The following is a 56,454-nucleotide window of genomic DNA, read 5'->3' as shown; positions in this document are numbered from 1 at the left end:
GAAACTCTTCTCGGTGGTGTGGCCCGTGGCCAGCATCTGTACCCTGGCGCGGAAAGGTCAATGCCTATGTATACTAGCTTGCTACCCCGTAGCAAGCTAGTATACATAGGCATTGACCTCGTCCCGTAAAACTGGGCCACGCTAAAGTAGAGCAATCAGGCACTTGTCGTACCTTAAAACCAAGAGACAATTGCCATGAAGAAGACCAAGTTTACCGAGGCGCAAATCGTGTTTGCGCTCCGCTAGGCCGACACCGGCGTGGCCGTCGCGGAGGTGTGCCGGAAGATGGGCATCAGCGAGGCAACCTACTACAACTGGAAGAAGAAATAAGGCGGGCTGAGCGTGCCCGAGCTACGCCGGCTGAAGCAGTTAGAAGAAGAGAATCTGCACCTGAAACAACTTGTGGCCGACCTGAGCCTGGACAAGCAGATGCTGCAGGACGTACTCAAAAAAAAGTTCTGAGGCCCCAAGCAGCGTCGACCCGCGGCTCAGCACCTAATCGACGCCTACCGCATCTCCGCTCGTCGTGCCTGTCGGGTGTTGGTGTTGCAGCGCTCCAGCTGGTCCTACAAAGCTCACCGCCGCGACGACACCGTGCTGCGCCAACGGTTGCGGGAGTTGGCGCACGTGCGTATCCGCTACAGTTGTCAACGCCTGTTCACGTTGCTACGTCGCGAAGGCTGGGCAGACAACCATAAGCGCGTTCATCGGCTGTACTGCCTGGAGGGCTTGAACTTACGCAGTAAACGACCTAAGCGCAGTCGGGCCGCCGCCCACCGGTTAGAGCGGGTCGCACTCCAGCGTCCACATCAAAGCTGGAGCATAGATTTTGTGGCGGATAACCTCTTTGACGGCCGTAAAATCCGGGCCTTAACAATAGTCGATAACTTTAGTCGTCAATGCCTGGCCATTCACGTTGGGCAATCGCTTAAGGGCGAAGACGTCGTAGCCGTCATGACCCGCTTACAGCAGCAATTGGGCGTCGTACCCGAGCGCATTCAGGTCGACAATGGCAGTGAGTTTATCAGCAAGGCGCTCGACCGCTGGGCCTATGACCAGCACGTCACGCTGGACTTCTCCCGACCGGCTAAACCGACCGATAACCCGTATAGTAAGTCGTTTAACAGTAGCTTCCGGGAGGAGTGTCTAAACGTGCACTGGTTTCTGGCGCTGGCTGACGCCCAGAAGAAAATCGAGCACTGGCGGCAGGAGTACAAAGGCTTCCGACCGCACAGTTCGCTACAAAATTCAACACCTGATCAAGTAGTGGCTGCTGCCACTACGGTCGAGCTTCAGAATACCTGATCCTCCCCTTTCGAGCGGTCCGATAAATAGGAGGAGGTCAAAGTTACGCCTTTCTTTACTCACCACTAGCACTCGATTAGGGGAAGCGTACAAATATAACGGCAAACCAAAAAGGCTAGCAGAATTGAGAACAAGGCTAAATCAGAAAATTGGATGCCTCCTCTAAATGCGATTCGCCTCGTAAATAAAAAACGGCCTTTCCTGCTCAGAAGTAGGAAAGGCCGTTGGGTAAGTACCAGAGAGACAGTTAGGGAGTGCAGAGTAAGGCTATCAGGCTAAACAAGAGCAGGATGAAGCCAATAAATAATAATTGCCAGTGGTTTTTTGACAAACTGGTGTGCTCCGGTTTCCATTCGTTACGATGCATAGAGGGTAGGAGTGAAGCAAATAGTTAGGAGTGAAAATAGCGGAAAACCGGGCTATCGACGTGACGTTTTTAGTACTTGCCGGGGCGGGGTAGCTTTAGGAGCAGCCTTCAATTCTTCTCTGCGCCGTTGTTCCACTAGGGCATTGCTCCATATATAGACGGTGGCGTTGTTGGTCAGCGTGTTCTGTTCATAGCCCAGGTACGCTTTTTCGCCCTGCCAGACGTGTTTCTCTACGTGGTCGTTGGCTTGATAGCCAGGGCCATATAAATCAGAAAAAGCCTCCAGCATACCCCGGCTGTTGGCGTCGCCCTGGGTTGTGAGACGTACCGTAATGAGCTTGCCTTTATAAAAGTAGTAGAGAATGCTGGCGGCCTGCGCCTGTCCGATTTGGTACGAGTCGGTTGTGCGACGGTATATTTTGGTGTGACCGGTGGCATCCACCAGCACCAGGTTGCGGAAGGCAGAGATAGGCGTTTCAAATGTTACATCCCGAAATCCATACGTGCGGTCTAGTTGCTGCAAGCCATCGGCGGTGGGAGCAGTAGCAAATGCATCAACAGGTTGCTGCTGCGCCTGTGCTATTGGGCAAGCAAAGAAAAGCGCACTAAGTAAAAGAGCGGAAAGTAGCGTACGAGGCATACCCGGAAACGAATAAAAGGGACGGTATGAGAGTATTGCAGACATTAGTGTTTGCCGCTAACGATAACGGTCAAGTACAACATGCCTGTGAAAATTCACTCAAAACACAAGCCAAACGCACTTCTCAAAGAAAAAAAGTCCTATTTCTTTGTCTGATTTAGATAATATAGATGATGGATAGCACGATAAGGAGAAAGGCTAAGTCGCATAGTCCGTGGCATACGTAAAGAGTAGAACAAATAAGAGAGGCTATGCAGTAGGAGAATTAGACGTAGACTCCGACAGTAGGAGGGGAGTTGGCGCGTCATCGGGTAGCACTTCGGCACCGCTGTCGGCGTCGGGCACCAGACGCTTCCAGGCGGCCTGTTTCAGTTCATCGAGGCGGCTTAGTGCATCGAGGATGGTGGTGTTGCTTTGTACTTTATGGAAAAAGCCAGTTTTGTGGCCGGCCTGTATCAGCTGCTCCAGCACCAGGGGGAGCACCCAGCCTACAACGTTGGAGGCCAGCGCCCCGCGTAGCCCCAGGCGCACTAGCACCCGTGCGGCCATGCGCTCCAGTAGCAGCGCCCGCGCGGCCGGAAGCGCCTTGCTGGTAACAAAGTCGCTGACCAGCTGCATATTGCCTTTCTGAATTTCTGCCTGTAGTACATCGTGTACTGCGGTAAGCGCCGTGGCTACGGCCCGACGGAAAAGCTGGCCCGTTTGCCAGGCTGCCAGACTGGTAGATTTGGCAGCTTGCAGGAGGCGGGGCAACAGAGCAGAGGTATTCATGCGAAATATAAAGGGGCTTAGGAAGCAAAAAGCGAGGAATGGGGCATAACTTCCTGTTATGCAGCAAACTAACCGCTATTATAAGTGCAGCAAAATTTCCGAGGTCAAATTTCGCTACTTGTTGCGTCTTTTCGCGCTGGATTTGACGGCTTCGGACGCGGCCCGGCTGACGGGTCTGAGCGTACGCGCGGTCAACGACATATACCTGCGCCTGCGCCACCGGCTGCTAGCTTGCAGCCCGGTGCCGGCTGACCTGGACGGGGCCGTCGAACTGGACGAGAGCTACTTCGGCCCGCGGCGCGTACGCGGCAAACGGGGCCGGGGAGCGGGGGGTAAAACCATTGTCTTTGGCCTGTTCAAACGCGGGGCTCAGGTATACACGGAAATCGTCCCGGATTGCTCGAAAAAGACCCTGCAAGCTATTATTCGGGGTAAGATTGATGTCACGGCGATGGTCAACACCGATGGCTGGCGCGGCTATGATGGCTTGGTGGACGTGGGCTACGACCGTCATTTTCGGGTGCATCATGGGCAGAACGAGTTTGTCCAGGGAGCCTCGCATATCAACGGGATTGAATCATTTTGGAGCTTTGCCAAAGCCCATCTGCAACGCTTCAAGGGCGTGCCCAACCATACGTTTTTACTACACTTGAAAGAGGCCGAGTTTCGCTTCAATCATCGCCACGAAGACCTGTACAAACTCTTACTTAAATTGCTTCGTCAACAGCCCCTCTAATTAGTTTTGCTTCCTAAGCCCCATATAAAATAGGACGGAAGAAGTTGTCTTTGTACGTAGCAAAGCTGCTGGGAAGATGCTATTTTTGTAGATTCTTACGTAGTGCGTTTTTCCATTTATGCCCGCTTTTCTCCTGGATATCAATTTACAGCAACTGCCTGATGAATACCTGGCCGGCGAGTGGCGGGTAGCAGACCGGGTGCTGAACCGCACGGCACCCGATAGCGCACTGGCCCTGGCCACGCGCTTTCTGCTGTCGCCGGGCATGCTGAAGGTGGAAGCGCCGCAGCAGGAGAAAACCGGCTCGTGGGCCGTGCAGCGCGACGAGTTGTTGCAGCGCCCCTACCTGCAACTAACGCTGCCCCAAGAAGATACTCGCGCCCTGATTACGCGCATGCGCCGCTCGCCCGATGGGCGGGAAAGCCGTTTGAACCTGTATTTCCTGTCAGGAATGGAATTACAACTCACGCGCCCGTAACCGCTTTATTAACCTCTACACCTGTCTTCGTATGGATGATGCTGCCCACGCCGCCATTTCGCACTCGGCTGATCAGGAAAACGCTCAGTTTCTCTTTCTGGCTGAGGTAATTCCGCAGTTGGTCTGGATTACCGATCCGGAAGGGTATCACACCTACTTCAATCAGCACTGGATTGATTTCACGGGCTACGATGTAGAAGCCAGCAAGGGCACCGAAATGTGGAACAACCTGCTGCACCCCGACGACCGGCAGCGTGCCCGTGACCGGTGGAGCCACTCGCTGCGCACGGGCGAGTTCTACGAGATTGAGTACCGGTTTTTGTCGAAGCAAGGCGGCTACCGCTGGTTTCTGGGGCAGGCCCTGCCCCAGCGCAATGCCGAAGGCACCATCGTGCGTTGGTTTGGTACCTGCACGGATATTCAAGGACAGAAAGAGAAGGAAGAGCAACTGCGCCAGCGCGAGCAGGAACTCACGACGCTGGCCAATGCTATTCCACAAATGGCCTGGATGGCAGAGCCCAATGGTCATATCTTTTGGTACAACGAGCGGTGGTACGAGTACACGGGCACTACCCTGGAGCAGATGCAGGGCTGGGGCTGGCAGACCGTTATGCATGCCAACTATGTAGACGGCATTACGGAGCGCTTGAGCCGTGCCTTTGAATCAGAGGATTCCTGGCAGGATACCTTCCCTATTCGGAGCAAGGAGGGCGAGTACCGTTGGTTTTTATCGCGGGCCGTGCCGCTGCGCGATGAGAACGGCAAGGTGCTGCGCTGGTTTGGTACCAATACGGATGTGACCGAGCAAAAACAATTGCAGGAGCAGGTAGAGCGTTCCTACTCCGATCTGGAGGCTAAAATTACCTTCCGCACGCTAGAGCTGGAGCATCAGGTGCAGGAACTGCGCCAGCGTCTGGGCGAGGCATAAGAGTTCCAATGAAAGGTAGTAACAGTGAAAAACGGCTTAGTAGGCCGTTTTTTCGCTTTATACCAACGTTGATTTCGTGGTTGCGGTACAAGGGTGAAACGATTCGTCTTTCCTACCCTCCCGTGCTATGCAAGCCATTGTGATTACCGCCGCTGGCGGTCCCGAAAAACTACAACTTCAGCAGGCGCCTACGCCTACCCCCGCTGCGCACCAGGTATTGGTGCGGGTGCAGGCCGCCGGCGTCAACCGCCCCGATGTGCTGATGCGCCAGGGCAAATACGCCGGCGCCGGCGACGTGGCGGGCATGGTGCCGGGCCTGGAAATAGCGGGCACTATAACGGAGTGCGGCGCCGACGTAACCCGCTGGCAGCCCGGCGACGCCGTATGTGCCCTGCTGCCGGCCGGCGGCTATGCCGAGTACGCCGCCGTGGATGCCGGCCATTGCCTACCCCTGCCCGCTGGGTGGAGCCCTGCCGAAGCCGCTTCCCTACCTGAAACCGTGTTTACGGTGTGGCACAACGTGTTTGAGCGCGGTGCGCTGCAACCCGGCGAAACCCTGCTGGTGCATGGGGGTAGCAGCGGCATTGGCATCACGGCCGTGCAGCTGGCGCACGCGTTGGGTAGCCGGGTGGCGGCTACGGCCGGTACAGAAGCCAAGTGCGACGCCGTGCGGGCACTGGGTGCCGAGTGGGCCATCAACTATAAAGAAGAAGACTTTGAGCAAGTGCTGCACGCCGCTGGTGGGGTAGATGTGGTACTGGATATGATTGGTGGCGACTACACGGCCAAAAACCTGCGCTTGCTCCGGCCCGATGGTCGGCTGGTGTTCATCAATGCCATGCAGGGCGCGCAGAGCGAGTTCAACGCGCTGGAGGTGATGCAGCGCCGCCTTACCATTACGGGGAGTACGTTGCGGCCTCGCTCCACTGAGTTTAAAGCCCGCTTGGCCGCCGCTGTAGAGCGCCATGTGTGGCCGCTACTAGCGGCAGGGCAATTTCGGCCGGTTATCTACCGCACCTTTGCCTTGGCCGAAGCTCAACAGGCACACGAGCTAATGGAGTCCAGCGAGCATATCGGAAAAATTGTGTTAACAATAGATTGAGTGGTAACTTGCCGGGCTAAATCCAATTAATTCCCAATGCCACATTCCTGTTACACCCTGCCTCTTGCTCGCCGGGTAGGGCAAGCCATTGTCTGGCTTACACTATTTCTGCTGGGGCCCGCTGCTCTAGCCGAAACCATAAAATCGCCCAACGGTCAACTTATCCTCGATTTCTCCCTGCAAAACGGGGGCGTACCTACCTACCACCTCACCTACAAAGGACGTGACGTCATCAAAACCAGCACATTAGGGCTGGAGCTGAAAGATGCACCGTCCCTAACCGATGGATTTGCTGTGGCCAGCACCAAAAGCGCCGCCATCAACCAAAGCTGGCAACCGGTGTGGGGCGAGGTGAAAACCATTCGCAACCACTACAACGAACTGGCCGTGACACTCACGCAGGCCGCTACCCAGCGCACCGTGCTGGTGCGCTTCCGGGTGTTTGATGACGGCCTGGGATTCCGCTACGAGTTTCCGCGCCAGCCCAACCTGGGGTATTTTGTGGTGAAGGAGGAAAAGACGCAGTTTGCCCTGGCCGGCGACCACAAGGCCTTCTGGTTGCCCGGCGACTACGACACGCAGGAGTACAGCACCGTTACCTCCAAGCTCTCGGAGGTGCGCGGGCTGATGAAGGCAGCCACCACGCCCAACGCCTCCCAAACGCCGTTTTCGCCTACCGGCGTGCAAACGCCGCTCATGCTCAAAAGCAAAGATGGGCTGTACATCAACATCCACGAAGCGGCGCTGGTTGATTATTCGTGCATGTCGCTGGAGCTCGACGACAAGAACATGGTGCTGACTTCGCACCTCACGCCCGACGCGCAGGGCAACAAGGGCTACCTGCAAACGCCCTGCCTCTCGCCTTGGCGCACCGTACTAGTGAGCGACCGGGCCGGTGATATTCTGGAATCCAAGCTGGTGCTGAACCTTAACGAGCCTACCCGGTTCAAGGACACGTCTTGGATCAAGCCTACCAAGTACGTAGGCGTGTGGTGGGAGATGATTACGGGCAAGAGCACCTGGGCCTACACCAACATGGACAACATCAAGCTCGACAGCATTGACTACAGCAAGGTGAAGCCCAACGGCACCCACGCCGCCAACACGGCCCACGTGAAGGAGTACATCGACTTTGCGGCCCAGCACCACCTCGACGCCGTGCTGGTAGAAGGTTGGAACACGGGCTGGGAAGACTGGTTTGGCAAGAGCAAGGATTACGTGTTCGACTTCGTGACGCCCTACCCCGACTTTGATGTGGAGGAACTGCACCGCTACGCCAAAGGCAAGGGCATCAAGATCATCATGCACCACGAAACCAGCGGCTCGGTGCGCAACTACGAGCGCCACCTCGACTCGGCCTTTCAGTTCATGAACAAGCATGGTTACGACGCCGTGAAAACCGGCTACGTAGGCGACATCCTGCCCCGCGGCGAGTATCACTACGGGCAGTGGACGGTGAATCACTATAACTACGTGCTGGAAAAAGCCGCTGAGCACCACATTATGGTAAACGGCCACGAGGCCGTGCGCCCTACCGGCCTATCCCGCACCTACCCCAACCTGATTGGCAACGAAGCCGCTCGCGGCACCGAGTACGAGGCCTTTGGCGGCAACAACGCCGACCACACTACCATTCTGCCCTTCACCCGCCTCATTGGCGGCCCGATGGATTATACACCGGGCATCTTTCAGACTAAGGTGAGTGCCTATAATCCGCAGAACAACTCCTTCGTGCACAGCACCCTGGCCCGCCAACTGGCTTTGTATGTAACCATGTACAGCCCGTTGCAAATGGCCGCCGACCTACCCGAAACCTACAACAAGTTCCTCGACGCGTTTCAGTTTATTGAAGACGTGGCCGTGGATTGGGACGACACGAAAGTGCTGGAAGCCGAGCCTGGCGACTATGTGACCATCGCTCGTAAAGCCAAAGGTACAAACAACTGGTTTGTAGGCAGCTCGTGCGATGAAAACGGCCGTACGTCCAGCATCAATTTCGCCTTCCTCGACCCCGGCAAAAAATACACCGCCACGATTTACGCCGACGCCAAAAATGCGCACTATGAGAAGAACCCGCAGGCCTACCAAATTCGCAAGATGACTGTCACCAGCAAAACCAAGCTGAAGCAGTACTGCGCCCCCGGCGGCGGCTACGCCATCAGCGTAATGGCTGGGAAGTAGTATAAGGGATACAGAGAAAAGGTGTCATCCTGAGCTTGCGAAGGACCTTCTCACGTTTGACGAGTCGTTGTTATGACTGTCGTTCTAGCGTGAGAAGGTCCTTCGCTGCGCTCAGGATGACACCTTTTTTCCTCTATCCATCATATATACCTACCGCATCACCAAGCACATAGGGGTAGGCACTTCTGCGGATTGCCCGGTGGGCGTGAGACGGCCCGTCGATTTATCAATGCGGAAGGAGACGATGTTGTTGCTGCGCTGATTGGCTACCAGCAGCATCTGGCCATCGGGGGTGAGGGTGAAGTTGCGAGGCCAGTTGCCGAGCACCGACTCGTGCTGCACCGGCCTGAGGCGGCCGCTACCCTGGTCCACGGCAAACACCACGATGCTGTTGTGGCCGCGGTTGGAGCCGTACAGAAACCGGCCGTCGGGCGAGAGATGTACGTCGGCGCAGTAGCTCTCGCCGGTGAAATCGGCCGGCAGCGTGGATACTACCTCGATTTCCTGGAACGTGCCCTGGGTCGCGTCGTACGTTAGGGCTGTCATGGTGGAGTTTAGCTCGCTGATGAGATAGGCGCGGCGGCCGTCGGGCGTGAAAATCAGGTGGCGCGGGCCGGCGCCTGGTTTTGTGCGAAACGCCACCGTGGGCCGTAGTTGGCCCAGGCGGGCATCGGCCAGCGGGTAGCCATACACGGTATCTGTGCCCAAATCAACGGAAAAAGCAAAGCGGCCAGCCGGGTCGGGGAGGAAGCAGTGGGCGTGGGGCGTGGTCTGGTTGGCGTGCGGCCCTTTGCCCTGGTGCTGATCGAAGAGGGTAGCCGGGCCGATGCCGCCGTTGGGCTGCACGGGCAAGGCGGCCACATTGCCGCCCACGTAGTTGGCCACCAGCACCAGTTTCTCGGGCGCATCGAGGCTGATATAACAAGGGGCCCCGCCCCGCGAGGCCTGCCGGCTGAGCAGCGTCAGGTCGCCCTCGGTGGGGCGGCGGGGTAGGGCAAAGGCGCTGACGCCCCCGCTGGGCTGGCCTTCATACTCCGTGGTTTCGTTCACGGCGTAGAGGTAGCGGCGTTTTTTGTCCAGCGTGAGGTAGGTAGGGTTGGCGCCGGCCCGGTAGCCGCGCACGCGCGTGAGGGCGCCAGTGGTGCCATTGAGGCGATACAGGAAAATACTCTCGGCATCGGCCCCGGCGTTGGTGCCCACGTACAGCAGCTGCTCATCATTGCTGCCGCCGGGGAGCGAGGCAGCACAGGAGAGCAGGGGGATGCCCGCCAGGCCCAGGCCGGCGGTGCGTAGAAACTGGCGGCGCGAGGCCGAAAAGCGGATGGCAGTCATGCGGGAGAGGCGCTAAACGAAACCCCAAGGTAACAACATCGGGCTAGCTGCCGCCGTACAAGCCTCGTTTACCGGCCAAAGGTTTCTTGGGCCGTTTCATCTGTAAAGCCGATTGACATGAAAAAGTCACTGTTTCTTGCTGCTGTATGTTCGTTGCTGCTGGGTGCCGGGGAACTGGCGTTGGCGCAAACTGCCCCCATGCAGAGCGATACCACTAAGGTGAAAATGAATAAGAAGCACGCCAAGATCAAAACCGACGATGGCAAGGCGAAAATCAACCGCAAAAAAGACAAAGCCCGCGTGAAGGGTGATATGATGAAGACCATGCCGCAGCAGATGCGCTAAGCTCATCTGTTCTTCAGGAAGCGCCCTTTATGTTGCTGTCGTATTTAATCTAATCCTCTCTCCCCATGAAAAAGCTGCTGTTTGCCGCTAGTCTGTTTTCCCTGTCGCTCAGTGCAGCCGTGGCCCAAACCGCCCCCATGCAAGGCACAATGCAAGGCGATAAAGTGAAGGTCAAAGAAGATAAACTGAAGGCCAAGGACAAAGACGCCGACGCCAAAGTGAAGGCCAACGACAAAAAGGCCAAGATGAAAACCGAGGATGGTAAGGTGAAAGCCAACGCCAAAAAAGGCACCATCAAAGGCAAGGGCGAAGCCGCTGACATGCGCTAAGCGCGTTGCAACGGCTCTGCTGAATTGAAAAAAGGCTTCTGCGCACGCGGAAGCCTTTTTTCGTGCGCTTGGTTGGGCCGTAAGAACAGTTCGGCAGCTATCAGCGTACGCTAAGGCAATCCTTACGTCACGCAAAGTACCTCATGAAAACTGCCTTAGTAATCGGCGCCACCGGCTTGGTGGGCGACTACCTGCTGCGCCAGCTGCTCTCCGACGACCAGTACGACAAGATTCACGTCTTCACGCGCCGCCCTACCGGCTACTCCAATCCTGATAAGCTGGAGGAGCACCTGATCGATTTCGACCGGCCCGCCGAGTGGCACGACCTGCTGCGCGGCGACGTGCTGTTCTCGTCTCTGGGTACTACCCTCAAGCAGGCCGGCAGCCAGGAGGCGCAGTATAAAGTAGATTACACGTATCAATACGAAGCCGCTGCCGCCGCGGCCCGCAATGGCGTGCCCGCTTACGTGCTCATTTCTTCCGCCGGCGCTGACCCCGATGCCTTTGTGTTTTACTCCCGCATGAAGGGCGAGCTGGAGCGTGATGTGGAGAAGCTGCCGTTTCAGCGCATCCGGATTTTGCAGCCGGGTATCCTGGCCGGTCCGCGCGACGAGGCGCGCCTGGGCGAGAAGGTAGGGGTAGTACTATCGCTGCTGTTCAGCAAGTTGCCGGGGCTGCATCAGTATCGGCCCTACCACGGCCGCACGGTGGCGCAAGCTATGCGCGCCGCCGCCCAGGACACGACGCCCGGCATTCGCATCAGCACACTGGGGCAGGTGTTTGAGGAGATGGGAGAGTAGAGGACGTAGAAACCGTCTGTCCTCCTGAGCAGCGCGAAGGACCTTCTGCCGCGTAAACGACTATCGTAAAAACGACTCGTTCTGCGGGCAGAAGGTCCTTCGCGCTGCTCAGGATGACAGAGTTTATAAGCTGCCTACAGCGCTTTCTGCACAGCCGCGATCAGCTCAGCTTGAGTCAATTCCTTCTCAAAGGTGATGCGCTGATTTTTTTTAGTGTTGACAATCAGCGTGTACGGAATAGCGCCCGACCACTTCTTATCCAGCTTAGTCAGCCACGCGTTGGGGTCCGGCTCGTTCATCAGCAGCACCTCCGATTTCAGTCCACGCTTCTGCACGAAGGGTACTACCTTCTTATCGAGTAGGGTAGGCGTATCCATACTCACCAACAGCACCTTCACTTTTTTGCTAGCATACTCGGCGTTCAGCTGCTCGAAGTTGGGCAGCTCCTTGATGCAGGGGGCGCACCAGGTAGCCCAGAAGTTGACCACGTAAGTGGTGTCGCTGGGCTGGTCGAGGCGCTTTGCCAGATCAGTGTATTTGACAGGCTGCACTGTTTGAGCCGTGGCAAGGGTAGGGGCGAGCAGCAGGCTGCCGAGGAGAAGTTGCGGGAGTTTCATGAGATGCTAAATGAAAAGGCGCGGCTTTTGTTCCGTCCTTTCGGTCGTTTCAAGACCAAAGGTGCCTGACCTATATCGTTGTGCTGTTTGCCGGCAATCCTGATAGGGCTCTGAGCCCTGTCAGGATTGCACTCAGGTATACCAGTCGGCTACCTTCGGCATCGGACCAGAGCCTATAACTTGTACCTTTGTCCTACTCGCAACTTTCGCCCTTTCGCGCCGGTTTTCCTATTATGAATAAGACGTATTGCCCCAGCCTCACCGAATATAAGCGCCGCCTCAGCCGCGAAGTCAAAATTGGCGACCTGCCAATGGGCGGCCTGAACCCCATTCGGGTGCAGAGCATGACCACCGTGGATACCATGGATACGCTGGGCTCGGTGGAGCAAACCCTACGCATGGTAGAGGCCGGCTGCGAGTACGTGCGCATCACGGCGCCTAGCGTGAAAGAGGCGCAGAACCTGCTGGAAATCAAGAAGGAGCTGCGCAAGCGCGGCTGCAACGTGCCCCTCATTGCCGACATTCACTTCACGCCCAACGCCGCCGAGCTGGCGGCCCGCATCGTGGAGAAAGTGCGCGTGAACCCCGGCAACTACGCCGACAAAAAGAAATTCGACCTCATTGAGTATACCGATGCCAGCTACGCCGCTGAGGTAGAGCGCATTCGGGAGCGGTTCCGGCCGCTGGTGCAAATTTGCAAGCAGTACGGCACCGCCATGCGCATTGGTACCAACCACGGCTCGTTATCCGACAGAATATTAAGTCGTTATGGCGATACGCCGCTGGGCATGGTAGAGTCGGCGTTGGAGTTTTTGCGGCTCTGCGAGGAGGAGAACTACTACGACGTGGTGCTGTCGATGAAGGCTAGCAACACGCAGGTGATGGTGCAGGCTTACCGCCTGCTGGTGCAGAAGCTCGACGAGGAAGGCCTACAGCCCTACCCCCTACACCTGGGCGTGACCGAGGCCGGCGAAGCCGAAGACGGCCGCATCAAAAGCGCCGTGGGCATCGGGACACTACTAGAAGACGGCCTCGGCGACACCGTGCGCGTGTCGCTCACCGAGGCCCCCGAAGCCGAAGCACCTGTAGCCAAAGCTCTGATTGACCGCTACACGCACCGCGCCGAGGAAGCCAAGCCTATTGTAGCTGTTAGCTCAGAGCCGTTAGCTGATAGCTTCTCGTCAGACGAAGCTAACAGTCAACAGCCATCAGCCAACAGTTATACTATCCCCATCGACCCATTTCAATACCACCGCCGCCAAACGCGTGAGGTAGGGAATCTGGGTAGCCAAAACGTGCCCCGCGTAGTGGTGGATTTCTCGCGCCTACCCTCGGTAGAGTACGCTGATTTACGCGCCGCCGGGCACCTGTATTCGGCTTTCCTCGACAAGTTCCAAATGAGCGACCTGGGGGCCGACTACCTCTACTCGGGTCAGCGTCCGGTGCCGTTTATGCTGCCCAATGGCCTGAAGGAAATCGTGGACTATGCGGCCTGGTTGGATGCCGGCCGTCGGCACGAGCACTACCCGCTGCTCACGCCTCAGGAGTATGCCGCGGCCACGGTGAGACATCAGGCGCTAAACTTCGTGCGCTGCGAGTTGGCGACCCTCACGCTCGACCTGCTGAACCAGCTGCGCCAGGACCATACGGCCGTGCTCATCCTGCGCACCGACAACGCCCACGCCATGCCAGAAATCCGGCGGGCGTTCTTTGAGTTGCTGAATAAGGAGGTCAACAACCCGGTCATCATCCAGCGCCAGTTCCCCCAACTCACCGCCGAGCAAACCCAGCTCTACGCCGCCACCGACGTAGGCGGTCTGCTTCTCGATGGCCTCGGCGACGGCGTATTGCTCAGCACCGAACTGCTGCCCGAACGCCCGAAAACCGAGTGGCTCCAGACCCTCGATCAGCTCAACCAGTTGAGCTTCGGTATCTTACAAGCGGCCCGCACTCGCATGAGCAAGACGGAGTACATCAGCTGCCCTAGCTGCGGCCGTACCCTGTTCGACCTCCAGGAAACCACCGCCATGATTCGCAAGCGCACCGACCACCTCAAGGGCGTAAAAATCGGCATCATGGGCTGCATCGTAAACGGCCCCGGCGAAATGGCCGACGCCGACTACGGCTACGTGGGGGTAGGAAAAGGCAAAATTGCCCTCTACCGCGGCCAGGAAGTCATCAAGAAATCGGTGCCGGAAGAACGCGCCGTGGATGAGTTGATTGAACTCATGCGCGAAGACGGACGGTGGATTGAGCCGGTATTGGTGGAGGAGCCGGTAGGGGTGTAAGAGCCCCTCTACTAAGCAGTATGTCTGTAGTTGCGGAAATAGAGAACGTCCATCTGATTACTGAGTACTTTGGCCATTGGCCATCATTTCATGATGCAGAAATCATAAGCGTGTGCTTTACTAGGGACGTGCAAGCAGGATGGTCTACTATTCTAATGCAGCTATACGTCTGTGAAAAGTGGAATGAGTCAGTAAACTGCGGTGTAGTAGACTTAGAATTTCTAAGAGTGCATGTTAGTGAGCTTGATGGATTTAACCATCAGAATGTCATCTTTAATGTCGAGTTGTCTAAAGAAGCTGGCTTAGTACAGTGGCAGAATACAACGTCCTATGGTGCGGAGATATTCATCGCAGCAGAAATGATTAGAGTGAAATCGGTACGCCCTAAAACATAACCGCCGCTCCCGCGTCTACCCACTCATGAAACTACGCGTCATCTTAACGGGCGCTACCGGCATGGTAGGCGAGGGCGTCCTGATTGAGTGCCTGCACCACCCGGAGGTAGAGCAGGTGCTATCCGTGAGCCGCCGGGCCAGCGGCATGAAGCACCCCAAGCTGCGGGAGATATTGCATGAGGATTTCCACGACCTTACTGATATTCAAGACCAACTGGTGGGTTACGACGCCTGCTTTTTCTGCCTGGGCGTGTCGTCGGTGGGGATGAAGGAGCCGGAGTACCGCCGTCTTACTTACGACCTGACCCTGCACTTCGCCCAAACCCTACTCCCTCGCAACCCCGGCCTTACGTTTTGCTTTGTCTCCGGCGCGGGCACCAACCCTACTGGTCGTCAGATGTGGGCGCGCGTGAAGGGTGAAACTGAAAATGCGCTGCTTCAGCTGGGCTTCAAAGACGCCTATATGTTTCGGCCGGCCTTTATGCGCGCCACGCCGGGGCAGCAGCGAGTGAAAGGCTACTACAAATTTATTGGGTGGCTCTATCCCGTGCTGCGGCGGCTGTTTCCGAAGTATATCTCGACGCTGAAGGAGGTAGGGCAGGCCATGCGGCATGTGGCTCAGCGCGGCTACCCCAAGCACGTGCTGGAAGTGCCCGATATCGTGCAGCTGGCCAAGGAATAAAAAGAAAAGAGCGCCCCGCAGGGCGCTCTTTTCTTTGAAGGAGGGTAGGCGGGGCTACTGCCGCGCCACGCGGTAAATAACTCCGTTCGTGTCGTCAGATACCAGTAGCGAGCCGTCGCGGTTTACGGCCAGGCCTACTAGGCGGCCGAAGTGGGAGTTCCTACTATTCACCAGGAAGCCGGATAAGAAATCATCAAACCGGGTGGGCTGGCCGTTTTCGAAATGTACCCGCACCACTTTGTAGCCCACCGGCGAGCTACGGTTCCAGGAGCCGCGCATGGCTACGAAAGCATCGTTCTGGTACTCCTGTGGGAACTGCGTGCCGGTGTAGAACACCATGGCCATAGGAGCGGAGTGTGCCTGATAGCTGAGGGTAGGGTTAGTGGTGCGCTTGGCGTACTCGGCGTAGGTGGTGCCCGATGGCCGGTCGCTGGGGTTGTAGTTGCCTGCGCCATAGATGTAGGGCCAACCGTAGTCGGCGCCGTCGGTAATTTTGTTGAGTTCTTCCTGCTGCTCGTCGTCGCCCAGCCAATCAATGCCGTGGTCCATGCCCCAGAACTCCTTGGTTTGCGGGTGCCAGCCGAAGCCAATGGTGTTGCGCAGACCCTTGGCAAAGATGCGCCGGTCCGAGCCGTCGGCATTGGCTACCAGCATGGTCGCGTTTTCCGGGTTCGGCTCGGGGCAGGAGTTGCAGGTACTACCTACCGACATATACAGCTTGCCATCGGGGCCGAAAGCCAGCGTACGGTTGGGGTGCTGCCCGCCGTCGGGTAGGTCGCTCAGTAGCAGTTGGGGCCGGCCCAGTGTGCCGTCGGCCATGTTGATATCGGTGGAGTACAGCTCATTCACCGACATCACGTAGAGCCTACCGCCCTGTATGGCTAGGCCATGCGCCTGCCGGATGGTAGCTACTATCTTCTGGATGTCGGCTTTGCCGTCGTTGTTGGTGTCTTGCAGGAGCGTAACGGTGCCCGAAGCCCGGTCCGATACGTACACATGGCCCGCATCGTCTACGGCAATAATGCGGGGCTTGCCTACTCCTTCCGCAAACTTATTGACTGCAAAGCCAGCCGGCACTTTCAGCTGCTGCACGTTTGCTTCGGTGGCCGAGGTCAGCGCGGGGTAGAACACGAAGCCCTGAATCTGAGCCGTGGTAGGCTCTTTTTCGTTTTCCGGTATCATCGTGTCCAGGTCGTTGCTATCATCGCTGCAACCAACCAGGCTACCTGCCGAAACTGCCAATGCAAAGGTAAATTTCTTCCAAAGATTCATAGCGCAAATGAAGGGGTTACACAAGACACTCTTCGTCCAGCAGCCATCTGGCTGCTACCGACGTGTATCCGGTTGTAACGTGCTGAATTTCTCTGGGTTATGCGCTTAAAGAGCAAAGGCAAATCAAGCAGAACCGTAGCAGAAGACTGGTATCGGGAGAAGTTAAGCGGATTGGTACTACTATCCTGTACCTGATTATAAAATAAGTATCAGATAATAAGGAATATGTATGGTATTACTGTTGAGTTGCTGCCGAGGCGGGCAGACCTGAGGGTAGGCATTCAAACAACATGAAGTTTTGATGAAGAAGTTAAGTAAAGTTGCTTCTCAAGTTGCCAGCAGCACGCGGTGGCGTCAGACACGTGTGCTTTCCAGCGGGTGTAAGAAACGCCTTTGTCCTGCACGTTACAGGCGTGCGCCAGCACGGTTCTCAGCGCATTACTTGCACCTTTCTTTCCGCCGCGTGTCGATGATGTGCGCGATTTTCCAGCCAGCGGCCAGCTTCACCAGTTGAAATGAGTTGTAGCCGCAGTGGCTGAAGGTGTTACCTAGGTAGAACTCATAGGGCGTCCAGACGCTGGCCAGGTTGGCATCAACGAGAACTTTATCGAAGGTGATGCGCTCATCCCACACCTGCTGGTGGGGTGTGCCCACTGCTTTCAGAAAGTCCGCTGGGTTTTCGGGCTGCACCTGCGTAGCGCCGCTGCGGCTGCTGATGGTATGAAACACGGCCCCCGGTGCGATGGTGCTGCGCACCAGGGTGCTGTCGCCTTTGCGCATGCCCTCAAAGAACGTTTGGATGGTTTGCTTCACGGCGGCCGTTTCGGCGGTGGTGCTTTGTTGCGCTACGGCTGGGGCACTGGCGCATAGAAGCGCAAAGGCGGGTAGAAAAGCTTTCATGGAAGAGAAAGAGGCGTAAAAGTTTGGGTAAACTAAATCATTCCGGTCGGGGTAGTGTTATCTTGCCGTACCCAATACCCAAACTTCTATGCGTACGAAAGGCTTGTTTGACTTCAGTCCGGTATTCGGTTATTTCTTCCGTAAGAACGACCCAAACCGTAAGACCAACTTCAACCTGCGTACCATGCACTTCATTAATAAAGTGAGCATGGCGATGTTTCTGGTTGGTTTGATCGTGTTGCTTTACCGCTGGTTTATCCGCTAATAGTGTAGTAGGGGCGCATAGTATGCGCCCTTTTTGTTGTTGGTTTTTTCCGTTTTCTACCTGCGCGCACTCAGCCCGGCCAACGGGCGTATGCAGCGTGCGCCCTGCTACCTTTCTCATCGTGAACATTGAGGAATTCCGCGACTATTGCCTTCTCAAAGCCGGCGTGACGGAAGAGTTGCCCTTCGGCCCCGAAACGCTTGTATTCAAGGTAGGGGGTAAAGTGTTTGCCCTCACGCCCATCGAAACCTTCGCCAGCGTCAACCTGAAGTGCGACCCAGCCCGCGCCGTGGAGCTACGCGAGCAGTACGACTACGTGCTGCCCGGCTACCACATGAATAAAAAGCACTGGAACACCGTGCTGATTGGCACCGGGGCTAGTTACTCGCAGTTGCACCAGTGGATTGATCATTCCTATGATCTGGTGCTGGCTTCCCTACCCAAAGCGCAGCGCACAGCTATTCTACAGGAGCACGCAGCCTCCTAAGCGCAGGTAGTTCTGCGGACGCTTCCGTTAGAAGCCAAGCAAAAGGAGGGCAAGTAATTGATTACAGAGGTTTACTACCACTGAACCACGCTATGTGCGAGGCTTAGACTTAATTGGGTAATGGGGTAGGGTAGAGTTGTACGCGGCGAAGGCATTTGCATAGTACTTGCAAGAAAAACGGACTTTGTATAAGCTGTCTGTTGTGTGCAACGATATGTCGAAAAAAACAAGAAGGTATTTTGTAGGCTGCATCATAATGTACATTATGCAGGATTACCCCTTGTTTTAATATGAAACATTGATGCATTAATAGTTTTACTATACATTTGACGTGCGATAGATAAAAGAATTTAGTACAAAAGGCTCTATGAACTTAAGTATTCTGCTTGCGCTGGCCCTGCTGCTGTTTGGCACAGAGGGCTATTCCCAAACCATCTGCTTCGAGAACTACCAGGAGAAAATAGTGGCTTCCTCGCGCAAGGCCTTGGCCACAGCGAAGACCGACAAGGAGCGGGATTCCCTGCGGTTTGCGCCGTCCGATGAATTGAAGCGCCTGGTAGGCTGTGCAATGCCTGACTTCACGGCGCAGGATGTACAAGGCCGGCCACTCAGCAAGCAGGCGTTGAATGGTAAGGTAGTGGTCATGAACTTCTGGTTTATTGGCTGCAAGCCTTGCCTTGCCGAGTTGCCGGCTCTGAATGACCTAGTAGAGCAGTATAAAGGCCAGGAAGTAGCGTTTGTGGCCTTCGGAACGGACTCGAAGCAGCGCATCGTCGATGATTTCCTGGTAAAGCAGCCTTTCGAATTTCAGCACGTGGCCGACGGTAAGCGCTACGCCGACACCTTCTTAGCCACGGCGGCTGGCTTTCCCCTGACCCTGGTTTTCGACCAACAGGGCGTGCTGCAATACGTTCACTCGGGCGGCTACATTGATGAGCGCGCCAAAACGGCTATCTACCAGCAAGTGTCGCCGGTGGTGGCCCGGTTGCTCAAGAAATAAAAGCCGGCTTCAGTAGTTTTCCCTGATAGAAAAACATACAGCCCGTTATCCTTATTTGCAACAATGTTGCAAATAAGGATAACGGGCTGTATGTTTGCTGGACGAAACCGGGTGGCCTTGTGTACCGAACGGCTGCAACACGACGATGCATACCGACCGTTGCGCGAGTGCCCTGGTTTGCTGCTGCCGCTGCTCCATGACCTTTTTCCTCTTTGTTGTATGATGCACTCGCCCCTTTCCGATTCCCTACCCCGCAAGCTTCCCGTTACCGTGCTCAGCGGCTTTCTGGGAGCCGGCAAAACCACGCTGCTCAACCACATCCTGCACAACCGCGCCGGCCTGAAAGTGGCCGTGATTGTGAATGACATGAGCGAGGTGAACGTGGATGCCAACCAGGTAGCCCGCGAGGGTGGCCTCTCGCGCACCGAGGAAAAGCTGGTGGAAATGAGCAATGGCTGCATCTGCTGCACCCTGCGCGAAGACCTGATGCTGGAGGTGGAAAAGCTGGCCCGCGAAAACCGCTTCGACTACCTGCTCATCGAAAGCACGGGCATCTCGGAGCCACTGCCCGTGGCCCAGACCTTCAGCTTTGTGAGCGAAGACGGCACGCTGGACCTGAGCCGCTTCGCGCGCCTCGACACGTTGGTAACGGTGGTCGACGCGCTCAACTTCGCCCGCGACTTCGGCAGTATGGACCGCCTACCCGACCGCCACCTGCACGACGCCGACCCGCACGACCAGCGCACCATTGTGAATCTCCTGACCGAGCAGGTGGAGTTTGCCAACGTACTCGTGCTCAACAAAGCCGACCAGGTGAGCACGCAGCAGCTAGGTGAGATGACGGCCATTCTACATAAGCTCAACCCCGCCGCCCGCATTGTATCCGCCTCGTTTGGCAAGGTAGCGCCCGCCGATATTCTTAACACGGGCCTGTTCAACCTGGAAGCAGCCGAGCAGACGATTGGCTGGCAGGAAGAACTAGATAAGGCCCACCACACGCCCGAAACCGAGGAATATGGCATCCGCTCGTTTGTGTTCCGCGAGGCGCGGCCGTTCCACCCGGTGCGCTTCTGGCAGTATATCAGCGAGCAGTGGCACCCGGGCATCATCCGCAGCAAGGGCCTGTTCTGGCTGGCCTCCCGCCCCAACGATGCCCTGAACTGGGGCCAGGCCGGCGGCTCGCTCCGGGCCGAAAGTGCCGGCTCCTGGTGGGCCGCCGTGCCCAACCCGGAGCAGCACCCGGTGTTCCAGGAAAACCGCGACGTTATTCTGCAACGCTGGAGCCCGCAGTTTCAGGACCGCCTCAACGAACTGGTTTTTATTGGGCAGGACATGCCCGAGGCACAAATCCGGCAGGAGCTGGAAGGCTGCCTGTGCACCCCCGAAGAAGTGCAGCGCTGGCAGCGCGGCGGCGCCTTCCAAGACCCCTGGCCGCAACTGTAGCTCACCATTTCGCTAACCGAATGAAGCCCTACCTCTGCCGCGACTTAGTCTCGCAGTAAGGGTAGGGCTTCATGGCCGTTGTAGGTAGCCCGGAGGCGCGCAAGGTCTACCCTTGCCGCGACTTGGCCTCACGCCAGCTGAACTCGGGTTCGTAACCCAACACACGGCGTGCTTTCTCAATCGAAAGCAGGGTTTCGTGCTCGGCCAACTCTTTCCGTACCGGCACGGTAGGGAAGGTGGTAGCCATCAGCTCGGCCGAGGGCGTGGTCATCACCGTGTCGGCGTTGGCAATGATGAAGGCGTGCATACCAGTGGCCTGCCACTCAATGGCTTTGCGAATGGCCTGGGAGCCGTCGCGGGCGTCAATGTACGACCACATGTTCCACTTGCGCTCTTCGGGGTCGTCGTTGAAAGACGGGAACTTGGCGTAGTCGCTGGGTTCCATTACGTTGGAGAAGCGCAGGCCCACGAGTTTCATATCGGGCGTCTGGTAGCAGAACTGGCGGGCCATGTCTTCCATCAGCACCTTGGCCAGGGCGTAGGCGCTCTTAGCGCGCAGAGGGTAGTCCTCGTCTACCGGGGCGTAGGGCGCGGCTTCATCGAACGGCTCCCCAAGCGTGGTTTCGCTGGATGCCCAGATGACCTGGTGAATGCCCAGCCGCCGCGCCGCCTCGAAGACGTTGTAAGTACCCATGATGTTGTTCTGAAACAAGTGGGCATCAGGGTATTGCCGGGGGGTAGGGTAGGCCGCCAGGTGCACAATGGCATCGAAAGCCTTCGGGGCCACGCCGGCATGAATTTCATGCCCCACGGAAGACAGCGCGTCCAGCGTCTGGCCAAAGTCGGCCAAGTCGGCAATGATGCCCGGCACGCCCTCGGCAGGCACCGTGTCGACTACAAATACATCGTAGTTGTGGGCTAATAGATCGGCTACGCAGGCCTTGCCCAGTTTGCCGGCACCGCCCGTCACCAGAATGCGCGGGCCCGTCGGTTGTTGTTTCTTGCTCATAAGATGCTATACGGCCAGCACCCAGCCGGCACGTGCCAGCCGTCCGGCCACGGGCGTATACGGAAAAAGCGACTCGTTGGCGCAGTGGGTAGAGATACAAGATTATGTGTCTTATCGTTGCAGTCGTTGCCCGTCATGCTGAGCTTGTCGAAGCATGACAGGCAACGATGAGATTACCTCATGCGCTTCAAGCTGACAATAAGCCGGTAAGCTCCCCGGTATACGTCAGTGTGAGTTGGTGCATGGCCCGGGTGCACGCCACGTAGAGCATCCGCTTATCAACCTCCGTTTTATACTGCCGAGCAGAGGCAAAGGGCACCAACACCGCATCAAACTCAAGCCCTTTTGCCAGGTGCGCCGATGTCAGGATAATACCTTCCCGAAAGGTGGTAGACTCCGGCGTGAGCAGTTGTACATCAGACGCTTGCAGTGCCTGATATACTTCTTCGGCCTGCCGTTGCGTTTTGCAAATGATGCCCAGTGAATGATACCCCGAGCCGTTGAAATCGATTACTGCCTGCTGAATAGCCGCCAGTTCCTCGCTGTGACTATTGCAACGTATCAGTTGTGGCTCCGGACCGTGTCGCTCCAGCGGAATGATATCGGGATTGGGCGTGATGCGCTGCGCAAAGGCGGTAATTTCCAAGGTAGAGCGGTAGCTGCGGTGCAGCTTCATTACCTCGGCCTGTGGAAAAACGCGCTCAATGGTTTCGGCCGAGGAGGCGCTGTACGGATTCACCGTTTGGCTCACGTCTCCCAGAATCGTTTTACGGCACCGGAACAAGCGCGACAGCACGGCGTACTGCATGGGCGTGTAGTCCTGCATCTCATCTATGAGTAGGTGCTTCACGTGTTCGTAGGCGGGAATGCCTTCCAGGCGCAGGCGGAGGTAGATGAGAGCAAACACATCGGCGTATTCCAGGTGCAGGCGGTGGTGGTCGAGCTTCAGCAACTCGGGGCGGCCCATCCACTGGTAGAAATCCCGGTAGAAGTCCAGCACGTTGTTGAAGCGAAACAAGCGGGGAAGGGCTTCACCAATGATGGATTTCTCCCTACCCGTGAGCTTGCGGCCGGTGGCGTCGCGCACGTAGGTGCGGATATCCTGCGCCACCTGCGCAAAGCGTTTCAGGAGCGGCACCCGGTGGTAGGCCTTAAACTTTTGCTGAATAACCGCAGCCGGCACCACCGTGCTACCCACCCGCAACTCCCGCGCCGCGAAGTAGTTGTTCTCCACATGAATCAGGTACTGGTTCAGCTTGCTCAGGAACTCAAACGACGATTTGAACTGGATGCGTTCGATGAAGGCGGAGTCGTGCTTGTCCAGCAACGCCGCTACCTGCTCGAAGAACGTCTGGAACGAGTACCGGCTGTCGAGCAGGTCGGCGGCCAGCTCCTCCATGCCCAGCTCGGGAATGTGCTCCTCGCCCAACTCGGGTAGCACGTTGGAAATGTAGTCGGCAAAGACCTTGTTGGGCGAGATGATGAGGATGTCCTTGGCCGCAATGGTTTCGCGGTAGCGGTAGAGTAGGAACGCCAACCGGTGCAGGGCAATGGAGGTTTTGCCCGAGCCGGCCACGCCCTGAATAATCATCACCGGCGCGGTTTCGTTGCGAATCACCGCGTTCTGGTCGCGCTGAATGGTGGCTACGATGGTCTTCATTTTGTCATCCGAAGACTTGGCCAGCTCCTGTTGCAGCACGTCGTCGTGGATGTTCACGCCGCTGTCGAGCAGGAATTCCAGGCGACCATCGCGGATTTTGTACTGCCGTTTCCGCTCGATGGTGCCCTGCACTTCGCCCTTGGGGGTAGGGTAGGCGGCGTCGCCCAACTCATAATCGTAGAATAGGGAGGAAATAGGCGCGCGCCAATCGTAGATCAGGTTCTGACGGTGCTGCTCATCAAAGAAAGAATGCACGCCGATGTAGACAGGCTCCCCTGCTTTGCCCTGCGGCGCGAAATCTAATCTTCCAAAATACGGCGACTGGATGAGCTTGAAGAGCTTGCGCTTACGGGACACCGCGGCCTCGCCGGTAAACGCCATGCGGTCGATGGACTGGCCAGCGGCCACCATATCCGCGTCGTCCATACCCGACTGGTGCTCGTGGATATACTGCTTTTTCTGCCGCAGCTCGCTGGAAAACTGCTTCACGGCCTCATCCACTCGTCGGATGGCCAGCGTCAGCTTCTCCTTGATTTCTTCCAGGTATTCGCGCTCTTCTTGCTCGGTTGCGTTCATCACGGATTGTACTTGCTAAAACGGCCGCAAAGGTGGCCGCAAATTCATCAGAAAAGAAGCCCATCTGAGTGCTCAGATGGGCTTCTGCATGGGTCATTATCTGTAGCCGAGGAGTTCAGCCCCAGGGCGTAAAAACTTACACCACCACGTTCACCATACGACCGGGTACGACAATCACCTTCTTGGCAGCTTTGCCATCGCCGAAACGGGCGAGAAAATCAGAGCCGAGCACGGCGTCCTCAATCTCCTTGGCCGTGGCCGTAGCCGGGAATTGCAGTTGCTCGCGCACCTTGCCGTTGATAGCTACTGGGTAATTCACCGAGTCTTCTACCAGGTATTCTTCCTTGAACTCGGGGAAGCTGGCGTAGCTCACACTGCCCGCCTCGTGGCCCAGCTCCTGCCACAGCTCCTCGGCCAAGTGAGGTGCGTAGGGCGACACAATGAGCAGTAGTGGCTCCAGCACGGCGCGCTTGTGGCAGCGCAGGGCCGTCAGCTCGTTCACGCAAATCATAAACGTGCTGACCGACGTGTTGAAGGAGAACTTCTCAATGTCTTCCTCAGCTTTGCGAATGGCCTTGTGCAAGGCCTTCAACTCCTGCGGGGTAGGCGCCTCGTCCGTCACAGCCAGAGTACCATCCTCGGGGTGGAACAGACGCCACAGCTTCTTCAAAAAGCCCGAAACGCCGCTCATACCGCTGGTATTCCACGGCTTGAACTGCTCTAACGGGCCGAGGAACATCTCGTAGAGGCGCAGGGCGTCGGCGCCAAACTTGCCGATGAGGTCGTCGGGGTTAACCACGTTGTGCTTCGACTTCGACATTTTCTCTACCTCCGCGCCGCAGACGTAGGTGCCGTTATCTTCGAGGATAAACTCAGCGTTAGCGTACTCCTCGCGCCAGTTCTTGAAGGCTTCGATGTCGAGTATGTCATTGTCGACAAAGTTGACGTCGACGTGCAAGGCGGTAGTATCGTGTTCTTTACGCTTATCAGAAGTGACAAACGTATTAGTGCCATTAATACGATATACAAAGTTTGACCGCCCCAAAATCATCCCCTGGTTGATCAGCTTTTGGAACGGTTCACCAGCCGAAACCAAACCCAAATCCTTCAGGAATAGATACCAGAAACGGGAGTAGAGCAAGTGGCCAGTGGCGTGTTCGGCGCCGCCCATGTAGAGGTCCACGTTGTGCCAGTAGGCCTCAGCCTCTTTGCCCACAAAGCGGCCGTCGTTGGTGGGGTCCATGTAGCGGAGGTAGTACCACGAGGAGCCGGCCCAGCCGGGCATGGTGCTGAGCTCGTACTCATACTTGCCCTCGTATTTCCAGTCTTTGGCGCGGCCCAGGGGCGGCTCGCCGGTTTCGGTGGGCTTGTACTCGTCGATTTCGGGCAATACCAAGGGAAGCTCCGACTCGGGCAGGGGGTAGGCGGTGCCGTCCTTATAGTAAATCGGAATGGGCTCGCCCCAGTAGCGCTGCCGACCGAAAATAGCGTCGCGGATGCGGTAGTTTACCTTGCCTTTGCCCAGGTTCTTTTCTTCGAGCGCAGCAATGAGCTTGGTGGTCGCATCCTTATACGTGAGGCCGTTGATCAGCTCGGAGTTGATGTAGTGGCCTTCCTTGGTGTTATCAGCTTCTTCGTCAATCTGTTGCGTATCAAGCACCGGCACGATGGGCAAGTTGAAGTGCTTAGCGAAGAGGTAGTCGCGCTGGTCGCCGCTGGGCACGGCCATCACGGCACCGGTGCCGTAGCCCGCCAGCACGTAGTCGGCCAGCCAGATGGGCACCTGCTCGCCGCTGATAGGGTTGAGGCAGTAGCTGCCCGTAAACACACCCGAAACCGTCTTCACGTCGGCCATCCGGTCGCGCTCCGAGCGGCGCTTGGCCGCATCGATGTAGTCCTGCACCGCTTGCTGCTGCTCGGGGGTAGTCAGCTGGGCTACCAGCTCGTGCTCAGGTGCTAACACTAGGAACGTCACGCCGTAGATAGTGTCCACGCGGGTCGTGTACACCTTAATAACCTGATCCTGCGCTTCGGCTAGCGGAAACGCTACCTCGGCCCCAATGGAGCGGCCAATCCAGTTGCGCTGCATTTCCTTCACGGCCTCGGGCCAGTCGATGGTGTCGAGGCCCTGGAGCAGGCGGTCGGCGTAGGCGGTGATGCGCAGGTTCCACTGCGGCATCAGGCGACGTTCCACGGGGAACCCTCCGCGTTCCGAGAGGCCGTCTTTCACCTCATCGTTGCTGAGCACCGTGCCCAATTGGGGGCACCAGTTTACGTAGGTATCTGACTGATAGGCCAAACGGTAGGGTAGGAGCGCAGCCATGCGCTCCGGCTCCGACTTTGCCTGCCACTGCGCAGCCGTGAAGCGCGGGCGTTCCTCATCGTCGCCGGCAGCCTGAATGCCAGTGGTGCCGTTCTGCTCAAACTGCGCAATCAGCGTATCCACCGATTCGGCGCGGTCGGCCGCGAGGTTGTACCAGTTATTGAACAGCTGAATGAAAATCCACTGCGTCCACTTGTAGTAGCTGGGGTCAGAGGTGCGTACCTCACGCGTCCAGTCGTAGCTGAAACCCAGAGAGTTGAGTTGCCGAATATAGGTCTCGATGTTCTTCTCCGTGGTTAGGGCCGGGTGTTGGCCCGTTTGGATGGCGTATTGCTCGGCGGGTAGGCCAAAGGAGTCGAAACCCATGGGGTGCAGTACGTTGAAACCCTGCAACCGCTTGTAGCGCGACACGATATCGGAGGCAATGTAGCCCAGCGGGTGCCCCACATGCAGCCCCGCCCCCGAGGGGTAGGGAAACATGTCCAGTACGTAATAATGCGGCTTATCTGATTGATTTTCAGCCTTGAACGTGTGGTGGTTGTGCCAGAAATTCTGCCACTTCTTTTCGATATCCTGCGGATGATAACCGGGCATGGTAGGTTGGGTTGCTGCTAAGTACTGAAGGGCGAAATTACGGAATTTGGCTGTAGGGGCGCGTGCGACGCGCCCTACACCGTGCGCCCGTCCCAGGTGCCCTCGCTGCTCAGCACCCGAAACCGCGCAAACAGCTCCTCGCCGTACCACTGCTCCTGGCGCGTCCGCCGAATCACCTCCTTGTGTGTGGCGTCGCGGTAGGCGTACTGCTGCATTGCCCTGGCCGATTCCCACATGCTGAATGTGGCCTGCCGCACAATGGGCAGTTCGCCCAACCCAATAGATGCCACCACGCCGGGCGCATGGGCCACGGCCGCGCTGGTAGGGGCCACGTAGCGCCAGAAGCGCGGCGTTTTGCGCAGGCGAATGGAGGCCCGCGTGAGCACCGCCACAGGTCCGTCCAAATCAGGCATTTCGGTGGTGGCTACGTCAAATGGCTGTACGCCGTCCCACAGGCCGTGGGCTTTCAGCGGTTGCAGGCGGGCAGTCCATATTTCGGTGCTACGCTCCTGATAGGCCTTCCACTGCGGGTGGGTAGCAAAAAAAGCCTCAGCCGCCTCGGCTGATTCCCACGCAGCCATCAGTACGTAACGTTGCAGATTGGGCCAGACTCCAAAGCCGCCATCGGCGCCCGTGCCGGCGAGCTTGAAAAAGCGCAGGCCGACCGCACGTTTTAGAGGCGCCTGCGCGGTGCCCATCTGGGCCAGACCCCAACGCGCCGTGCCGGGTTGTAGGGTGATGACGGAAAAGGTAGTGAGGGACAAGGAAGAAGGTGTCTGAACCACGGATTCGCTCGGATTAAACGAATGACGCGGATTTTGTGGATGATTTATACGCGATGAAGCATAACTTCCTGACGATTCCAGTAGAACAGAACGGATCTACAAAATCCGTGTAATCTGCTTAATCCGAGCGAATCCGTAGTTCAGATTTCTCGCTGCGCTCGGAATGACAAACCAACAAAAAAGGCCGGAATTGCTTCCGGCCTTTCAGCAAAAGTCAGCAACGCTAGACTATTTCACATCTACCTTGGCGTGCTCGTTCACGTCATCAGAGTCGTTTTTCTTGCCGGCTACTACGGCTCGTGCGTAGGCGTAGGCGCGGGAAAGCAGGCCGCTAGGCGTATCCCAGTACTCGCCTTTGTCCACGTCTACTTTCAGAATCATGATGTTGGGGTCGTTCTTGCCTTCTGGGAACCAAGCCTTTAGATCTTCCGACCATAGCTCGTCGATTTTGGCTTGGTCGCGGTAGGCGTTGGCACGGCCCGAGACGGATACGTATACGTCGCTGCTTGGGTCGGCGTAGCTCAGGTTTACGTGGCTGTCTTTTTTTACCTCGTATACCTTGGCGTCGTCTTTATCGGTGAAGAAATACAAGGAGCCGTCGTCCCCAGGCTTGAGGGTGCCCATGGGGCGGCTACGCAACGACTGGTCGTCTTCGGCAGTCGTTGTGAGCATGGCAATTTTTACGTCTTTGATTTTATCGAATAGCTTCTGAACGTCGTGCAGAACGTGCGTTTCGTGCGACATGGTAGGGGAGTTTAGGTGTCTTGAAAGAATGGTGCGGCACCGTAGCCAGTTGGCCGGGGCGCCCCTTCAGATACGGCCCGGCTTCGGTGCGGGTTGTGCCCGGCGCCACTGCTGCCGCTTTTGCTGTACCTTGCCCTACCCCTATGAACTTCCTGGCTCACCTCTACCTCTCCGACCCCGCCGACCCCGACCTGCTTCTCGGCAACTTCATTGCTGACTCGGTGCCCGGCCGCCAACTCGAAGCCTACCTACCCGGCGTGCAGCGCGGCATCCGCCTCCACCGCCTCATCGACACCTACACCGATCAGCACCCCGTGGTGCGCCGCACCACCGCCCGCTTGCGCGAGGCCGGCTACGGCAAGTACGCCGGCGTGGTCTCCGACGTGTTTTTCGACCATTTCCTGGCCCGAAACTTCCCAGAGTTTTCCGCCGAACCGCTGCTGGACTTCACCCAGCGCGTGTTTGCCCTGCTCCTATCCCGCCAGGCCGAAATGCCAGCCCGCGTGCAGCAATTCCTACCCTACCTCGTGCGCGACAACTGGCTCCTGCGCTACGCCGATTTTGAAGGGGTAGGGCAGTCGCTCCGGGGCCTGAGCCGCCGCGCCTCCCCCGGCTCCGGTATGGAAACCGCCGTGGCGGAGTTGCAGCGCCACTATGCAGCATATGAAGCGGATTTTCGGGAGTTCTGGCCGCAGGTGCGGGCGTATGTGGGAACTGTTAGAAGTTGAATTGATAAGCGAAATAGATGTCATCCTGAGCTTGCAAAGGACCTTCTGCCAGTTGAACGACAAGTGTACCAACGACTCGTTCAACCGCCAGAAGGTCCTTCGCAAGCTCAGGATGACACACAAAAAAACGGGGCCATATGGCCCCGTTCTCATTCTTAATCAATAGCAAAAGACTAGTGGTCGTGTCCACCGTCGCCGTGTACGTGGCCGTGGTCCATTTCCTCGGGGGTAGCGTCGCGCACGTCGGCTACGTTGCCGTCGAAGTGCATCACCATGCCGGCGAGGGGGTGGTTGAAGTCCATTTGTACTACCTCGTCGCCGATGCTTACCACTTTGCCTTGCATGTGGTTGCCTTCGTTGTCGGCCATGGGGAGGTAGTTACCTTCTTGCAGCATATCGGCGTCCACCTGGCCGTCGATTTCGAATACCTGTTTCGGAATCTCCACCACGGCCTGCTGGTCGTAGTCGCCGTAGGCTTGCTCAGGGGTGAGCGAGAAGCTGAACGAGTCGCCGGACTGCTTGCCGCTGAGCTGGTTTTCGAATTCTTCGGGTAGGCCGCTCATACCGAACAGGAACACCATCGGCGCATCCGCCTCGGCCGATTCTACTAGGCGCTTTTCGCCGTTTTCGTCGGTTACGCTCAGGTTATAGGTGATAGAAACGACTTTCTGGGGGCTGATCTGGGTCATAGCAAGTGGGGTTGGGAGAGAAGAGTTACTCCTGCTAGTTACGGAAATGACCCGAAAACGTCGGTGATTAGCAGCAAATAGGCGTGGTATAAGCCGGGAGTAAGATTTTGGCATTGGGCTAACGGCCTTACATGCCCTGCGTTAAGAAACACATTTCGCAACGGATATGGTCCTGACTTTTTGCACGGCCACACCGCTAATTCTTTCGCTTTTCCCCTCCTCACGATGAAACCTACCACACTATCGGTGCTGCTACTAAGCGGCGCTTGGTTGGCGGCATGCCAGTCCGGCACTACCACCAACGAAACCACCGCTACCACGGCCGCCGACTCTACGGCCACTGCCGCTACCCCCGCCGCCGATACCATGGGCGTGCCCGCGGGTACCATCCCCACGGTGGGCAACCCCCAGTTGCTCTTTACGCTGCCCAACGAGCACAACACGCCCGACGGCCTGGCTCTGAGCCCCAATGGGCGTACGCTGCTGTTGTCGGTGCCTAACCTAGCCAACAACAGCTACCCGGCCACTATCCTGGAAATCACCGGCAATTCCTATAAGCCCTTCGCCACCAACCTGCCCGTGGAGCCGACCACTAAAAAAGCCGCGCCAATGGACCTGGCGTACGGCCCCGATGGCAATGTGTACTACGCGGAGAATCAGTACGAAAACAGCAAAAAGTACGTGTCGCGGCTGATGCGTATCAATATGAAAAACGGGCGGCCCGGCACGATTGAAACCGCTGTCGACAGCTTCCGGCTGGCGAATGGTATAGTCTGGAAAGGCAACACGCTCTATGTAACCGACAGCCAGTGGGACATGCCCGAAAACGACAAGGGTAGTGCCGTGATGATGTTCACCCTCAATGAGTTGAAAAAAGGACTGATTCACCTCAAACCCAAAACCAAGGACCCGCACGTGCTGGCTATGTTCACGACCACCGTGAACGAAACCGGCGTCGACAACGGTGCCGACGGTATCGATTACGATAGCCAGGGCAACCTGTACACTGGCTCGTTTGGCGACGGCACGTTCTACAAGATGACGCTCAAGCCTGACGGCACGCTGGCCCAGCAGGAAGCCCTACCTCTGAAGGGTGACAAAATCACCTGCATCGACGGTTTCATTATTGACCGCAAGACGGATAAAGCCTACATCACGGGCGCCCGGCAGAACGCTATTTTTGTCATCGACCTGAAAACTAACAACGTGACCACGCTGGCCCAAAACCCCGACACCGACGGCGCCGGCGGCAAAATCGACCAGCCGGCGGAGGTGCTGCTGAAAGGCAACCGCCTGTACATCTCCAACTACGACAACCCGGTGAAGCACTTCGTAAACACCAAATCCGACGCCCCGCATACGGAAGCGTATATCGATCTGCCGTAGCTTAGTAGGAGTCGATATTGCTTGCGTCCTCTGCCCGTTAGGGTGGGGGACGTTTTTTTAAGAAAAGAAATTAGGAAATCAACGTTGCGCAACGCCGTTTCTGCGTAGACAAGCTCAACCGGAAGCAAGTCGCGTCTTCTGCCTACCCACTAAGCGGCTGCTAACGCACGCATTGCCTACTTAACCTTTTCAATACTATGGCCAAAAGCCCACCGAAGTTCGACACCCCCAATACGCCCCAACCCGCTGACCTGAGCAACGGTCAGCACATCACCACCGACGCCGGCCGCCCGGTCAGCGACATTCAGAACTCCATCACGGCGGGCCGACGCGGGCCGGTGTTGCAGGAAGATTACATTGCCTTCGAGCGCCTGGCGCACTTCAACCGCGAGCGGATTCCCGAGCGCGTGGTGCACGCCAAGGGGGTAGGGGCTTTCGGTACCTTCACCGTGACGCATGACATCACGAAGTACACCCGCGCCAAGCTGTTCAGCAAAGTGGGCAATACCTGCGAGATGCTGACGCGCTTTAGCACGGTGGCCGGCGAACGGGGCTCGGCCGATACCAACCGCGACCCACGCGGCTTTGCGCTGAAGTTCTACACGGAGGGCGGCAACTGGGACTTGGTAGGCAACAACACGCCGGTGTTTTTTGTGAAGGATGGCCTGAAGTTTCCCGACTTTATCCACTCGCAGAAGCGCGACCCACGCACCAACATGCGTAGCAAAACCATGATGTGGGACTTTTGGAGCCTGATGCCGGAAAGCCTGCATCAAGTGCTGATTCTGATGAGTGACCGGGGCACGCCCTACGGCATCCGCCACATGCACGGCTACTCGTCGCACACGTTCTCGATGTTCAATGCTGATAACGTGCGCACATGGGTGAAATTTCACTTCCTGACCCAGCAGGGCATCAAGAACTTCACCGACGCCGAAGCCATCGAAATGGCTGGCCTCGACCCCGATTTCTCGGCCAACGACCTCTCCGACGCCATCACGCAGGGTAATTTCCCGAAATGGAAGATGTTCATCCAAACCATGCCCGACGAGCAGGCCGCTACCTACAAGTGGAACTCGTTTGACGTGACCAAAGTGTGGCCCCACGCCGATTTTCCGTTGCAGGAGGTAGGGGTGATGGAGCTGAACCGCATCCCCGAGAACTATCACGCCTTTGTGGAGCAGGCCGCCTACTCACCCTCCAACGTGGTAGACGGTATCAGCTTCTCGCCGGATAAGATGCTGCAAACCCGCCTGTTGAGCTACGCCGACGCGCATCGTTACCGCGTGGGCGTGAACTACGAGTTCCTACCCGCCAACGCGCCCAAGGTAGCCAGCCACAACAACTACCACCGCGATGGGGCCATGGCTCTGGGCAACAACGGCGGCTCCGGCCCCAACTACTTCCCTAACTCCTTCAACGGCCCCACCGAGGACAAGAGCGTGCAGGAGTTTGCCTACCCGGTAGAGGCCACCGAAGTGCGTCGCTACGACCGCAACGCCCCCGGCGACGACGACCACTACACCCAGCCTGGCGACCTGTTCCGCCTGATGACGGAAAAGGCCCAGGACGACACCATCAAGAATATCGTGGCCCACATGGACGGCATCGAAGGCCCCAAGCGTAAGGAAATCATCGAGCGCCAGCTGAAACTCTGGTTCAAGGTAGACGAGAAGCTAGGCAAAGGCGTATCGGCCGGCTTGGGCGTGCAAGTGGAAGGCCACGAGCTGAACGGCCAAATGAAGCCGCTTCATGCTAAGTATGCTCCGCCGAAGCCGGTGGATAAGATGCCCCACGGGGCGGCGTAAGTACCCCACCCCCTAGCCCCCTCCCCTCCGGGAGAGGGGAACTAGCTCTAAAAAAACTAGCCTCTACCTCAATAATGAAGTAGGGGCTAGTTTTTTTTAGAGCTAAAGCTAAAAGTTAGTTCCCCCTCTCCCGGAGGGGAGGGGGCTAGGGGGTGGGGTGCCTACTGCATTTCCCACGCCGTACGGTACGCCCCAATCAGCTCCGTGTAGTCCAGAAAGGCCTTATAGAACGGATGCGACCCAAGCGTACTGGAGTCACCCACGATGAGCAGCTTCTTGCGGGCGCGGGTCATGCCCACGTTCATGCGGCGGATGTCGGAGAGGAAACCGATGTCGCCCTGGCTGTTGCTGCGCGTCATGGTGATGCAGATGATGTCGCGCTCCTGGCCTTGGAAGGAATCTACGGTGCCGATGCTGAGCAGGCGGTGCGTGAGCATCTCGGCTAGCTCAGGCAGATCTTCCACCGCGTCTTTCAGGTAGTTGATCTGGGCACGGTAGGGCGCAATCACGCCCACCGTTAGCAAGTCCTCCTGGTGTTCTTCGGGTGCGTACACGGCTAGTAGTTCCGATAAGCGCTTGAGCAACAAGTCAGCTTCTTCTGGATTCGCCACCGAGCGACTTTCGGCAATGCCTAGCTCCAGGAAGCCGAAGCCGGCCGTATCCAGAAACTCCACGGCCACGTCGGGCGCAAAGCGCAGGTCGTAGGCCGAGAGGTCGGCATGGGCTACGGTGTCGTGGGCAATCAGCTTGCCGTCGTAGAACTGCTCCGAGCTGAACTCCATAATCAGCTCGTGCATGCGGTACTGTACCGTCAGCATGCGGGCCGTATCGGGCTGGCGCTTGATGCACTTTTCGAACAGCGTTTCGCGCAGGGCGCCGGCCTTTTCGCTTTTTACGGTAGGGGGTAGTTGCTGATGGTCGCCGGCCAGCACCACGCGGTTGGCCTTGCCAATGGGAATCCAGCAGCCCGGCTCTAGCGCCTGCGCGGCCTCGTCGATAAACACCGTTTCGTAGGTGAGGTGGCGAATGGCGCGGTTGCTGGCGCCCACCAGCGTGCAGGTAATCACCTGCACCTGCTCCAGCAAATCCTCCGTGATGTAGCGCTCCAACTGGTCCGACTCCTGCAACAAATCGTGGGCTTGCTGCTTGAGCACGCGGCGCTGCTCACGCTCCTCCCAGCCAAAATGGCGCTTAAACTTGCTGGCCATTTCGCGGTACTGCTCCGCCGTCTGCCGCATCGATTTCAGCTCCGGATAGCTCTTATGCGCCATAATTTGCGCATCCAGCGTGTGCTGCAACAGCAAATCCGACACTCGCGAAGGGTTGCCCATCCGAATCACGTTCACGCCGCGCTCAGCTAGCTTTTCGGTCAGCAAGTCTACAGCCGTATTGCTGGGCGCGCACACCAGCACCCGCCGCTCGCGCCGGATGGTTTCCAGAATGGCTTGTACTAGCGTGGTGGTTTTGCCGGTGCCGGGCGGTCCGTGAATGATGGCTACATCCTGGGCCGCCAGCACGTGGCGCACGGCCGCGAGCTGGGAGTCATTCAGGGGCGAAGGGTAGTAGGGCTGCACCTCGCTATCGGGGCGGAAGCGGGCGGGGCGGGCGCCCAACAGTACGTCGCGTAGCTCGGCCAGGCGCGATTCGTAAGCGCCCATCACCTTGCCCAGCGCGTACTCCATCTCGCGGTAGCTCACCTCGTCAAAGGTGAGGTCTACGCCCAATTTGCCATCGTCCACCCAGTCGGGTAGGTCTTCCTTATTGGTGGCGAGGAGGATTTTATTGCGCTTTACGCTGGTAATGACTCCGTTGAGGGTAGGGCGGTCGGAGCCGGCGCGGTTGGGAATGTTGCCGAACAGCGCAGCATTCTTCCCCACCTGAAACAGGTGCAGGCCGTTTTGGCCCGCCGGGCGTTCCAGCTCCAGCACCAGCTTGCCGCCGAAGCCAATATCTTCCTGGGTAATCTTCACGGGGTACCACGTCAGGCCGCGCTGCTGGCGCTCGGCAATGGTGGTTTTGGCGCTTTTGATCTTGAACTGCTCCAGGTCTTCCTGCTGCTCTAGTTTCAGCAAAGCCTGGGTGTGGCGCAATTCTTTCTCGAGGGCGTAAGGGTCTGTATAAATAGGTTGTTCAGCCAACAGGGTAGGAGATTAAGTATTCCGTTGCTAACAACGAAAACGGAAAATTGGTGGCCGAAGGTCGGAATTATGCGCTGTAGTTGCAGCCAACCGTACGTAGCCTTACCGGAAGGGTAGGGCACACTACTTCTCTAACCGAATGGCTACGGTCTGGCTTTCACCCTCAGCTACAAACATGCATTCCTCAAAATCGGGAGCTTTGAAGCGGGGGCGCACGTTGTTGGAAAACGCGTACGGCTCGGTGGGAATACCCAAAAAGTTGCGGTCCATTTTGCCGTTGTCGTTCACGTCCTGCGACAAGGCAATGGCCCATTCGCCCGATTCTAGCTCTACCTGAAACTGCACGGTGTTTTGCTGCTGGGGCACTATTTTCTTATGCAAAGCAGCCTTACCCGATTTCAGGAACGACTCAGAGGAATTGTAAAAGTTGAGCGTGATAGTGGAGGTAGGTGAGACCAAGTTGGTAATGACTACCGTCACCGGCACTGTATCCTGCTGGATGGGGGCGTGCGCGGGAAAAAGCAGGCCCGTTGCTAAGCTGATTTTCAATAGTATGGATGCAGATAAGTTCATGGGCGTGTTGGTGGTGCTGACGTTGCGTTGTAGGCAATGTTCAGAAAAGGGAACCCGCGTGGGACTACGCGCCTAATTGGAGTTCAGTACTGAAAGCGTTGTGTTTCTGCATCATACGCAGCCGGCTGATACGCTGTTTTTTCAACGTAGCACAACGGCGATAAATACTCGGCAGAGTATAAACGAAATAGTGCTGTAAAATTTTGGCTGGCGTTGTCTGCGGCAAGGATGTGGGGAAGCTTATAGATGGCATAGCAAGTAATAACCTTAAGACGCTAACTACTACCTTATTAAATCAGCTGTTAAGGTTGAAATAAGGTTATGTGCGGTTGTATATAACGGTGTATCAAGATGATACGCAGCTCTTTATAGAATCAGTCTAGTTAACAAAGCTAAAATAATTGGCGTAGGCAGAGAATCCAAAATCACGCGCATGCTTGGAAACTGGTAAACATGGTAGCTTTTGCCATGCTCTTCAAAGTATGCAAGGCGGTAGGAAAACGTATAGAATACTTCCTCTTTCCGGCCTCGGCGTAGACGTGCACTCCTATCCACTCACCTAAAACCTATTGCTCTATGAGCACGAAAGTAACTCAAGAACCCGTCGGGGATGTGGCGGTGGCCCTGCCGCCACTCGAGCAAATCACCCTGACCATCAACGGCGTGACCAAGCGCCTGCAAGTTGCGCCCTGGACCTCGCTGCTCGATTTGCTGCGCGAATACCTGGACCTGACCGGCACCAAAAAAGGCTGCGACCATGGACAGTGCGGCGCCTGCACGGTGCTCGTAGATGGCACCCGCATCAACTCCTGCCTTACCCTGGCCGTGATGAAAGACGGCTCCGAAATCACGACGGTAGAGGGTCTGGCCAAGGGCGACGAGCTGCACCCCGTGCAGGAAGCCTTTATTGAGCACGACGCTTTCCAGTGTGGCTACTGCACACCAGGGCAAATCTGCTCGGCAGTGGGTCTTATCAATGAAGGCAAAGCCAAAACGGCCGATGACATCCGGGAACTGATGAGCGGTAATATCTGCCGCTGCGGCGCCTACGTGGGCATTGTAGCCGCCGTAGAAGAAGCTCTGCACAAGTGCCAACCCAACCAGTAATCCTGCGATGAACAGCTTTTCATATACCCGCGCCCAGGCCGTTGAGACGGCCGCACGCGAAGTTTCGACCAACCACACGGCCAAGTTCATCGCCGGCGGCACCAACCTGCTGGACTTGATGAAGGAAAACGTGGAGCGTCCTACCCGCCTGGTAGACCTCACGCGCCTACCCCTCAACCAGATTGAGGACACTGACAAGGGCCTGCGCCTGGGTGCCCTCGCCACCAACGCCAACACCGCCTACGACGAGCGAGTGGAGGAGCGCTACCCCCTGCTGAGCAAGGCCATTCTGGCTGGTGCTTCAGCCCAACTGCGCAACATGGCCACCGACGGCGGCAACCTGTTTCAGCGCACCCGTTGCTACTATTTCTACGATCTGGCTACGCCTTGCAACAAGCGCGAGCCCGGCTCGGGCTGCTCGGCTATTACCGGCTACAACCGCGTATGCGGGATCTTGGGCACCAGCGAAAGCTGCATTGCTACCCACCCCTCGGATATGTGCGTAGCCCTGGCCGCGCTGAAAGCCACTGTGAATGTGACCGGCGCCACCGGCGAGCGAACCGTGGAGTTTGCCGATTTTCACCGCCTACCCGGCAACGAGCCAGAGCGCGACAACAACCTGAAGCCTGATGAAATCGTGACCAGCATCGACCTGCCGGCCGATGGAGAGCGGTTTGCCAAGAACTTCACCTACCTCAAGCTGCGCGACCGGGCTTCGTATGCCTTCGCGCTGGTATCGGTGGCGGCGGCGCTGGATATGGACGGCGACACCATCAAGGAAGCCCGCGTGGCCTTGGGTGGGGTGGCCCACAAGCCCTGGCGCAAGCCCGAGGCCGAGGACCTGCTAAAAGGCCAGGCCGCGACGAAGGTGAACTTTGAGCGCGTGGCCGCCTCCTTGCTGGAGGGCGCGAAGGGCTACGGCTCCAATACATTCAAAATTGAACTGGCTAAGCGTGCCATTGTGCGCGCGCTGACCATGGCCGCTAACGGACAACACTAAATGGCTGCTACTACCTATATTGGCCGCTCCACCAGCCGCGTGGACGGTCGCGCCAAAGTAACCGGCGAGGCGAAGTACGCCGCCGAGTTCAACACCCCCGGCCTGACCTACGGCTACGTGATTTCCAGCGACATCGCAAAAGGGAAAATCACCAAGATTGACGCCTCCGACGCGCTCAGCCTACCCGGCGTGTTGCAGGTGTTCACCCACGAAAACGCCCCCCGCCCGGCCTACTTTGACCGCAAGTTCAAGGACGACGACTCGCCGGTAGGCGACAAGTTTAAGCCGCTGTACAGTGCCGAAATTCAGTTCAGCATGCAGCCCATTGGCTTGGTGGTGGCCGACTCATTTGAGGTGGCCCGCTACGCCGCGTCGCTGGTGAAGGTGGAGTATAAGGCCGAAACGCCGGAAACCAACCTGCGCCAAAAGCCCAAAGGCCACAAGGCGCCTACCGGCAAAACAGGCTTCACACCACCTAAAAGCCGGGGCAACGCTGCCAAAGCTTACAAAAACGCCGAGGTGCAGTTTGAGGCAGAATACTTCCACATGCCCGAGCACCACAACCCGATGGAGATGTTTGCCTCCACGGTGATTGTAGAGGAAGACGGCAAGCTGAAAATATACGACAAGACGCAGGGTGTTGCCAACAGCCAAAAATACATCACCAAGATCTTCGGGCTAAGCAAGGAAGAAGCTCGCGTGATTAACCCTTTCATGGGTGGTGGTTTTGGTTCGGGCCTGCGGCCGCAGTATCAGCTATACCTGGCCGTGATGGCGGCGCGGGAGCTAAACCGCTCGGTGCGCGTAGTGCTCACGCGCCAGCAAATGTTCTCGTTCGGGCACCGTCCGGCCACGTTGCAAACCGTATCGTTGGGCGCTACCAAGGACGGCATGCTGCAAGCAATCAAGCACGAAGCCCTGGGCGAAACCTCTCGTTTTGAGGAATATACCGAGGTAGTGGTAAACTGGGCCGGCATGCTCTACCACTGCGACAACGTAGAGCTGGGCTACTACCTACGCAACCTAGACACCTATACGCCCCTGGACATGCGCGCGCCGGGCTCCGTAACGGGCATCGCCGCCTTCGAAACAGCCATTGATGAGCTGTCTTACAAAGTAGGCATCGACCCGCTGGAACTGCGTCTGAAAAACTACGCCGAGAAGAACGAATTCGAAGGAAAGCCCTTCTCTAGTAAAGAATTGCGCGCTTGCTACGCCCAGGGTGCCGCTAAGTTTGGCTGGGCCAAACGGCCCGCACAACCACGCTCTATGCGCGAGGGTACCAAGCTCATCGGCTGGGGTGTGGCTACCGGTATGTGGGACGCGCAGCAGCAGAAATCGGCTGCCAAAGCCAACCTGTCGGTAGACGGCAAGCTAGTAGTAGGTAGTTCCACTTCCGATATTGGCACGGGCACCTACACGGCCATGACCATGATTGCCGCCGAAACCCTGGGCCTGCCCCTCGATGCCGTGACCTTCAAGCTGGGCGATACGACCTTGCCCGTAGCGCCGCTGGAAGGCGGCTCTTGGACGGTAGCCTCCGTGGGCTCAGCTGTGAAAGAAGCCTGCGAAGCTGTAGCGAAGAAGGTGTTCAGCATGGCCAAAGACGTGAAAGACTCTCCGCTGTCGGGCGCTAGCTTCGATGAGGTAGAGTTTGTGGACGGCAAGGTGCAGCTGAAGGGCGACTACTCCTCGGGTGTTTCCATTGTAGAGGCCATGCGCGCTGGCGAGGTGAACTTCATTGAGGAAGAAACCACCACCATGCCCAACATGCTCAAGCAGATGCAATACGCCCGCAACACGCACTCGGCGGTGTTCGTGGAGGTGGAGGTTGATGAGGACCTCGGCCAGATTTGCGTGCGCCGCGTGGTAAGCGCCATTGCTGGCGGCCGCGTTATCAGCCCCAAGACGGCCCGCAGCCAGATCTTGGGTGGCGTAGTATGGGGCATCAGCATGGCGCTGGAAGAAGAAAGCGTGCTCGACCACCACTTCGGCCGCTTCATGAACCACAACCTGGCCGAATACCACGTAGCAGTCAACGCCGATATCCACAACATCGACGTGATTTTCGTAGAAGAGCACGACGACATTGTGAACCCACTGGGTGCCAAAGGCCTGGGTGAAATCGGGATTGTGGGGGTAGCGGCGGCCATTGGCAACGCCATATACCATGCCACCGGCAAGCGCGTGCGCGAGCTGCCCATTACGCTGGACAAGTTGCTGTAGTTCAGTAGATTTATTGATAAAACAGAAGGCCCTAGAACCGTACGGTTCTAGGGCCTTCTGTTTTACAAGCTAAACAACGTTTTCAGTCCTTCTTTCAGTGCAGTCGGCTTGCGGCCAAGTACCTGTTGCAACTCATTACTGACTGCTGATTCCTGACCATGCTTGATGTCGGTCATGAAACCGAGGACAAATCGAGTAACGGTTTCGGGTACGTTGCGGGCTTTCATCTGCGCCGCAAAAGTCTCATCGTCGAGGGCCGTATAGCGCACCTCTTTGCCCGATAGCTCACTGAGCGCGGCGGCCACATCGGCGAAAGAATACGTTTCGGTGTTGGTAAACGTGTAGGTGCGATTTTCGCAGTCGCCTTCGGCCAATACGTTGGCAATGGCTTCGCCCATGTCGCTACGCAGGGCAAAAGAAACCCTACCCTCGCCAGCGGGCAGGTGAATGCCCGACGCAAACACGGCAGGCCCCACAAACTGCGGCAGCGTATCCATGTACAGAATGTTGCGGAACAGCACGTAGTGTAACCCACTGGCCTTGATGTAGTCTTCCGTTTGGAAGTGCCGCACCATCAAGTCGTTGGCCAGGGTGTCGCGGTCTTGTAGGGCGCGGCCGGTGTAGGCAATGCACGATACGCCGGCTTTTTTGGCGGCATCTACCACGTTGTAGTGCTGTTGCAGGCCGTGGTCGTCGCCTCCACCCGATACAAGCAGCACTTTGTCGATGCCTTGCATGGCGCGTTCCAGAGCAGCCGGGTTGTCGTAGTCGCCCAGGCGAATGTCGATGCCCAGCTCTTGCAGGTGGGTGGCTTTGGCAGCGTCGCGCACTAGGCCCGCCACCTGATTGGCGTCAATTTTGGTCAGGAGTTGTTGAATAACGGCCGTGCCGATGTGGCCGGTAGCACCAGTGATGAGAATCATATACAGTACATTAGGTGATGTTTGTACTGCAAAGGTGCCGCCTAAAGTAGGCAGGCAAAAGAGCTAAATGGCGGTAGTATTGGGCCAAAAGTCGGAAAGCACCGCTAGCCAGCCTGTTTGTACGCGGTAGGCGAAAAGCCAAGGCTTTTCCGGAAAAACCGACTAAAGGCCGACTGATCCGTGAAATGCAGCAACTCGGAAATCTGCGCCACCGATAGCTGCTGATTTTGCAGCAAGGCTTTGGCTTCCAGCAGCACGGCTTGTTCTATCCAGTCGCTGGCGGTTTTGCCGGTGATTTCCCGCACAGTTTCGGTGAGGTGCTTGGGCGTGATGCACAGTTGGTCGGCATAAAATTTCACGCTACGCTCTACCGCGCTATGGGCATTTACCAAGTTTTTAAACGCAGAAGTCAGCTGCTGACCACGCGTTTGGGTGGATTGTAGCACCGCGTGATGCTGGTCGTAGATGGCAATAACTTCGTATAGTAAGCTATTAATCAGGTTTTTAATTACCTGCTCTCGGTAGGGGTGCGGGGTAGGAAATTTCTGCTGTAGAAAACGCAACGAAGCCGTGATGGTGGTGGCCTCCGCCTCCGACAGCGGTAGTACGTGCCGGGTAATGTTCTCCAGAAAATGGAAACTGTCGGCCTGCACACTGTTGTGGCTGGTGATAAACTCCTTGGTGAAGAATACAGACAGGCTGTCGTGGTCGTCGGATAGCTGCGCCCATTCTTTAATTACGTGTGGCGTGATGAGCATCAGGCAATTCGGTTCGATGGAGTAAGTCTCCAGATTTGCCTTCAACTCCAGCGTACCGCGCAAGCATATGCCAATCTTGTAGTAGTTGCCGCGGTAGGGGGCGTTCAGCGGCGGACCAGCCGAATGCGTGTGCTCATCCAGAAAAAATACTTCAGCTGGCTTATCAGCAGGGTTGGAAAAATAGTGGAGCGAATAGGTAGGAATAGAAGAAGCCATAGCAGGAGCCGAAGATTAGTATGTGTCTGAAGATAAGACGAATAGTCTATGATGAAAGTGGTGGTAAGTACCGCACCGCATCGGTAGTAAAGTTACTGCCTACGCAACGATAGGTAGTGCCATAAAGGCGTAGTAGGGTACTAAATAAACGAAAACCAATAGCCGCCTACTGCGTTAAGTCAAGTAAGAGCTCGTCTGTAAGGGCGCCGCTACTGCGCCTCTCAGACGAGCGTACGCAACAGAAAGAAGTAGGGCCAAGCGTGCGTAAGCACGTGGTGCTACCCTATTCTCAACCCCAACCCAACCACCATGGAGTATAATATTGATAACGTAAAAATGGATTTGCAAACCGTTGGTTTTCAAGAAACCTCGGCAATAGTAGACCAAGTAGAAAGCGAGCTGCGCCGCGTGATGCGTTTCCGGCAGGATATCGTAGCCGCCGACGTGTACCTGCGCGAAGACGGTAGCAACCCCGAAACCAATAAAGTGGTACGCTGGCGCCTGGGCATTCCCGGCAAGGATCTGTTTGCCGAAGCGACGGCCGGCTCGTGGGGCGCAGGCCTGCGCGATGCCAGCGAAAAGCTGCGCCGACAGTTCGTAGACTAGAACGTCAACGGACGAAGGCTGCTATTCTCCTGTTTCTGAATAGATAGCATGTATACTGAATAGGTCTTCCGTGGTGTAACTATTTTACACCACGGAAGACCTATTTATTTTGTGAGAAAACAGCCCAGACAATGTCAACCTACGCATTTTGTGTAGTGTCCTCATTTGCTAAAAGCAAGTACCAGAGAGGTTAAACTTTGTCCTTGAATGGCCGCCATCAACTCCGGAAACTTGGCCGGGTTGCAAGCAAACAAAGGAATATCCAACGCGGCAAATTGCTCGGCCACGCGTCGGTCGAAGCTGGGGGCGCCATCGTCGGCGCGGGCGAGCAAGGCGACGACCGTGACGCCGGCAGGGCGGCTTTACGCCCTTCCGGCTCAGTCAGCACATTGTCCACGTCCTTATATCAGCCTCAAAGGGTAAGGGGTTTTGGGCATCGGCTTCGGAGCCGCGGACGAGTTGTCAACGGGTAGCAGGTGAGGTAGGCATCAGGGTCACTTCTTACTCGAAAAAGTCGGCGGGGTCGGCTTGGCTTAAGTACTTACTAAGGCTGCCTAAGTCGCCAAAAATGGGATAAATCAGTTGCATAAACTGCTCAGTGGCAGCAGGCCCATCGGTATAGGCCTCAAATGTTTCGCCCTGGCCCAGCAGCTCTACGTGGTCAAGTAAAGCAGGCGCGTATTCCTCCAGAACGGTCTCGATGTGTTCGGCCCAACTGGCACCGCTGCCGCTGAAACCGTATTTCTCGAATACATTGTAGTAATCGTCCAGGTCCGTAAGATCTGCTACAATGTGTTCCTGGCGGCCCGGCGTGGCGTGGTCCTCCAGGTCATTAATCAAAAAAGGATAGGTGGAAGTCATAGATGCCAAGGTAGGGAGAGATGGGTATTCGCACTTGGTTGTAGCTTACATGGTCTTGAAAGACACTACTGCGCATGTGAGAATGAGATGTGAATGCGTGAGTGATGACGCGGGGCATAGCCCCACGCCATCCATACTGCCACTACATGTCCAGTAACTCCCGTAGCCCGCGTTCCAGGTCGAATTCATCTTCTGGGCTACTGCTGCAACGGGCTGAGTGCCTTGCTGAGCGAGGTCCAACAGGACCTGGGGTTGCGCAGGCGTGGCAGACGCGCGCAGCAAAGCTGCTGGGGCTTACGCACGCACTCGGCACAGCCGAGTGCGTGCGTAAGGCTTCTTAATACGCTACGTCATCGCCCAAAAAGTCCAGGCCGGGCATGCCGATGGGGGCGCCGGGGGGCATGTCCAGGGGGGCGGGTACGGTGAACTTGTTGGGGTCGGTGGTAAAGGTATTGATCTGGGAGAGGCCGAATAGCAAATTAGCTTTCTGCCGGGGCTCGGCGCTGGCTAGCTTGCCAGTCATCCACTGCTTGAGGCCGTCGATTTCGGCTAGGCTTTCGCCGCGCACGCTTTCGGCTACCTGCGGGTCGGCGGCAAGCTGGAGTAGGCTTTTCAGCGTGAGGTTATTCACCAGCACCTGTAACTCACCTTTGTAGCCGGAGGCTAGAGGTGCTTTCCAGGTCTGAATCAGTAGTTTATCGACCACTGGCATGAAGCCCGGCTGCTTGCTGTCGCGGGCGTGGTACTCCACCAGGCGGGTAGCACGCTCCGGATTCAGCAGCGACAAGATGGTAGGCGCCGCCGCCGCTTCGGCGGCGGCTATGGGGTCGAAGGTAGGGCCAGTGTGGCCGGCGAAGGTTTCCATGCTGCTGGGGTAGCCCGCCGGGCGGGGCGGCAGCTGTTGCAGCAGCTTCTCCGGCAGCATCAGCGCCTCCGGCGACACGGTAGCCATCAGGGCATCGAAGGCGCGCCACTGCTCGGCGGGCTCTACCATGCGGGTCACCACCTGGCCGTCGTTTTTCACGGCGTGGGTGAAGTACAAGCCACCCAGCGACTTCGCCGCGGCCTCTACCTGGTAGCGGTGCAGCAAGTACATGGGCACCAGCACCTCTTCCAGCGTGGCCATGGGGGCGTTGTCGGGAATGGCGTTGGTAGAGAAGTTGTCGAGCACGTGGCGGCGCACCTTCATCAGCTTGTCGAGCTGGGTTACGGCGTTGCTGCCGTCGTCCCACTGGTGCGACTCGGGGTGCACGTAACCGCCGATGTCAGGGATGAAAATGTGGCCCTGCTTCAGGGTTTCCACCAGAATCTGGTCGAGCGCTTTGTCCTCGTCGGTGCCTTTCGTGAAGTCCTGGTAGCCCCACAAAATAGCGCGCTTGTCCCAGCTGCCAATGCCCTTGGCGTAGGCATCCGACACGTCAATCGTACCGTCCGATTTCAGCGAGAAGCGCGGGAAGGGGTAGTCCATCACCGAGCCGCGGTCCTGGGTGCCCGAGGAGGTGAAATTGTGGTACAGCCCCAGGGTGTGGCCAATTTCGTGGGCCGACAGCTGCCGGATGCGGGCCAGCGCCATCTGCTCCAGCTCCGGCGACACTTTCTTGCCGTTTTTATAAGGCTGCAACAGGCCCTCGGCAATGAGGTAGTCCTGGCGGTGGCGGTCGGAGCCCAACGTGACCACACCCTTGATGATTTCGCCCGTGCGCGGGTCGATGTAGGACGAGCCGAAGGAGAAAGCCCGCGGGTTGCCGGCGCGGTCCACCCAGTTCACCACGTTGTAGCGAATGTCCATGGGGTCGGCGTCCTGGGGCAACTCCTTCACCAAGAAGGCATTCTTGTAGCCGGCCGCTTCAAAGGCCTGGTTCCACCACGCGCCGCCTTCGATGAGCGCCTTCTTGATGTCCGGCGGGGCGCCGCGGTCCACGTAGTACACAATGGGCTCCACTGGCTCGCTCACTTTGGCTCCGGGGTTCTTCTTCTCTAAGCGGTGCCGGCGCGAGAAGCGCTTTTCCAGCGGCTCGGTCATGGGCGCCGAAAAGTCGAGGTAGGAAAACTGGAAAAACCCCGAGCGCGGGTCGAATTTGCGTGGGTGGTACTTGTCGTCGGGCAACTCCACGAAGGCCTGGTGCATGCGCACGGTCACGGCGTTGGGGTCGGGCGCGATGCTGCGACCGTAGCCCTGGCCGCCGTTGGGGCCGCCCGTGAAGGTAATCAGCGCGTCGAACTCGGTGTTTTTGGGAAAGTTCTTGGTGGCTTCGGGGTTCACAGCCGAGCGCGACTCATCCAGCCGATAGCCGGCCGAGGCCCCACCGCCAGCGTTGCCACCGCGCAGGCCCGCAAAGCTGCGCCGGCCCAGCTGGTCGCCTATTTTCTGGCTGTCGCGCACCAGGAAGGGCGTCAGGTCAAGCAGTACTTTGTTGCCCTCCACAGCCACCGGCGTAAAGCCCCACAGCACCGATTTGGCAAAGGCGCTTTCCACGGCTCGCTGCTCATCGCCGCCGCGGGAGGCGCGGTAGCTGTAGTTGGGCGCCACCAGCATCACCTTGGGGCCTACCCGCAAAAACTTGGCAATGGCCGAGGAAGCGCCGCCCCGCTCGGGGCCGCCCATGCCTACGCCGTCAGGTAGGGAGCTGAAATAGAGAAACTCCTGGTCGAACTTGTCCAGCTCAAGGTAGACTTTGCCGGTTTTCTCGTCGTAGTAAAACGGAAAATAGCCATCTTGTTTCTTGGCACCCTGGGTAATAGAAGCAATGGTAGCAGCGGGCTTCGCTTCAGCGCGTGTAGAGGAGGTGCCGCCTTGGTTTTGGGCCGGTGCAATATGGCTGGCCGCCAGCAGGGCGGCCACAAAGAAAGGAGTACGCTTCATTCGATAGGGTAGTGGTTTGGTGCGAACTGATAGTGCTTTGGGTGCTTTCTTGGGCAGGTTCCTAGCGGCTGATGCTGCGAGTGTGATGCACAATCTGCCTGCTTACAGAATCAGATGGAAAAACCTCGCTGCTTCGTGCAAGAAAGAAAGCTACTTGACGAATGGACGAATAACTGCCCACGCCGTTGCGTCAATTTTAGAAAAGCATTGCCGATTACGCAACTATTTCAGTGAAATGCACTGCTACCTTATATTTTTATTAATGCAACGCGGGTATGATTGATAAAAAGGGATTTATGCTGTCAGAACTTCCGATCGGCACTCGACTCAGGCGGAAGTCCTGGCTGTGCTAAGCTGGCTCTACCCGGCAAACACGTTTTGGCAGGTGGCGCACCGCATAGGCGTGGTGCCCACATACAGCAATTGGCGCCACCACGCTACGCGCTCGGCAGGGGCTACGGCCAGGCTGCCGCAACGTGGACAACGCGGTAATTTCGGTGCGGTGCGCTCCTGCTCAAAATTGGTGAGCAAGGGCTGGGCTGTTTCCACCAACGCTTCCTCAATCAGCAACTGGTAGTACATCCCCTCGCCGTAGGGTAGGGAGGGCGGACCGTGGGCCTTCACCAGCACCACGATATCGGCCTGTAGCAGCTCGTTGTAGAGTACAACGGCCTCGGTGTACGTGAGGTAGCGCGCGGCGGGAACCAGCATAACAGGGACGCCTACCGCTTGCGCTTAGCCGGTGCACGGCGCTGGCCGCGCAGGCGCCCTACGTACACCAGCAACCCCACGCTCAGCACGGCCAGCCCCGCCGTGAGTAGGTCGCGGGTGGTGCGGCTCTGGTCGACTTCGTTGGCCAGCGTCTGGGCTTCGGCCAGTTTCTTCTGGTGCTGCCGCTCGCGCTCTTCCAAGTTCGTAATCTGGCGTTGCAGGTCGTAGAACCGCTCCTGGGTGGTGCTTTGGTCGCTTTGGGCCACGCTGGCCTGCTGCTGCACCTGCTGGCGCTCGGCCACCAGACCGGCGGTCTGGCGCAGGGCATCGTCCTTCACAGCCTGCACAATCTCGGTGTCCTTGCGGATGATGCCTTTCAGGGCGGCTACCACTTCTTCTAAGTCCCGCTTGCTGGGCTTGTTGGCTAGAAACGCATTGCGCTGGGAGTTAGCAGCTTCGTACTGCCGCACCAGCGCTTCCCGCTCCTGAATCAGGCGGGGGATTGGGTCGGTGTTTTGCTCGGGTGCGGTTTGGAGTAGAAGCAGCAGCAGAAGTTTCATGGGGGCAAAGGTCTTGAAAAGTTGCGTTGCGCGGGTGCTGCGTCTAGTAAGCCGCCTTAGACGTACGAGAAATTTTATTTTTTATGATCGATATGCAACCGCTGCCCAATCGGCGAGGCTCTAGCTACTGTATCCCATCTTTCCATTCATTCACAGATCATTATGAAATTGTCGAAAGCTTTACTCGGAGCCGTTTTGGTCGGCATCACGGCGCAAACTACTGCCTGCACAAAAGGCGACGAGCCCGCACCGAAAGGTGAAAAAGTAGCAAAGGGTAGCGAGAAAAAAAACGCCCGTCTACTGCCCCGCGTGTGGCCTGGGCTAAGCAACGCGCCAGAAACTATGGCTGCCGTACCCGCCTTGCCGAGCATCTTATCGGCTATTGCCTGCAATCTGGACGACCACCTTCTGGCCGCAGCCTTGCCGCTGCTCGAAGCAGGCCAGGTAGAAGCCGTGGAGTGGTCGTTTGACACCCTGTTTGACGGCCGGCAGCTGCCTAATTGGTTTGCCGAGCTGCTGACTGCCTACGGCGAGCAGGGCCGGCTGATTGGACACGGCGTGTACTTTTCACTGCTCTCGGGCCGCTGGACGCCCGAGCAGGCGCAGTGGTTGGAGCAGCTGCGCCTGCTCGCGGCGCGGTTTCACTTCGATCATATCACGGAGCATTTCGGCTCCTTTACGGGGCAAAACTTCCATACCGGCGCGCCTCTGCCCGTGCCCTACACGGCCGCTATCCTGCGTCTGGGTCAAGACCGCCTTCTGCGCATAGCGGACGCCTGCCAGTGCCCAGTAGGGCTGGAAAATCTAGCTTTTGCCTACTCCCTGGAGGAAGTGCAACGCCACGGTGAGTTTCTGGAGAAGCTGCTGGCGCCCGTCAACGGCTTCCTGATTCTGGACCTGCACAACCTGTACTGTCAGCTGCATAATTTTGATTTGTCTACCGATTCGTTGCTGGCGCTCTACCCGCTGCATCGGGTGCGGGGAAATCCACATTTCGGGCGGCAGCTGGGAAGATTCGCGGGTGGAGCAGGGTAGGCAAATCCGGCGCGACACCCACGACGAGGCCGTGCCCGATGAGGTATTTGCTCTGCTGGAACGCACAATATCCCAGTGCCCGCAGCTGAAGTACGTAGTGCTGGAGCAACTCGGCACCGGCCTCCGCACCGAGGCCAGCCAACACCAATTCCGGCAGGATTTCCAACGGATGGCTACCATCGTAGAAGCCGGACGGCGCCGTGTGCCCAGCCATCAGCCCAACGCATTCCAGCCGCCAGCAGCCCTACCCACCGGCCCGGCCGCCCACGACGAAGCCCTCCACGCACAGCAGCGCCAACTCTCGCAGATTCTGGAAACGGCCACTTCCTACGAAGAAGCGCAACAGCGCCTGCGCGCCTCCGCCCTCGCCCATACCGACTGGCAGCTAGAGCAGTGGGCGCCCCACATGCTGGAAACAGCCATCAGCATCGCCCAAAAGTGGAAATAGTGTAGTCTGTTAAAGTCTGTCCTCCTGAGCATGTGGCGCATCAAGCCAGTGTCGAAAGACCTTCTCACGCAGGAACGAGTCGTTGTTACGTTTGTCGTTCACGCGTGAGAAGGTCCTTCGACACTGGCTTGATGCGCCACATGCTCAGGAGGATAAGGCGAAAAATAGCTTTGTCACTCACTACCCACCAAAACCACCCGTATCTCCCTTGGGTTGGTTGTCGATAGAGCTGGCGGGCTTGCTGGTGCCTAAAAACCAGGTGAAGCCCAGGTAGCCCACGCGGGTTTCGTACTTGGTTTGCAGATTGGTAGTGAGGTCTGCGGCGGCCAGCCGAGTGTACTGGCGCCGCGTGTCGAACAGGTCGCTGACACGCAGTGTGAGGGCCGCCCGGTCGTGGAACAGGCGCTGGCGCAGGGCTACATCTACCCCATACACGGCCAGCAGGCGGCCTTGCGGCACCACCAACGGTGCGCGGTAGTTGCCGCTAAGCTGCACGGCCAGCGTTTTGGTCGGGCTGAACGTATTCAGCAGATACGCCGTGCCGGTGAAGTTGGCGCGGGTGCCAGTGCCGGTGTAGCTGGCTACCTGGTTGCGGTAAAAGGAGCCGTTGGCAATGAGCTTCCACCAAGTAGTCACGGGCTGCGTTAGCGAGAGTTCCAGCCCGTAGCTAGTCGTGCGGCCCAGGTTGGCGTAGCTGGTGCGGGTGATGAAGTCGGGCTGGCCGCTGAGGCGGGTCGCCAGCGTGTCAACCGTGCGCAGGCTCTGAATGGCTTGATTGGCGAAGCGTCCAAACAGCGTGGTGTTGAGGGTAGTATGCTGCCACGCCACCTGATGGCCCAGCTCTGCCACATGCACGTACTCGGGGCGCAGGGCGGGGTTGCCCACCATGTAGTTGCGCGCATCAGTGTAAATAGGTAAGGCCACGATTTGCAGAAAGTTGGGTCGATTCAGGCGGCGCGAGTAGCTGAGCTGGAGGCGCTGCTCGTGGTGGGGTAGGGTACGCGCCACTGTGGCGGAGGGGAATAGGTTGAAGATGCGTTGGCTGGTTGAGCCCATGGGCAGTACCCGGGCCTGTAGCCCGGTAAACTCAGCTCGCAACCCCACTTGATAGTCCCAATGGTCGTTTTTTCTGCTGATACGAGCCGTAGGCCTGCGGAATCACTTGCTGGTAGTGGTAGCGGTACGAATTCGCCTCTTGCCGAATAAATTCTGCGCCGGGTACTGGCTGCACCGTATACTCAGCCGTGCCGGGCGTCACCATCACGTCGGTTTTTACGCCCGCTCCCCAGCGGCGTTTGTCGTCCAGGGGGTGCACGTAGTCTATCTGCGCCGAGGGTAGGTGGATGGTCACATCGAGGAACTGCCGACGCGCCTGCCGGGTGTAGCTGGCGGGGCCGTCCAGCACACGTTGCTCCGTAGTCACGGTGCCGCCATCCAAGGTATAGGTAGCGCTGGCCGTTAGCTCGCGGCCAGGGTAGGCAGCCCAGGTATGCCGGTAGTTGCTGCCCACACGCATGGTATACAGGTCGTCGACTTCCGGATTTTGATTTTGTAGGATAATCGTCGGGTCAGTATCGCGCGTGAGTTGGGTAGCGAAATGGTTGGTTTGGTGTAAGTCGTTCTTATAGAATTCGGCGGTCAGCGTCAGCGTTTGCTCCGGGCGCCAGGCGTAGTCCACGCCTAAGCGAAGCGCTTTATTGACTTGGTGGCGGACGGCGCGGCCGGTCTGATCGGTGCCAGTGGTGCGGCCCTCGGCTGTAGCCACCTGCTGCAAGGCCGAGCTGCCACGGAACTCATTATTGAGCCCATTTACGTTGCTGTAAAAATTGAATTTGCCCGCCTTACGGCCAAGGTTGAGCGAGGCGCTGTACTTGTCGCGGGTGCCCGCCGTGACCTGCGCCTCCCCGTTCCAACTGTCTTTAAGTTGCTTTTTCTGCACTAAGTTGATGATGCCGCCCGCGCCCTGGGCCGAGTACCGCGCCCCCGGATTGGTGATAACCTCAATGGTTTCGAGGCGGCTGGCGGGCAGCTGGTCGAGGCGCAGGCTGCTGGGCGCGGGCTTGCCGTCGAGGTAGAGCGTAACGCTCGTGTTGCCCCGCAGGCTGACCTGCCCGTTTTCATCTACCGCCACAGAAGGCACCTTTTGCAGCACATCGGCCGCCGTGCCGCCCACGCTGTTCAGGTCTTTGTCTACGTTGATAATCTTCTTGTCCAGGTCTTCAACGAGCACAGCCTTTTCGCCCTGCACTACCACCCCGTCAAGCTGCACCACCATCGGAGCGGCCAGCCATTCGCCCAGACGGAGTACCGGGGTAGTCGCAGTCAGCGTGATGCTCCGGCGAGTAGTCTGGTAGCCTAGTGCCTCTGCCCGCAGTACGTAGCGGCCCAACGGAACGCTCACTAAGGCAAAAGTACCGTTATCAGCCGTTTGAGTGTTTCCGGCTAGAGTAGAGTCCGGTAATCGCAACAGCAAGACGTTGGCAAAAGGAAGCGGTTGACGTGTGCTTCGGTCCAATAGCGTGCCCGATATGCCACCCGAAACTTGAGCAGATGCTGTGCTCGGCACTAGGCAAACGACTGCCAACATCAGCCACCAAAAACGCCACTTGCCCGAGCACGCAGCCTGTACGCAGCAGGAAAACGGACGCCGTAACTGCGTCACAATTTTTCCGATACATTTAGTAAGTGTCTGACTATAAACGTATTTTGTAATGCAAGTTACCATGTAATACATAGTACAAAGAGCTAAGTGTACCGACTGTTTCATACAAGTGAGTAGTTAACGTGACGAAGAAAAGGGAAGCAGGAGAGGCAACAGCACCCACTTTCCTACCGCTATGCTTGCGGACGGAGATGCTGGAGAAAGCAGAAAGGTGTCGTGCGGATTACTTCGTTTGACGACGCAGGAAAAGGTAGTAAGCCAGAAACCCGAAAGCCGTGCTGAAAAGCAGGATGATGATGGAGTGAATGCCCAAGGGTAGGAATAAGCTGCATACTGTAAGCCCCGCACCGCTGCTCAGAAGCAGCGCAATCCACTTCACTACCTTGTTTTGCTCGTCCTGAGGGCCAGGAAGCAGGCGTTCCACAACGCTTTCTGAAACAGCCGCCCCCAAAATTTGCCGCTTCAGCAGGTAGTTCATAATCAGTTTGATAGCGGCTAGTACGAAGCTACAAAGCAGGTAAAACCCGAAGATCGGCAGCACAACCCGGCGCGCGAGTTCCAACGCATTGTCGTCAAGAGGCAACAGCGTACTTTGGGCCGAAGCTCCCTTCGTAATCAAGTAGAAAAGCAAAAGCAACAAAAAACCTTTCATAAGTTGGGCCGTGGGGTGGTACTGCATGAGACCGGCCAAAGCCGTTCATGTTGCAAAGCATTACGAAAAAGACAGTAGGCGCATTTGCCGACGGTATTGGGCCAGTAACTCCACACATTGGCCGGCCATAAGGAACCCTACTACTACCAATAGCCCACCTCCCAATAGGGTAGCCATATCCTGAAAAACCTGCATCAGCGTGCCACCAAACAACGCCAGAAACGCGCCGACAACCCCCACTACAGGAACCGCCACCCAGCAGAGCACCCACGGGAAAGCGGGGCGGGGCCTAGGTAGCTGCGCCAAGACGCTGGCCGTGAGGTCAAAAGTGAAAGCCGGTTGGGGTAGGCGGGTCGTTGCCACAAATAGGTGCTGGTAGGTCGCAACCTGGTCCTGGCACTGGTGGCAGCCGCGCAGGTGAGCCGCCTGGGTAGCCGGCAGCAGGGCCAGCGACTCCGCGGCCTCTTGGAGGGCGCGTTCAGAAAGATGGGGGCTTGTCATAAGTCGTCGCGTTGGTAGCGGGCTAGTAGGTGCTGTTTCAGCTGTTTTCGTGCTCGGAAGAGGTAGTTTTTCACAGTACCATCTGGCAGGGAGGTGATCTGTGCAATTTCCTCGTAGCTCAGTTCCTGCTGATGGTACAAGGAAATCAGGGTGCGGTAGAGTGGGGGTAGCTGCTCGATGGCCGTGCCCAAGATATCGGCTAAGTCGTGGCTGAAAAGGGCTGTTTCGGGGTCGTAATCTGAGTCGGCTACAAGCGGGGGCGGGGCTCGGCGTCCTTCCTCTGCTGCCGCATCCGGGGTGGGTTCCGCAGGGTCTACCAGCACCAGCTGCTTCTTTTCCAGGTAGTGCAGGCACGTGTTGTATGTGATTTGGCCGACCCACGTGGAGAGCTTTGCCTGAAACTTAAACCCTGCCAGGTTTTTATACACCTTCAGATACACCTCCTGCGCAATATCCGGGCGGTCGGCAGGGTGCCGGATCATCTTGAATACCAACTGTGTAACCAGCCCTTCTGTGCGCTGCACAATCTGCCCAAACGCCGCAGTGTTGCCACCCAGCACTTGCTTCACTAGCTGCTGGTCGGTTGCGGGAAGGGTAGGCAAATCGGTCATCAAAGCATGAGACCGGCCAGGCGGCAGGATGTTGCATTAGAAGTTGCCGGTGGGACCTCATCTTTTTAAAAGACGCTTGTGTTGATGACAAATGTCATGCTTCGGCTGCGCTCAGCATGACGGGGTAAGCGTTTCAAGGCAACGATGAGATACAATATTGTGTGTCTCTACTATCTGAGAGACTGTTTAAGCTAGCTGAAAAGGTACTTGGGGTGTAGAGATGCATACTTGCGTCTCGTCGTTGCTGATGTTGTTTGCTAAAACGATGCTGACGCGAGTTATTCAACGACGAGACGCAAGTATGCGTCTCTACACCATTCAGTGTTTGACTCAAATGCCTTCTAATCCTACGAAACCGGTACCGCCTCGCGTACAGCGGCGGGCTGGTGGCGGTAGAACCACAGAATCAGAATGGGCAGCAATGTCAACTCAGCCACTACCCCAAACAGGAGCGTGAGGCCAATGAGCAGGCCCACGTAGAACGTGCCGTCGAACGACGAGAAAATTAGGGTAGAGAAGCCGCCTACCAGAATCAACGACGTGACAATGACCGCCTTGCCGGCCATGAGGTAGGTTTTGCGTACGGCCCGGAACAGGCTGTCTTCTTTCAGCAACACCAGTTTCAACTTGCTGATAAAGTGAATGGTATCGTCCACGGCAATACCGAAGGCAATGGTGAAGATGATGCTGGTGCTCACCTTCATGCTCACGCCGGCTACGCCCATCACGCCCGCTACTATCAGGATGGGTACTAGGTTGGGAATCAGCACAATCAGCGTCATGCGAATGGAGCGGAACAGGGTCAGCACAATCAGCGTCACCATCAGAATGTCGATGCTCATGCCGGTTATCATGTTCAAAGACAGGTTCTCATTGTTTTTGTCGATGAGGTTGGCCGAGCCGGTGAGGCGGGTTTGCACGATGGTGGAGTCAATGCGCTGACGCAGAAACTGGCGCAGGTCGGCGTTGAGGGCGCCAGCGCGCAGGCTGCCCACGTCGGGCATGCGGCCGGTTAGCCTACCCTCCGAGCCATCGGGTAGGACCAGCGCCTGGAACTCGGGCTTCTTCCGAAACGGCTTGGCCCGGCGCAGCAGGCGTTGCAACTCGGCGTCGGAGTCGGGTAGGCGGTACTCGGCTATGTCACCGCCGTTCAGGGCTTTGCGCACCGATTTCACCAGCGTTACGGGCGAGGCCACGAAACGCAGGCCGTAGGTGCGTTGGAGGTAGGTCTCGATCTGCTCGGTCTGGCGCAATACGGGTAGGGTGAGCACCGAACCGCCCGTCGCTGGCGTAAGGGCCATTTCAAAAGGCCGCACGCCGGCGAACTGCCGTTCAAAAAACCGGAAATCTTGCTTCACCGGGTCGTTTTGCGACAAATCATCCAGCAGCGCCGAGTTGATGCGGATGCGCGAGGCCGACGCCACCGAGGCAATCAATACCACGGCACTCACAGCCACTACCAGCTGCCGCCGCGCCAGTACCTGCCGGAACAGGCGGCCCAGCACGCCGTCCCAGCTGCGGCCTTCCTGGCGCGGCACCCGCAACTGGGGTTTGCGCAGCAACAGCAGCATGGCGGGTAAAAGCGTGAAGCTGAGCACAAACGTGAGCAGCACGGAAATGCCCGTAAACAGCCCGAAGTTATAAATCGGCCGGATGGTGCTGGTCATCAGCGTGAAAAAGCCGATGCTGGTGGTCAGCGCCGACAGCCCCGACCCAAAGCCCGATTCTTTCAAGGTGACCCACAGCGCGGCCCGTTTCTCGGTGCCGTAGCCCAACTCCGTCACGTAGCGCGTGATGATGTGGATGGTATCGGACATGCCCACCACGAACAGCATCACTGGCAGCAGGGCCGTCATCAAATCAATGCTGATACCGGCCGCACCCATCGCACCCAGACCCCACACAATGGCGCCCAGCACCACCACTAAGGGTAGCACCACGCCCCACCACGTCCGGAAGGTAAACCACAGCAGGGCCGTCACCAGAATGACCGACAGCGACATGAATAGCGCCAACTCCACCTGCAAGCGGTCCACAAACACGGATTGCGCCACCATTTTGCCGGCTAGGTGGTAGTCGGTTTCCGCGAAGCCCTGGCGCGTCAGCTCCCGGCGCACGGCCGCTAGCAGCGAGTCGCCGGGCGGCTTGGCGAGGTTGGGCGAGGTTTGCAGCAGCACGGTAGCGGCGCGGGCATCCGGCGAAATCAGGTTGCCCACCAGCCCCGGCGTGCGGTACACGGTGGCCGAGTCCTGCGCCCGCCGCGCCGGGTCTGGGTCGCCGGGGTGGAAATAGGGAATGTTGAACACGCCCAGCCCTTCCACCACGGGGTTGGTGGCGGTGGTAGGCGACGTGACGCTGACCACGTGGGGCCGCCGCCGCACAAACTGCGTCAGCGAATCGACGCGCACCAGAAACTGCGGGTCGAAAACAGTCTTGCCCGCGGGGGCTTCCAGGCCCAGCAGCACGTAGTCGTTGTCGTTACCGAAGCGCTGGGCGTACTGCTCGTAATAGGCTAGGTCTGGGTCGCCGGCGGGGTAGAAATCGTTGAAATTGTAGTTGAAACGCAGCTGGGCGGCAAAGTAACCCGCTAGGCCCGTGAGGAGAAACAGGGCCAGCAGGATAGGGTAGGCAAATCGGCGAGTAGGCATAGGGTAGGAGGGCGGCTCAAGCAGGAACGAGTACGCAGCGTTCTGCTTACCTTAAGGACCGCCGAAGGCCAACCGTTGTTTTTTGCTATTTGTTTCCGCGAGCTATTCTATTTAGAAATGAAAAGCCCTTGGTATATCCTATGTTGTGTAGTGCTGATGCCGGGGGTAGGCAGACGAAAGAAAAGCTGAATTACAAATTCTCAGTGAAGTAAGAATGCCGCTTATAAAAATAGAGACAGTAATCCAGGCGCCTCAAAAACGCTGCTTCTTGTTGGCTTTGAGCGTTGATCTGCATACGGTATCAACTCAACAAACAAAGGAAAGCATTGTGGCTGGTGTACGAAGCGGAATATTGCAGCTTGGCGATACGGTCACATTTCGGGCACAGCA

At 57.4% G+C, this 56,454-nt stretch carries 52 protein-coding genes and 1 pseudogene (1 of these 53 cut by a window edge); 26 read left to right on the top strand and 27 right to left on the bottom strand.

Annotation, left to right across the window (positions count from 1 at the left end; translation table 11 throughout):
- The first annotated feature begins 195 nt into the window (after nt 1-195).
- A pseudogene (locus F1C16_RS07925) lies at nt 196-1,305 on the top strand (IS3 family transposase).
- Between the two features lie 419 nt (nt 1,306-1,724).
- On the opposite strand, the gene F1C16_RS07920 reads toward F1C16_RS07925, so the two are convergent.
- Nucleotides 1,725-2,312: a hypothetical protein gene (locus tag F1C16_RS07920; protein ID WP_185283782.1), complete on the bottom strand. Its 588-nt coding sequence runs from the start codon at nt 2,310-2,312 to the stop codon at nt 1,725-1,727.
- A gap of 249 nt (nt 2,313-2,561) precedes the next feature.
- Nucleotides 2,562-3,083 carry a hypothetical protein gene (locus F1C16_RS07915; RefSeq protein WP_185283781.1) on the bottom strand — a complete coding sequence of 174 codons (522 nt, stop codon included), beginning with the start codon at nt 3,081-3,083 and terminating at the stop codon, nt 2,562-2,564.
- 58 nt (nt 3,084-3,141) lie between these two features.
- Between F1C16_RS07915 and F1C16_RS07910 the strand changes: the two genes are divergently transcribed.
- The 5 genes from F1C16_RS07910 (at nt 3,142) to F1C16_RS07890 (ending at nt 8,508) form a co-directional block, all read left to right on the top strand.
- Complete coding sequence (locus tag F1C16_RS07910; protein WP_185281262.1) at nt 3,142-3,819, top strand: IS1595 family transposase; 678 nt, start codon at nt 3,142-3,144, stop codon at nt 3,817-3,819.
- 118 nt (nt 3,820-3,937) lie between these two features.
- Nucleotides 3,938-4,297: a hypothetical protein gene (locus F1C16_RS07905; RefSeq protein WP_185283780.1), complete on the top strand. Its 360-nt coding sequence runs from the start codon at nt 3,938-3,940 to the stop codon at nt 4,295-4,297.
- A 31-nt stretch (nt 4,298-4,328) separates the two neighbouring features.
- Entirely contained in the window at nt 4,329-5,225 is an 897-nt protein-coding gene (locus F1C16_RS07900; protein WP_185283779.1) for a PAS domain-containing protein, read from the top strand.
- Nucleotides 5,226-5,352: 127 nt separating this feature from the next.
- Nucleotides 5,353-6,327 carry an NAD(P)H-quinone oxidoreductase gene (locus F1C16_RS07895; RefSeq protein ID WP_185283778.1) on the top strand — a complete coding sequence of 325 codons (975 nt, stop codon included), beginning with the start codon at nt 5,353-5,355 and terminating at the stop codon, nt 6,325-6,327.
- A gap of 36 nt (nt 6,328-6,363) precedes the next feature.
- Nucleotides 6,364-8,508, top strand: coding sequence for a glycoside hydrolase family 97 protein (locus F1C16_RS07890; protein WP_185283777.1), 2,145 nt, complete (start codon nt 6,364-6,366; stop codon nt 8,506-8,508).
- A 150-nt stretch (nt 8,509-8,658) separates the two neighbouring features.
- Here the strand turns inward: F1C16_RS07890 and F1C16_RS07885 are convergent, their stop codons facing one another.
- Entirely contained in the window at nt 8,659-9,840 is a 1,182-nt protein-coding gene (locus tag F1C16_RS07885; protein ID WP_185283776.1) for a lactonase family protein, read from the bottom strand.
- A 117-nt stretch (nt 9,841-9,957) separates the two neighbouring features.
- Between F1C16_RS07885 and F1C16_RS07880 the strand changes: the two genes are divergently transcribed.
- From F1C16_RS07880 to F1C16_RS07870, 3 genes are all read left to right on the top strand, one after another.
- Nucleotides 9,958-10,185: a hypothetical protein gene (locus F1C16_RS07880; protein ID WP_185283775.1), complete on the top strand. Its 228-nt coding sequence runs from the start codon at nt 9,958-9,960 to the stop codon at nt 10,183-10,185.
- A 65-nt stretch (nt 10,186-10,250) separates the two neighbouring features.
- Nucleotides 10,251-10,514, top strand: a complete 264-nt coding sequence (locus F1C16_RS07875; RefSeq protein WP_219161582.1) for a hypothetical protein — start codon at nt 10,251-10,253, stop codon at nt 10,512-10,514.
- 143 nt (nt 10,515-10,657) lie between these two features.
- The gene (locus F1C16_RS07870) at nt 10,658-11,314 is read left to right on the top strand and encodes an NAD-dependent epimerase/dehydratase family protein (protein ID WP_185283774.1); all 657 of its coding nucleotides are present in this window, start codon (nt 10,658-10,660) and stop codon (nt 11,312-11,314) included.
- Nucleotides 11,315-11,448: 134 nt separating this feature from the next.
- Here F1C16_RS07870 and F1C16_RS07865 read toward each other — a convergent pair whose 3' ends face one another.
- Nucleotides 11,449-11,931, bottom strand: coding sequence for a TlpA family protein disulfide reductase (locus F1C16_RS07865; RefSeq protein ID WP_185283773.1), 483 nt, complete (start codon nt 11,929-11,931; stop codon nt 11,449-11,451).
- A gap of 233 nt (nt 11,932-12,164) precedes the next feature.
- Between F1C16_RS07865 and ispG the strand changes: the two genes are divergently transcribed.
- From ispG to F1C16_RS07850, 3 genes are read left to right on the top strand one after another with little or no spacing between them, the layout of a single operon-like run.
- Nucleotides 12,165-14,219 carry a (E)-4-hydroxy-3-methylbut-2-enyl-diphosphate synthase gene (ispG, locus tag F1C16_RS07860; RefSeq protein ID WP_185283772.1) on the top strand — a complete coding sequence of 685 codons (2,055 nt, stop codon included), beginning with the start codon at nt 12,165-12,167 and terminating at the stop codon, nt 14,217-14,219.
- A 20-nt stretch (nt 14,220-14,239) separates the two neighbouring features.
- Complete coding sequence (locus tag F1C16_RS23330) at nt 14,240-14,614, top strand: Imm50 family immunity protein (protein ID WP_185283771.1); 375 nt, start codon at nt 14,240-14,242, stop codon at nt 14,612-14,614.
- Between the two features lie 25 nt (nt 14,615-14,639).
- Nucleotides 14,640-15,296 carry an epimerase gene (locus F1C16_RS07850; RefSeq protein ID WP_185283770.1) on the top strand — a complete coding sequence of 219 codons (657 nt, stop codon included), beginning with the start codon at nt 14,640-14,642 and terminating at the stop codon, nt 15,294-15,296.
- A gap of 54 nt (nt 15,297-15,350) precedes the next feature.
- Here F1C16_RS07850 and F1C16_RS07845 read toward each other — a convergent pair whose 3' ends face one another.
- Nucleotides 15,351-16,568: a sorbosone dehydrogenase family protein gene (locus F1C16_RS07845; protein ID WP_185283769.1), complete on the bottom strand. Its 1,218-nt coding sequence runs from the start codon at nt 16,566-16,568 to the stop codon at nt 15,351-15,353.
- A 438-nt stretch (nt 16,569-17,006) separates the two neighbouring features.
- Nucleotides 17,007-17,468 (bottom strand): nuclear transport factor 2 family protein, encoded by a 462-nt coding sequence (locus tag F1C16_RS07840; protein ID WP_185283768.1) that lies wholly within the window; start codon nt 17,466-17,468, stop codon nt 17,007-17,009.
- An 88-nt stretch (nt 17,469-17,556) separates the two neighbouring features.
- On the opposite strand from F1C16_RS07840, the gene F1C16_RS07835 reads away from it, so the two are divergent.
- From F1C16_RS07835 to F1C16_RS07820, 4 genes are all read left to right on the top strand, one after another.
- The gene (locus F1C16_RS07835; protein ID WP_185283767.1) at nt 17,557-17,733 is read left to right on the top strand and encodes a DUF6728 family protein; all 177 of its coding nucleotides are present in this window, start codon (nt 17,557-17,559) and stop codon (nt 17,731-17,733) included.
- Nucleotides 17,734-17,854: 121 nt separating this feature from the next.
- Nucleotides 17,855-18,220 carry an MmcQ/YjbR family DNA-binding protein gene (locus tag F1C16_RS07830; protein ID WP_185283766.1) on the top strand — a complete coding sequence of 122 codons (366 nt, stop codon included), beginning with the start codon at nt 17,855-17,857 and terminating at the stop codon, nt 18,218-18,220.
- A 367-nt stretch (nt 18,221-18,587) separates the two neighbouring features.
- On the top strand, nt 18,588-19,220 hold the full coding sequence (locus tag F1C16_RS07825) for a TlpA disulfide reductase family protein (RefSeq protein WP_185283765.1): 633 nt from the start codon (nt 18,588-18,590) through the stop codon (nt 19,218-19,220).
- A gap of 222 nt (nt 19,221-19,442) precedes the next feature.
- Nucleotides 19,443-20,663: a GTP-binding protein gene (locus F1C16_RS07820; protein ID WP_185284261.1), complete on the top strand. Its 1,221-nt coding sequence runs from the start codon at nt 19,443-19,445 to the stop codon at nt 20,661-20,663.
- 106 nt (nt 20,664-20,769) lie between these two features.
- Here F1C16_RS07820 and F1C16_RS07815 read toward each other — a convergent pair whose 3' ends face one another.
- The 5 genes from F1C16_RS07815 to F1C16_RS07795 all read right to left on the bottom strand — a co-directional run bounded on the left by F1C16_RS07815 (nt 20,770) and on the right by F1C16_RS07795 (nt 28,354).
- Nucleotides 20,770-21,672, bottom strand: coding sequence for an NAD(P)-dependent oxidoreductase (locus F1C16_RS07815; protein ID WP_185283764.1), 903 nt, complete (start codon nt 21,670-21,672; stop codon nt 20,770-20,772).
- A 187-nt stretch (nt 21,673-21,859) separates the two neighbouring features.
- Nucleotides 21,860-23,908, bottom strand: a complete 2,049-nt coding sequence (locus F1C16_RS07810; RefSeq protein ID WP_185283763.1) for a 3'-5' exonuclease — start codon at nt 23,906-23,908, stop codon at nt 21,860-21,862.
- A gap of 136 nt (nt 23,909-24,044) precedes the next feature.
- Nucleotides 24,045-26,825: a leucine--tRNA ligase gene (gene leuS / locus F1C16_RS07805; RefSeq protein ID WP_185283762.1), complete on the bottom strand. Its 2,781-nt coding sequence runs from the start codon at nt 26,823-26,825 to the stop codon at nt 24,045-24,047.
- Nucleotides 26,826-26,899: 74 nt separating this feature from the next.
- Nucleotides 26,900-27,589 (bottom strand): spheroidene monooxygenase, encoded by a 690-nt coding sequence (locus F1C16_RS07800; protein ID WP_258049067.1) that lies wholly within the window; start codon nt 27,587-27,589, stop codon nt 26,900-26,902.
- Nucleotides 27,590-27,838: 249 nt separating this feature from the next.
- Nucleotides 27,839-28,354, bottom strand: a complete 516-nt coding sequence (locus tag F1C16_RS07795; RefSeq protein WP_185283761.1) for a pyridoxamine 5'-phosphate oxidase family protein — start codon at nt 28,352-28,354, stop codon at nt 27,839-27,841.
- Nucleotides 28,355-28,497: 143 nt separating this feature from the next.
- Between F1C16_RS07795 and F1C16_RS07790 the strand changes: the two genes are divergently transcribed.
- Nucleotides 28,498-29,082 carry an ACP phosphodiesterase gene (locus F1C16_RS07790; RefSeq protein ID WP_185283760.1) on the top strand — a complete coding sequence of 195 codons (585 nt, stop codon included), beginning with the start codon at nt 28,498-28,500 and terminating at the stop codon, nt 29,080-29,082.
- Nucleotides 29,083-29,255: 173 nt separating this feature from the next.
- Here the strand turns inward: F1C16_RS07790 and F1C16_RS07785 are convergent, their stop codons facing one another.
- Nucleotides 29,256-29,771: a peptidylprolyl isomerase gene (locus tag F1C16_RS07785; protein WP_185283759.1), complete on the bottom strand. Its 516-nt coding sequence runs from the start codon at nt 29,769-29,771 to the stop codon at nt 29,256-29,258.
- 225 nt (nt 29,772-29,996) lie between these two features.
- Between F1C16_RS07785 and F1C16_RS07780 the strand changes: the two genes are divergently transcribed.
- Nucleotides 29,997-31,157 (top strand): SMP-30/gluconolactonase/LRE family protein, encoded by a 1,161-nt coding sequence (locus F1C16_RS07780; RefSeq protein WP_185283758.1) that lies wholly within the window; start codon nt 29,997-29,999, stop codon nt 31,155-31,157.
- Nucleotides 31,158-31,354: 197 nt separating this feature from the next.
- Nucleotides 31,355-32,965, top strand: coding sequence for a catalase (locus F1C16_RS07775; RefSeq protein ID WP_185283757.1), 1,611 nt, complete (start codon nt 31,355-31,357; stop codon nt 32,963-32,965).
- Nucleotides 32,966-33,126: 161 nt separating this feature from the next.
- On the opposite strand, the gene F1C16_RS07770 is transcribed toward F1C16_RS07775, so the two are convergent.
- Nucleotides 33,127-35,103: an AAA domain-containing protein gene (locus tag F1C16_RS07770; RefSeq protein WP_185283756.1), complete on the bottom strand. Its 1,977-nt coding sequence runs from the start codon at nt 35,101-35,103 to the stop codon at nt 33,127-33,129.
- Between the two features lie 123 nt (nt 35,104-35,226).
- Nucleotides 35,227-35,676 (bottom strand): DUF2141 domain-containing protein, encoded by a 450-nt coding sequence (locus F1C16_RS07765; protein ID WP_185283755.1) that lies wholly within the window; start codon nt 35,674-35,676, stop codon nt 35,227-35,229.
- 576 nt (nt 35,677-36,252) lie between these two features.
- Here F1C16_RS07765 and F1C16_RS07760 point away from each other — a divergent pair.
- Genes F1C16_RS07760 through F1C16_RS07750 form a run of 3 tightly spaced genes read left to right on the top strand, consistent with a single transcriptional unit; the run spans nt 36,253 to nt 40,009 of the window.
- Nucleotides 36,253-36,783 (top strand): (2Fe-2S)-binding protein, encoded by a 531-nt coding sequence (locus F1C16_RS07760; RefSeq protein WP_185283754.1) that lies wholly within the window; start codon nt 36,253-36,255, stop codon nt 36,781-36,783.
- A gap of 7 nt (nt 36,784-36,790) precedes the next feature.
- The gene (locus tag F1C16_RS07755; RefSeq protein WP_185283753.1) at nt 36,791-37,783 is read left to right on the top strand and encodes a xanthine dehydrogenase family protein subunit M; all 993 of its coding nucleotides are present in this window, start codon (nt 36,791-36,793) and stop codon (nt 37,781-37,783) included.
- Nucleotides 37,784-40,009 carry a xanthine dehydrogenase family protein molybdopterin-binding subunit gene (locus F1C16_RS07750; RefSeq protein WP_185283752.1) on the top strand — a complete coding sequence of 742 codons (2,226 nt, stop codon included), beginning with the start codon at nt 37,784-37,786 and terminating at the stop codon, nt 40,007-40,009.
- Between the two features lie 62 nt (nt 40,010-40,071).
- Here F1C16_RS07750 and F1C16_RS07745 read toward each other — a convergent pair whose 3' ends face one another.
- Together F1C16_RS07745 and F1C16_RS07740 are read right to left on the bottom strand one after the other, a co-directional pair.
- Nucleotides 40,072-40,932 carry an SDR family oxidoreductase gene (locus F1C16_RS07745; protein ID WP_185283751.1) on the bottom strand — a complete coding sequence of 287 codons (861 nt, stop codon included), beginning with the start codon at nt 40,930-40,932 and terminating at the stop codon, nt 40,072-40,074.
- A 104-nt stretch (nt 40,933-41,036) separates the two neighbouring features.
- Nucleotides 41,037-41,906, bottom strand: a complete 870-nt coding sequence (locus F1C16_RS07740; RefSeq protein WP_185283750.1) for an AraC family transcriptional regulator — start codon at nt 41,904-41,906, stop codon at nt 41,037-41,039.
- Nucleotides 41,907-42,215: 309 nt separating this feature from the next.
- Between F1C16_RS07740 and F1C16_RS07735 the strand changes: the two genes are divergently transcribed.
- Nucleotides 42,216-42,512 (top strand): HPF/RaiA family ribosome-associated protein, encoded by a 297-nt coding sequence (locus F1C16_RS07735; protein ID WP_185283749.1) that lies wholly within the window; start codon nt 42,216-42,218, stop codon nt 42,510-42,512.
- 161 nt (nt 42,513-42,673) lie between these two features.
- Here F1C16_RS07735 and F1C16_RS07730 read toward each other — a convergent pair whose 3' ends face one another.
- The 5 genes from F1C16_RS07730 to F1C16_RS07710 form a co-directional block, all read right to left on the bottom strand.
- Nucleotides 42,674-42,844, bottom strand: coding sequence for a hypothetical protein (locus tag F1C16_RS07730; protein WP_185283748.1), 171 nt, complete (start codon nt 42,842-42,844; stop codon nt 42,674-42,676).
- Between the two features lie 169 nt (nt 42,845-43,013).
- Nucleotides 43,014-43,373, bottom strand: coding sequence for an Imm51 family immunity protein (locus F1C16_RS07725; protein ID WP_185283747.1), 360 nt, complete (start codon nt 43,371-43,373; stop codon nt 43,014-43,016).
- Nucleotides 43,374-43,710: 337 nt separating this feature from the next.
- On the bottom strand, nt 43,711-46,236 hold the full coding sequence (locus F1C16_RS07720; protein WP_185283746.1) for a zinc-dependent metalloprotease: 2,526 nt from the start codon (nt 46,234-46,236) through the stop codon (nt 43,711-43,713).
- 360 nt (nt 46,237-46,596) lie between these two features.
- Nucleotides 46,597-46,947, bottom strand: a complete 351-nt coding sequence (locus F1C16_RS07715; RefSeq protein ID WP_185283745.1) for a hypothetical protein — start codon at nt 46,945-46,947, stop codon at nt 46,597-46,599.
- 11 nt (nt 46,948-46,958) lie between these two features.
- Nucleotides 46,959-47,507 (bottom strand): hypothetical protein, encoded by a 549-nt coding sequence (locus tag F1C16_RS07710; protein WP_185283744.1) that lies wholly within the window; start codon nt 47,505-47,507, stop codon nt 46,959-46,961.
- 162 nt (nt 47,508-47,669) lie between these two features.
- Here F1C16_RS07710 and F1C16_RS22965 point away from each other — a divergent pair, with 162 nt between their 5' ends.
- A complete protein-coding gene (locus F1C16_RS22965; RefSeq protein ID WP_258049066.1) occupies nt 47,670-48,542 on the top strand; it encodes a DUF692 family multinuclear iron-containing protein in 873 nt (290 codons plus the stop codon).
- Nucleotides 48,529-48,990, top strand: coding sequence for a hypothetical protein (locus F1C16_RS22960; protein WP_258049065.1), 462 nt, complete (start codon nt 48,529-48,531; stop codon nt 48,988-48,990). Before F1C16_RS22965 ends, F1C16_RS22960 begins: the two co-directional genes overlap by 14 nt.
- Before the next feature lie 180 nt (nt 48,991-49,170).
- On the opposite strand, the gene F1C16_RS07700 is transcribed toward F1C16_RS22960, so the two are convergent.
- The 6 genes from F1C16_RS07700 to F1C16_RS07675 form a co-directional block, all read right to left on the bottom strand.
- Complete coding sequence (locus tag F1C16_RS07700) at nt 49,171-50,094, bottom strand: outer membrane beta-barrel family protein (protein WP_258049064.1); 924 nt, start codon at nt 50,092-50,094, stop codon at nt 49,171-49,173.
- Nucleotides 50,078-51,577, bottom strand: coding sequence for a carboxypeptidase regulatory-like domain-containing protein (locus F1C16_RS07695; protein WP_185283742.1), 1,500 nt, complete (start codon nt 51,575-51,577; stop codon nt 50,078-50,080). The genes F1C16_RS07700 and F1C16_RS07695 overlap by 17 nt, the downstream gene beginning before the upstream one ends.
- A gap of 298 nt (nt 51,578-51,875) precedes the next feature.
- Nucleotides 51,876-52,304: a hypothetical protein gene (locus tag F1C16_RS07690; RefSeq protein WP_185283741.1), complete on the bottom strand. Its 429-nt coding sequence runs from the start codon at nt 52,302-52,304 to the stop codon at nt 51,876-51,878.
- Nucleotides 52,305-52,364: 60 nt separating this feature from the next.
- On the bottom strand, nt 52,365-52,805 hold the full coding sequence (locus tag F1C16_RS07685; RefSeq protein WP_185283740.1) for a hypothetical protein: 441 nt from the start codon (nt 52,803-52,805) through the stop codon (nt 52,365-52,367).
- On the bottom strand, nt 52,802-53,407 hold the full coding sequence (locus F1C16_RS07680; RefSeq protein ID WP_258049063.1) for an RNA polymerase sigma factor: 606 nt from the start codon (nt 53,405-53,407) through the stop codon (nt 52,802-52,804). Before F1C16_RS07680 ends, F1C16_RS07685 begins: the two co-directional genes overlap by 4 nt.
- Before the next feature lie 356 nt (nt 53,408-53,763).
- A complete protein-coding gene (locus F1C16_RS07675) occupies nt 53,764-56,064 on the bottom strand; it encodes an RND family transporter (protein ID WP_185283738.1) in 2,301 nt (766 codons plus the stop codon).
- Nucleotides 56,065-56,341: 277 nt separating this feature from the next.
- Here F1C16_RS07675 and F1C16_RS07670 point away from each other — a divergent pair, with 277 nt between their 5' ends.
- Nucleotides 56,342-56,454, top strand: partial view of an SRPBCC family protein gene (locus F1C16_RS07670; RefSeq protein ID WP_258049062.1) — the 5' portion only. The gene runs 316 nt beyond the window's last position; 113 of the gene's 429 nt are visible here — the first part of the coding sequence; the start codon lies at nt 56,342-56,344; the stop codon falls past the right edge of the window.

This window comes from Hymenobacter sp. NBH84 (assembly GCF_014217645.1).
GTDB lineage: Bacteria > Bacteroidota > Bacteroidia > Cytophagales > Hymenobacteraceae > Hymenobacter > Hymenobacter profundi.
The sequence above is the reverse complement of the archived record's forward strand: the minus strand, read 5'-3'. Positions and strand labels throughout refer to the sequence as shown.

What these genes read in the sequence shown, in the direction of transcription:
- F1C16_RS07920 (WP_185283782.1), bottom strand. Translation starts at nt 2,312, where the DNA reads ATGCCTCGTACGCTACTTTCCGCTCTTTTACTTAGTGCGCTTTTCTTT.
- F1C16_RS07915 (WP_185283781.1), bottom strand. Translation starts at nt 3,083, where the DNA reads ATGAATACCTCTGCTCTGTTGCCCCGCCTCCTGCAAGCTGCCAAATCT.
- F1C16_RS07910 (WP_185281262.1), top strand. Translation starts at nt 3,142, where the DNA reads ATGCAGCAAACTAACCGCTATTATAAGTGCAGCAAAATTTCCGAGGTC.
- F1C16_RS07905 (WP_185283780.1), top strand. Translation starts at nt 3,938, where the DNA reads ATGCCCGCTTTTCTCCTGGATATCAATTTACAGCAACTGCCTGATGAA.
- F1C16_RS07900 (WP_185283779.1), top strand. Translation starts at nt 4,329, where the DNA reads ATGGATGATGCTGCCCACGCCGCCATTTCGCACTCGGCTGATCAGGAA.
- F1C16_RS07895 (WP_185283778.1), top strand. Translation starts at nt 5,353, where the DNA reads ATGCAAGCCATTGTGATTACCGCCGCTGGCGGTCCCGAAAAACTACAA.
- F1C16_RS07890 (WP_185283777.1), top strand. Translation starts at nt 6,364, where the DNA reads ATGCCACATTCCTGTTACACCCTGCCTCTTGCTCGCCGGGTAGGGCAA.
- F1C16_RS07885 (WP_185283776.1), bottom strand. Translation starts at nt 9,840, where the DNA reads ATGACTGCCATCCGCTTTTCGGCCTCGCGCCGCCAGTTTCTACGCACC.
- F1C16_RS07880 (WP_185283775.1), top strand. Translation starts at nt 9,958, where the DNA reads ATGAAAAAGTCACTGTTTCTTGCTGCTGTATGTTCGTTGCTGCTGGGT.
- F1C16_RS07875 (WP_219161582.1), top strand. Translation starts at nt 10,251, where the DNA reads ATGAAAAAGCTGCTGTTTGCCGCTAGTCTGTTTTCCCTGTCGCTCAGT.
- F1C16_RS07870 (WP_185283774.1), top strand. Translation starts at nt 10,658, where the DNA reads ATGAAAACTGCCTTAGTAATCGGCGCCACCGGCTTGGTGGGCGACTAC.
- F1C16_RS07865 (WP_185283773.1), bottom strand. Translation starts at nt 11,931, where the DNA reads ATGAAACTCCCGCAACTTCTCCTCGGCAGCCTGCTGCTCGCCCCTACC.
- ispG (WP_185283772.1), top strand. Translation starts at nt 12,165, where the DNA reads ATGAATAAGACGTATTGCCCCAGCCTCACCGAATATAAGCGCCGCCTC.
- F1C16_RS23330 (WP_185283771.1), top strand. Translation starts at nt 14,240, where the DNA reads ATGTCTGTAGTTGCGGAAATAGAGAACGTCCATCTGATTACTGAGTAC.
- F1C16_RS07850 (WP_185283770.1), top strand. Translation starts at nt 14,640, where the DNA reads ATGAAACTACGCGTCATCTTAACGGGCGCTACCGGCATGGTAGGCGAG.
- F1C16_RS07845 (WP_185283769.1), bottom strand. Translation starts at nt 16,568, where the DNA reads ATGAATCTTTGGAAGAAATTTACCTTTGCATTGGCAGTTTCGGCAGGT.
- F1C16_RS07840 (WP_185283768.1), bottom strand. Translation starts at nt 17,468, where the DNA reads ATGAAAGCTTTTCTACCCGCCTTTGCGCTTCTATGCGCCAGTGCCCCA.
- F1C16_RS07835 (WP_185283767.1), top strand. Translation starts at nt 17,557, where the DNA reads ATGCGTACGAAAGGCTTGTTTGACTTCAGTCCGGTATTCGGTTATTTC.
- F1C16_RS07825 (WP_185283765.1), top strand. Translation starts at nt 18,588, where the DNA reads ATGAACTTAAGTATTCTGCTTGCGCTGGCCCTGCTGCTGTTTGGCACA.
- F1C16_RS07820 (WP_185284261.1), top strand. Translation starts at nt 19,443, where the DNA reads ATGCACTCGCCCCTTTCCGATTCCCTACCCCGCAAGCTTCCCGTTACC.
- F1C16_RS07815 (WP_185283764.1), bottom strand. Translation starts at nt 21,672, where the DNA reads ATGAGCAAGAAACAACAACCGACGGGCCCGCGCATTCTGGTGACGGGC.
- F1C16_RS07810 (WP_185283763.1), bottom strand. Translation starts at nt 23,908, where the DNA reads ATGAACGCAACCGAGCAAGAAGAGCGCGAATACCTGGAAGAAATCAAG.
- leuS (WP_185283762.1), bottom strand. Translation starts at nt 26,825, where the DNA reads ATGCCCGGTTATCATCCGCAGGATATCGAAAAGAAGTGGCAGAATTTC.
- F1C16_RS07795 (WP_185283761.1), bottom strand. Translation starts at nt 28,354, where the DNA reads ATGTCGCACGAAACGCACGTTCTGCACGACGTTCAGAAGCTATTCGAT.
- F1C16_RS07790 (WP_185283760.1), top strand. Translation starts at nt 28,498, where the DNA reads ATGAACTTCCTGGCTCACCTCTACCTCTCCGACCCCGCCGACCCCGAC.
- F1C16_RS07785 (WP_185283759.1), bottom strand. Translation starts at nt 29,771, where the DNA reads ATGACCCAGATCAGCCCCCAGAAAGTCGTTTCTATCACCTATAACCTG.
- F1C16_RS07780 (WP_185283758.1), top strand. Translation starts at nt 29,997, where the DNA reads ATGAAACCTACCACACTATCGGTGCTGCTACTAAGCGGCGCTTGGTTG.
- F1C16_RS07775 (WP_185283757.1), top strand. Translation starts at nt 31,355, where the DNA reads ATGGCCAAAAGCCCACCGAAGTTCGACACCCCCAATACGCCCCAACCC.
- F1C16_RS07765 (WP_185283755.1), bottom strand. Translation starts at nt 35,676, where the DNA reads ATGAACTTATCTGCATCCATACTATTGAAAATCAGCTTAGCAACGGGC.
- F1C16_RS07760 (WP_185283754.1), top strand. Translation starts at nt 36,253, where the DNA reads ATGAGCACGAAAGTAACTCAAGAACCCGTCGGGGATGTGGCGGTGGCC.
- F1C16_RS07755 (WP_185283753.1), top strand. Translation starts at nt 36,791, where the DNA reads ATGAACAGCTTTTCATATACCCGCGCCCAGGCCGTTGAGACGGCCGCA.
- F1C16_RS07750 (WP_185283752.1), top strand. Translation starts at nt 37,784, where the DNA reads ATGGCTGCTACTACCTATATTGGCCGCTCCACCAGCCGCGTGGACGGT.
- F1C16_RS07745 (WP_185283751.1), bottom strand. Translation starts at nt 40,932, where the DNA reads ATGATTCTCATCACTGGTGCTACCGGCCACATCGGCACGGCCGTTATT.
- F1C16_RS07740 (WP_185283750.1), bottom strand. Translation starts at nt 41,906, where the DNA reads ATGGCTTCTTCTATTCCTACCTATTCGCTCCACTATTTTTCCAACCCT.
- F1C16_RS07735 (WP_185283749.1), top strand. Translation starts at nt 42,216, where the DNA reads ATGGAGTATAATATTGATAACGTAAAAATGGATTTGCAAACCGTTGGT.
- F1C16_RS07725 (WP_185283747.1), bottom strand. Translation starts at nt 43,373, where the DNA reads ATGACTTCCACCTATCCTTTTTTGATTAATGACCTGGAGGACCACGCC.
- F1C16_RS07720 (WP_185283746.1), bottom strand. Translation starts at nt 46,236, where the DNA reads ATGAAGCGTACTCCTTTCTTTGTGGCCGCCCTGCTGGCGGCCAGCCAT.
- F1C16_RS07715 (WP_185283745.1), bottom strand. Translation starts at nt 46,947, where the DNA reads ATGCTGGTTCCCGCCGCGCGCTACCTCACGTACACCGAGGCCGTTGTA.
- F1C16_RS07710 (WP_185283744.1), bottom strand. Translation starts at nt 47,507, where the DNA reads ATGAAACTTCTGCTGCTGCTTCTACTCCAAACCGCACCCGAGCAAAAC.
- F1C16_RS22965 (WP_258049066.1), top strand. Translation starts at nt 47,670, where the DNA reads ATGAAATTGTCGAAAGCTTTACTCGGAGCCGTTTTGGTCGGCATCACG.
- F1C16_RS07695 (WP_185283742.1), bottom strand. Translation starts at nt 51,577, where the DNA reads ATGTTGGCAGTCGTTTGCCTAGTGCCGAGCACAGCATCTGCTCAAGTT.
- F1C16_RS07690 (WP_185283741.1), bottom strand. Translation starts at nt 52,304, where the DNA reads ATGAAAGGTTTTTTGTTGCTTTTGCTTTTCTACTTGATTACGAAGGGA.
- F1C16_RS07685 (WP_185283740.1), bottom strand. Translation starts at nt 52,805, where the DNA reads ATGACAAGCCCCCATCTTTCTGAACGCGCCCTCCAAGAGGCCGCGGAG.
- F1C16_RS07675 (WP_185283738.1), bottom strand. Translation starts at nt 56,064, where the DNA reads ATGCCTACTCGCCGATTTGCCTACCCTATCCTGCTGGCCCTGTTTCTC.